The organism is Virgibacillus sediminis, from assembly GCF_042643265.1.
Lineage (GTDB): Bacteria > Bacillota > Bacilli > Bacillales > Amphibacillaceae > Virgibacillus_O > Virgibacillus_O sediminis.
The window spans coordinates 173015-230685 of record NZ_JBHRRZ010000017.1 but is presented as its reverse complement, the minus strand read 5'-3'; the positions used below and the strand labels follow the sequence as shown (position 1 = coordinate 230685).

The following is a 57671-nucleotide window of genomic DNA, read 5'->3' as shown; positions in this document are numbered from 1 at the left end:
GAGGCGGCATCCCCAACGGCATGGATATTGCCATGGCTATGCTCACTGTCGTCCTTGTACTGGAGGCGGCACGCCGTGTGACCGGAATCATTCTGCCAATCCTTGCCTTGATTTTTCTTGCTTATCCATTCATCAGCCACAATATCTGGCTGCCGGATATGCTGATGACCAGACTCTTTGATCTAGGGGATATTTTCGGACAGTTGTACTTAAAGACGGAGGGGCTGTTTTCTACAGCAATCGGAGCTTCTGTGCAATTCATCTTTCTATTCATCCTCTTCGGAGCCTTCCTGGCAAAGTCCGGCATGGGACAGCTATTCAATGATCTCGCGATGGCACTAGCCGGCAGACAGAAGGGCGGTCCTGCAAAAGTGGCCGTCATTTCCAGTGGGTTCATGGGGAGCATCAATGGTGCAGCCGTAGCAAACGTAGTCGGTACAGGTTCATTCACTATACCGCTAATGAAAAAAATCGGTTATCATAAAAACTTTGCAGGGGCCGTGGAAGCAAGCGCCTCTGTTGGCGGGCAGATTCTGCCTCCGATTATGGGGGCGAGTGCTTTCATTATGGCGGAAACCACCGGGATTGCGTACGGCACTATAGCCTTGGCTGCCCTGCTCCCAGCAGTATTATATTTCCTGGCTGTTATCATGCAAGTTCATTTCCGTGCTGGAAAGCGTGGACTCAAAGGCATTCCAAAGGCAGATCTGCCACAAGTGAAGGAAGTGCTGAAAGAAAGAGGCCATCTTTTGCTGCCGATTGTCGGCTTGATCATCATGCTGTATATGAATGTGCCGATCGGCTATGCAGCATTCAATACCATTCTGCTCACAATCGCGGTCGCTACTTTGCGCAAGTCAACGAGGATGTCGATCACTGATGTACTGCAGGCGATGGAAAACGGGGCAAGGCAGTCCTTGTCTGTAATGATTGCTTGTGCTGTAGTGGGGATTATCATCGGAGTGGTCAGCTTGACCAGTTTCGGTACTGTTATGACGTCAGCCATTACAAGCATTGGCGCAGGATCCTTGTTCCTGACCCTGTTCTTTACGATGATTGCCTCGATCATTCTCGGAATGGGCCTACCGTCTATTCCAGCTTATATCATTACGGCAACCATGACGGCGCCGGCCCTGGCCGAATTCGGCATCCCGGTGCTAGTCGCACATTTATTTGTGTTCTACTTTGGAATTTTTGCCAATATCACACCGCCTGTTGCTCTTGCAGCATTTGCGGGGGCCGGTGTCTCTGGAGGCGATCCGATGCGGACAGGATTCCAGGCATTGAAGCTTTCATTGGCCGGTTTTATAATTCCATATATATTTGTCTATGATTCTTCCATGCTGATGATTGATACGACAGGGGTTGCAGTTAATGCTACAGAGTTCGCCCTGCCGCCGGTGATGTCGATTATAACCATCGTCGTCACATCCTTGATCGGTATTATTGCACTGAGCGGAGCCTTGGAAGGATATTTAAAGACGGAGATGAATATCATCTACCGTTTGTTCCTGGGTGCAGGTGCATTGCTTACTATCATGCCGGAGACGATGAGTGATATCATTGGTTTGGTTGTTATTGGAGTAATCACGGCTATTAACTTTATACAAAATCGAAAAGATTTTTCTGCTGCCGCCTAGGCAGTTATTAAAAAGCCGGACAGCGGTTATGCTGTCCGGCTTTGTTTAAAATTGATTTTTTCCTCCACGTGTAATCAAAAATAGCTGCGCCCAGCGGCCAGCAAGGCTTCCTTTACCTCCGCACATCACGGAACAGGCATCTCCCGCCCTCGTTCTTTTCCTCGGACTCTCTCTTTTTTTGCTATACTAGACTCTATGAAAAGTCATTGGAGTGAGTTTCCATGCAAATGGTAGTAAAAATTGCGATACATATCGGTGTCTTATTCGGGATGTATTGGATAGGCATGCAGATTCAGCAAGCCCTGAACCTGTTTATACCTGGGAGTGTCATCGGTTTGGTATTGCTGTTCTCCCTGTTAATGAGCGGGATTGTAAAACCCCAGTGGGTGGATGAGGGAGCACAATTTGTGGTCAAACATCTAGCATTATTCTTCATCCCTGCCACCGTCGGAATCATCAATTATTTTGATCTGTTTGCCGGAGCTGGCTTTCTGCTGGTCATTATCGGCTTGGGCAGTACCTTGATCGTCATGGTAGTTTCCGGACATGTAAGCCAGTGGCTGGCCCGAAGGAAGAACAGGGACATGGATGAAATGGAATATAGGAAGGAGGAAGGCAGTCATGGGTAATTTATTGATAGGTTCTACAGCTTTTATAGCGACAATCGCCGTCTATTATCTCTCCTTAAGAATTTACTGGAGATGGGGCTATACTTTTCTGGCGCCAGTTATCCCTTCTACTGCTATTATCGTCGCCTTCCTGTTGTTTTTTAATATCCCTTATGAAACATACATGGTAGGCGGGAGCTGGATAAACTGGCTGCTCGGACCTGCAGTAGTGGCCCTTGCCTATCCCCTTTATGAACAGCGTGAGACCCTTAAGAGGCTTACTGTACCGATTTTGACCGGAACGATAACCGGTGCAGTGGTTGGGGTCGCCAGCGGAATTCTGCTGGCAAAATGGGCCGGAGTAGAAGAAACCATTATATATTCCCTAATTCCTAAAAACTCCACCACCCCTGTGGCGATAGAAGTGGCTGCTTCTACGGGAGGAATCAAGTCGCTGGCAGCGGTGTTTGTCATGATTGCGGGAATAGGCGGTGCCATGCTTCATCGTCTAGTCTTGAAGTATACCGGAATCACAGAGGAAGCAGGAAAAGGTGTGGGAGTAGGGAGTGCCAGTCATGCTATTGGTACGGCGATCGTCATGGAACGAAGCAAAATGGAAGGATCAGTCAGTACGATTGCAATGGTGGTCAGCGCTGTTACTGTATCGGTCATCGCCCCGTGGTTCATTATGTGGCTGATGTAATGGGGGCGCCCTTTATACCAAGGCGCGGCCACCAGCAGTACACAAATAAAAGGCTGACAGAGCTTGCTGCCAGCCTGAACTTTTTCCTAACCATCACTAATTGATGGTGATAAAGGCATCCCTGATTCCCATATTCCTGGTTCTTTCTAGATATGCCTCGGCAGTTTTCCTGTCCGGAAAAATTGGCGTCTGGACCCGGTACCAGGTCTTTCCCTGAATAGTCACTTTCTGTTCAGACATGTTCAACCCGGCTTTTTGGAAGGTGCCAGCCAGCACCCGTGCATATTCCTGATTATGGAATGATCCAGCAATAACTCGGATCCCTCTCTTTATCGATTTCTTGCTTGCCTGCTGGTTGAAGGCTTTCACCACTCCTTCTACATGGCCTCGGGCAATTCTTTCAATCCAGGCCGGGTTGCGCATACAAGCTGCGTCCGAGGGATGGTCGATAAAACCGTTTTCTGTCAAAAGCGCAGGCATGTCTGTTTCCCTCAACACATGAAAATTCGCTCTTTTACTTCCCCGGTCCCTTAATCCAGCTGCTTTTGATATCTCCTGATGCATTATCTTTTGGATTTTTGCAGTTGTTGACCGTGGAGGCAGGCGGTGGTAAATAAAATCTTCATAGCCGTCCGCCATATCGCTTGAAGCATTGCAATGTATGGAGAGGAAAAGTCTGCTCCCCATCTATTGGCTTCCATCGTGCGGGTGAAAAGGCTTTTGCCTTCGCTTTTCGTGCGGCTCATTATTACTTCTACCCCTTGATAATCATCTCTTATCTGCTGCTGTATCACTTTCGCTATCTGCCAAACTACTTCTTTTTCCATTAACCTACCACTTACTGCTCCCGGGTCTTTTCCACCATGCCCGGGGTCCAAGTAAAGTTTCATCTCAGAATCCCTCCCTTTTTATCTATAATCGAAAAAGGGAGCAGGAAAGGGGCATGCTCTGGTAAAATAGCTTCTATCACAGCAGGCTGTGGAAAAATTGGAGGGATCAATCCTATTGGCTAGCTCAGGTAGGGTATTAGCAGGAGCGCAGATTTATCGATAACTGAGACGGGATATCAGCAATTGCCGCCGCCTATCCGCCGTTCGTGGGGATATCAGCAGCAGCCCGTCTTTATCGCTAGTTCAGGCAGGGTATCAGCAGGAGCAGAGATTTATCGGCAGCAGATGGAGAATATCGCTTGGAGAATGAGTTTATCACTCGGAGGCAGGGGATATCGGCAGCAGCCCGCCTTTATCGCTAGCTCAGGTGGGATATCGGCAGTTGCCTCCGCAGAGCACTCCATGAGCGGTTGACAGCTTTCATCCATGCATAAAGGGAAAGCCTCATCGGCTTTCCCTTTTATCGGTTATACTGGGCAAGTCTTTTCAGCAGGTGAAAATCATCAATCCCTGTTATTTTCTATTTTTTCCTTCTGATAGGGTTCTTTTTTTTCTGTTTGTTCTGGTTTTGCCCGCTTTGGCTTTTTCTTTTTCTTCTTAGGTTTATCCAGGTCGCCGAGCAAGACTCTTTTGGCAAGCGGCCTATTCTCCTTATCACTTAATACATAAAGAGTGTCACCATGGTCAATGACTGTGTTGCCGGTAGGTGTAAGCAGCTTTTTTCCTCGGGTGATCCCAATGACAAGCGTATCATCCGGCAAGTCTAAATTGGTCAGCGATTTGCCGACAGCGGGGGTTTCTCTGGTCACTGTCAATTTCATAATTTCCGAATCGGTGGTTCCCAGGTTGATCAATTCAATGCTTGCACTTGCTTGGTTATCACTGATGGTCAGCCCCAGCTTGGTTGCCAGCCAGGAGAGAGTGCTTCCTTGAACAAGTGCAGAGAATAGGACAACGAAGAAGACGGCGTTGAAGATGAGATCGCTGTTCTCCACCCCTGCCAAGACGGGATAGGTGGCAAGAACAATCGGTACCGCGCCCTTCAATCCTGCCCAGGAAACAAAGGTTTTCTCCTTTACATTGTATTTCATAAAGGCCATTGTTACAAAGGTGGCAACAGGTCTAGCAATTACCATGAGCACTAGTGCCAGCAGTATGCCTTCCCAGAATACTTCCATCAATTGAGTCGGGAACACGAGCATGCCCATGAGGATGAACATGACGATCTGCATCATCCATGCGAATCCTTCATTGAAACGAAGGATGGTGAAACGGTGGGTCAAATCGTTGTTTCCGATAAAGACAGCCATTACATAAACTGCAAGCAACCCGCTTCCATTCAGGTAGTCGGTAACAGCATAAGTGAAGATGGCAGATCCCATCGCCAGTACAGGATATAGACTGGAAGTGTCCAGCTTGATATGATTGATGATAAACACGGTGATCTTCCCGAATAATAGACCAAGCAGGAGGCCCAGTCCCATTTGGACAAAGAAGCTGCCGATGGCCATCCAGATGGATGCATCAGGAAACTGTATCAGCTCAATTAAGGCAACGGTGAGGAATACGGCCATTGGGTCATTGGAACCTGATTCTGCTTCCAGTGTAGCTGTCAGGCGCTTATCAAAGTTTTTACTGCCCAGTACGGCGAAAACGGCAGCAGCATCGGTGGATCCGACGATTGCTCCAAGGAGCATGCCCTCCAGCAGGGAAAAGTCGAATACATACATGGCTGCAAATCCAGTGATCACTGAAGTCAGCAGTACACCGACAGTAGCGAGGCTTCCGGCGGCCCCGAGCACTGGCCGTATATTGGACCATTTGGTCTGCGTGCCCCCATCAAACAGGATAATAATCAATGCCATGATTCCTATCAACTGGGTAAGTTTGACATCTTCAAAGGATAGGTAGGTATTGACCAGCATCCCGGCAAGGAGGAAAAGTACCAGGGAAGGCAGGCCTAAACGAGAAGAGAATTTAGTGGTGAAAACGCCGACAATCAGCATGAGTGCAAATAATAATATAATCGCACCGATAGACATATCCAAAGGCAACAATCCTTTCATTAAAGAAACAAATATAAAAAGTTCATGATATAATTATAAATTTTATGCTGGAAAAAAACAAAGAATCCATCTGTGGAAACCCTTACATTACCATGCCTGTGGAGCGTTATAGTATAATGTGGAGAGGATTTTCACAATGGAGGATGAAACATGGAGAATTTGACGCTAGGTTCATTGCTTGATGTCATCGGCGAGCTTTTTTCCGATGAAATTTCCATCGCAGTATCCAATTTGGATAATTATGTGTACTACCGGCCCAGCAAACGGGTCGATCTGAAAATAAGGCCCGGCGATCCCATTAAAGAAGGCACATTGGCACATAAAGCACTTACATCCCAACTGAAAGTTTCAGAATTTATAGACCGTAGTGTTTACGGTGTGCCCTACCACGGCATGGCTGTACCTTTCCATGATGGGGAAAAGCTGGAAGGTTGTGTGCTGGCCATATACCCGGCATTCACGGAGGGGAAATCCGTCCTGACTGTGAAGACCAGCGACGGCTGGCGGCCGATTCCCTTTGATGAGGTGAAATATTTGGAAGTCCGGGAGCGGAAGACTCATGTGGTGTCCAAAGATGTTTCCGGCACCCATAAAAATGCGCTTCAGGAGTTTGAATATATATTGCCACGCGATTTCTTCATCCGGTGTCACCGTTCATTTATTGTTAATGTTCATCATATCAAGGATATCTATCCGGATACCCATTCGACATTCGTTCTGGAGATGGATGATGGAGCCCAAGTGCCGGTCAGCCAGACATATGCCAGCTACTTCAGGAAATTGTTGGATTTTTGACAAATTCTTTCTGTCTGGGGCTGCTTATTTCTTCGCTCATTCGGTAATTTTGTGACTTCTGCAAAAATCTCCTATAAAGAAAGCGTTTACGGTAACATAGGTATCAAACACTATGGAAGAGGGATGAGACATGGAGAATACCTATGATCGAATAAGAGACCCTCGCCTGCGCGACCGGGTGGTGCCGGCGGAAGAAGCAGCATCCTGGATTCAAGATGGGATGACGCTTGGCTTGAGCGGCTTTACCCGGGCAGGGGATGTGAAAGCTGTGCCTACAGCAATTGTGAAACGTGCAGAGACTGGAGAGGAATTCAAGGTAAATGTATTCACTGGTGCATCACTTGGTTCTGATGTTGATAAACTCTTTGCAGAAGCAGGCATTGTCAACAAACGCCTGCCATTCCAGGCGGACCCGTCAATGAGAAAGGAAATCAATTCGGGCGGGCATCTGTTTGTCGACCATCATTTGTCACATACGGCGGAGCTCCTGCACGGACTGGTTCTTCCATCTGTTGATTACGCAATAGTGGAAGCGATATCAATAAGGGAAGATGGTATAATCATACCTTCGACTTCCATTGGAAATTCCCTGTCCTTTGTGGAAAATGCCACGTCCATCATTATCGAAATCAATACCGCTCAACCAGAGCAGCTCGAAGGAATTCATGACCTTTACAGCCCTGGCAAACAAGGTGAACGAGATCCTATTCCTCTCGTTAATGCTGACGATCGTATTGGTATGGAGGGGATTCCGGTAGATCATGACAAGGTGAAGGGCATTGTGTTCACTCATCAGGATGATTCCCCTTCCACCATTGTCCAGCCTGATGAGGAAACAAAAATCATGGCTGATCACCTTCTCGACTTCCTCCGGGGGGAAATCGATCAGGGCAGACTGACAAAACAGCTGGCACCTCTGCAGTCGGGAATTGGCTCCGTAGCCAACGCTGTCTTGCATGGAATGGTGGATTCAGAGTTTAAACATCTTCAGGTCTATTCAGAAGTGTTGCAGGATGCTGTCTTCGATCTGATGGACGCTGGGAAGGTGGACTTTGCCTCCTGCTGTTCCATTACTCTGTCAGAGGAAAAGATGAAACAGGTATTCAGCAACTTTGAAAAGTATCGGGACAAACTGATCATGCGGCCGCAGGAAATTTCCAATCATCCGGAGATCATTCGCAGGCTTGGTCTGATTTCCATCAACACGGCATTAGAATTTGATATTTATGGAAATATTAACTCCACCCATGTCAGTGGTACCAAGATGATGAACGGTATCGGTGGGTCTGGGGATTTTGCACGCAATGCACGGCTCGCCATCTTTGTCACCAAGTCCATCGCTAAAAATGGAGACATTTCCAGCATCGTTCCGTTTGTATCTCATGTAGATCATACGGAACATGATGTGGATGTAGTGGTCACTGAACAGGGGTTTGCTGACCTCCGAGGCCTGGCACCAAGGGAGAGGGTGCCGATGATCATTGAGAACTGCGCCCATCCGTCCTACCGGAAGCAGTTATGGGATTATTACCAGGAGGCACTGGCAAGAGGCGGGCAGACACCGCACGTGCTGGAAAAAGCATTCTCCTGGCATGCCAACTTTGCAGAGCACGGAACAATGAGGCAGCAATTGGTTGGGCAGAACTAGTTGTTGGCGAAAAAAATGATAGACAATAGGGGTTAGATGATATACAGCCGGGTTTCCTTGGGAGGGAAGCCCGGCATTTTCATTTTGGCTAGCTATATACTGTTCTGACAGTTCTTACTGGTCAGTTTCCGTTGTAGGATGTATAATAGCCTTTCGAATCAATGAAGACAAGGGAGCTTTTCAATGGCAAAACAAGGTTCACTTCCATTTACTGTAGGAAAAACGGATAATTTCTTTGATCGTCTCGGAGACTATATTGGTGATGTTTTTTATGACATTCTGCCTGAGCAGGGATATGAACTTCGGGATGAACAGATATATATGGCTTTTCAGCTGGAACAGGCCTTTAAAAATAAGCGGACGATATTCGCAGAAGCGGGTGTGGGGACGGGCAAAACGTTTGTTTACCTGCTTTATGCGATTTGCTATGCACGCTATAAAGGGGTTCCGGCCATCATTTCCTGTGCTGACGAAACACTGATTGAGCAGCTGGTGAAAAAGGATGGAGACATCGAGAAGCTAGAGAAGGCGCTCGGTTTGTCTGTGGATGTCCGCCTGGCCAAAGCCCGGGAAAATTATGTATGTATGAAAAAACTGGATCCATTGGCACAGCAGACTGAAGATGAAGATATTCTCCGGGTATACGATGAGATTCCCGATTTTGTCTTTGACCAGGGCATTTCCATGCAGAAGTTTGAGCGTTATGGGGACCGGAAGGAATATCCATGGGTTCCGGACGAAAAGTGGGAGGCCATTGCCTGGGATCCTTTGCAGCAGTGTTCTACCTGCGAATGGCGCCACCGCAGCGGCCAGACGTTGAACCGTGAATACTACCGCCATGCACAGGATCTTATTATCTGCAGCCATGACTTTTATATGGAGCATATTTGGACGAAGGAGTCCCGCAAGCGTGAAGGGCAAATGCCCCTGCTGCCGGAAGCAAGCTGTGTTGTATTTGATGAAGGGCATCTTCTTGAATTTGCAGCTCAGAAAGGGTTGACCTACCGTTTTAATTTCCATGCCCTGCATAATGTACTGACAGGCTATATGGGGCAGGATGTACGGGAAAAGTCTCTGATGCTGGTAGAGGACATCCTGGAGCTGCATGAAAAATGGTTCAACCGGCTGGCAGAGCAGGCTGTCCGAGTGAAAGGCTCGAACCGTATGGATGTTAGCATGTCCCCGGATATCCTGGAGATGGCCCGTACACTCCATCGCAATGTGGATCAGCTTCTCGAACAACTGGTTTTTGATGCAGAACTGTTTACGATGGATGATTACCATATCAAAATCATTGAAGAGTATCTGGAGTTCTTCTCCTATGGGTTATCTGTCCTGCTGAAGGATGATGAAGGCATCTACTGGCTGGAGGAGAACGAAACGGAAAGCAGCCTGGTCATTATGCCAAGGCTCGTGGAAGAAGTATTACGAAAAGAAGTGTTTTCCAAGAATATCCCGTTTGTCTTCTCCTCGGCTACCCTGTCACAGGATGGTGATTTTACCTATCTGGCCGACAGCCTGGGCATTAAACAGCCTGAGGCCTTTTCGGTGGAATCGCCATTTGATTATGAGAGCAATATGCAGGTGAATGGCCATACAGAAACGAACCAGACGGATAAATGGAAGAAAATCGGTGAGCAAATGAAAACGAATGACGGCGGATCACTCGTCTTGTTTGCTTCTGAGGAAGAAATGAGTGCCTTCAGGGAATGGGCTGAAGAAAAAGAATGGCCATTCCAAGTGCTTTATGAGGGCGATGAAGAAATCAGTACCATGGTAAGGAAGTTTCAATATGATCGGTCAGCTGTCCTCTGCGCCTTTCATATGTGGGAAGGCTTGGATGTGCCGGGGGCATCGTTGAACCAGGTCATCATCTCCTCCCTTCCATTTCCGCCAAAAGACCCCGTCTTCCAAGCTAAACGGAAGCATGCATTTGATCCTGACAGACAAGTGGACCTGCCATATATGCTGCTTCGCTTGCGTCAGGGAATCGGGCGTCTCATCCGTACAAGTGAAGACAGAGGGACGATACAATTATGGATGAAAGAGGAAGAAAAACAAATACACCGCGAAGCCGTTGAACGGGTCTTGCCGGTCGCTATGGATTGGAAAGACTGAGGCCGCGTCTAACAGAGGCAAGCACAGGGTAAAGTATCATGCCCATGTGCTTGTTTTTTGTATAGATATTAGAATGAATCTTTCGGTCATTATCTATAACAATGCAGCCATATCCAGCTCAGATGCCTCTCAGAGGTTTCGCCTCCGTACGTTACTGTACTGTATCCTTTGTTCCCAAATCAGATAATATGACATTTGTCATGTTGAGGTCCTGACAGTTATGCCTTCATAAGAAAGGTGTTCAAGGGTATGCTTAAAATAGAGAAATTTTGATTGATACGATCGGAGGCTATTATGAGTAAACAAAAACAAGCACAGTTGAGGAAAAGTGTTGCTGCATTTGCGAAGTCTGATACCAAAACAGGGGTTATTCAGCTTATCAACACAATCCTGCCATTTTTATTCCTCTGGTTTCTTGCATATAAGAGCCTATCCATTTCCGTATGGCTTGGTGTGGCGCTGGCGGTAGTGGCTGCAGGGTTCGTCATCCGTATTTTCATTATCTTCCATGACTGCACACATGGATCCTTTTTTAAGAGTGGCAAGGCGAACCGGGTAGTTGGAACGATTACCGGAATCATCACCCATTTTGCTTTTGAAAAATGGAAAAGGGAGCATGCTATCCACCATGCAACCAGTGGAAACCTTGATAAGCGGGGGACAGGTGATGTCTGGGTGATGACGGTGGAAGAATATATTAATGCCTCCCTATGGGGCAGGCTGGCCTACCGTCTTTATCGCAATCCATTCGTTATGTTCGGCCTGGGCCCACTGTATCTCTTCTTGATATCCAACCGCTTTAATCGAAAAAACCCGAAGTCGAAAGAAAAATGGAATACCTATTTGATCAACTTTTCCATTGCTGCCATTTACGCCCTGTTGATCTGGACAATCGGCTGGCAGGCATTTCTCTTGATACAGATGCCTATCATGTTCGTAGCAGGGGCTGCAGGTATTTGGCTGTTCTATGTACAGCATCAATTTGAGGATTCCTATTTTGAGAACGAGGATGAATGGGATTTCGTCAAGGCTGCAGTAGATGGAAGCTCCTACTATAAGCTTCCTAAAGTGGTGCAATGGATTACTGGAAGTATTGGATTCCATCATGTCCATCACCTCAGTCCAAAGGTGCCGAATTATCATCTGGAAGAAGCGCATGATTCTACGCCGCCGCTTGAAAAGGCGACAACCATCACCTTTGCTTCCAGTTTGAAGTCCATTCGTTTCCGGCTGTATGATGAAGATAATAAGACGTTTGTCAGCTTTCGGGAGATTAAGGACCGTTTGAAAAAGAGAAAAATAAGCCTGCAGGTTAGCAGTCAGATTACAACACTGCAGGAAAAGTAACCATACATGGATGTCTTTTCCCATTGGGAAAGGGCATTTTTTTGATATACTTTTAACAAATAGGAGGAGAGGCGATCATGCAGAGCTGGTACCATATTATACCGAAAAATACAGGCCTTAGCGCTTTTGCGTGGATTATCTTTTGCTTGTTGCCATTTTATTTTGTATTCCGTTCATCATCCACCCTTGAAATCGTACTTGGGATTTTTATGATTCTCCTTTTTTTCGGTACATACCGGGTTTCTTTTCTTTCACGAGAACGGACGTGGACTGTTTATTTATCTGTCAGTATCAATATTCTTATCAGCACGGTGATGACTGTCATTTGGGGTTATGTGTATTTCGCCCTGTTTTTGGCCTTTTATATTGGAAATATCCAACATAAAGGGGGATTTACTGCCCTTTATGTCGTTTATCTGGTGTTCACCATCGTTGCAGTAGGTGTGAGTGTGTTTACCCAAAGTGAGATTTTCACTTCCCAGCTTCCATTCATTACGATTGCTGTCATCGGTGTTATCCTGCTTCCCCCTGTCCTTTACCATCGGAATAGGCGGGAAAGGCTGGAAGAAGAGCTGGAAGCTGCCAATGAGAAGATCTCCCGGCTGGTTGTGGTGGAAGAAAGGGAGCGGATTGCCCGTGATCTGCATGATACGCTGGGCCAGAAGCTCTCCCTGATCGGACTCAAAAGTGATTTGGCGGCAAAGCTGATCACTGCCAAACCAGAGGCTGCGAAAGCGGAGATAGGAGATATCCATCAAACTGCAAGAACCGCTTTAAAAGAAGTGCGTGAAATGGTCTCCAATATGAAAGGGGCTCGGCTGGATGAGGAGATCCTTCGGGTGAAGGAACTGCTGGCGGCTGCTGGAATTGACTTCCACCTGCATGGGGAGACGGAATTGCACCACTCCTCCCTCCTTATAGAAAATGTGCTCAGCATGTGCCTTAGGGAGGCTATTAATAATGTAGCCAAGCACAGCCAAGCTTCGGTATGCCATGTCTGGGTGAAAGAGTCCCCTGCAGAAGTCACCCTCCGTGTAAAGGATGATGGAATCGGCATATCCGAAACTCCATTGGTCGAGAAAAATGGTATTAGGGGCATGAAGGAAAGGCTGGAATTTGTGAATGGGAAACTGGAACTTATTGGGTCAGAAGGAACATTGCTGGATATACATGTTCCGATTTCCACAAGCAAAGAGTAAAGGAGGTATGGAGCAATGATTCGGATTGTGATTGCGGAGGACCAAGGAATGCTGCTCGGTGCTTTGGGAGCTCTTCTTGACCTTGAAGAGGATATTCAAGTAGTAGGCAAAGCAGGGAATGGTGAGGAAGCACTGTCACTGGTAAAGGAATGCAACCCGGATATATGCCTGCTGGACATCGAAATGCCGGTAAAAAGCGGATTGGAGGCGGCAGAGGAGCTGAAGGACGATCCTTGCAAGGTCATTGTCCTGACCACCTTTGCCCGCAAAGGGTATTTTGAACGTGCAAGAAAAGCTGGTGTCAGTGGATATCTTTTGAAAGACAGTCCAAGCGAGGAATTGGCCGGTGCTATCCGTACAATCATGTCTGGGAGAAGAGTGTATGCTCCAGAGCTGGTCGATCTTGTTTATCAGGAGGAAAACCCTTTGACCGAGCGTGAAGAACAGGTGATCAGGCTCATTGCGGAAGGGAAAACCACGAAAGAAATTGCGGGGGAGCTGTATTTGACAAACGGTACGGTTCGTAATTATGTGTCCGTCATTCTGGATAAACTGGGAGCGGGCAACCGGATAGAAGCAATTTCCATTTTTAAGGAAAAGGGCTGGCTTAAGTAAGCGGATTCACTAGTTCATGCCATCGATATACATAAATTCATCCAAATCACAAAAGCTAACCGTGTGCGTACAAAGGTGATTGGGCACAAAATATGAATTTGCAAGGAGGATGGCAATGGGCGTTATGAGTGGAAACCCTCAGGATGAACCAATGCATTATGGTGAAGTGTATGGCATATGGGCATCTGTACTGGCTACCCACCAAATGATTGCAGGGTACCAGACAATGGTTAACCATGCTGGTGATGAGGACCTCGTTCAATTGATAAAAGAAGCAATTCAAATGGGACAGCAAGAGGTAAAGCAGCAGGAAACCTTTTTGAAGGAAAATGGAGTAGGCCTTCCGCCGGCACCTCCAGAGAGGCCACAGGCCAGTCTGGATGAAATCCCAGCAGGGGCACGCTTCCAAGATCCGGAAATTGCTGCAGCTCTCTCAGCTAACACGGCTGCCAGCTTGGTCTCAGCCAGTAAAATGATGGGGCAGAGTATCCGTGAAGATATTATCGCGATGTACGGTCAATTCCATACACAAACTGCTGCTTTTGGAGGGAAGGTTCTCCGTCTGAACAAGGACAAAGGATGGCTGATCCCTCCTCCGCTTCATCAACATGGAACAGAATAAGTTTTTCATTAGGTGGGCGGTGTGAAAACACCCCCGCCTTTTTCCTGATCCTGGAATGCTGTCGCTTACCTGCGTTAGAATGGATAAAAAGCCGTAGGAGAGTACTTGAATGAAACCATTTACCAGACGCGTGATACATATTATCAAGCAGGTGCCGCCGGGCAAGGTGATGAGCTATGGCGGGGTTGCCAGGGCAGCGGGAAGCCCGCGAGCGGCAAGACAGGTAGTCAGGATCCTGCATTCCATGAGCAGGAAATACAATCTTCCTTGGCATCGGATTATCAATGCCAAGGGGGAAATTGCCATCCGCCGGGAAAGCGGGTTCGAGCAGCAGAAGTTCCTACTGGAGGAAGAAGGAGTAGACGTAAGTACCGGTGGCAGAGTGGATTTGGGCCGATATGAGCATCATATGCCCCCAATGCTGGAGGAAGAAGAGGGCTAGGCTGTCCGCCGAGACAGGCGGTTCAGTTTGCGGTTTCAGCGCTGTGGAATAGTGAACGAGAACATAATTGCCGAAAAATTGCAAAGTTTGTAACAGCCTATTCCATTTCGATTCCAGTTGACAGCTTAGCGGATATCTGTAATAATTACTGTAATTTAATACTGGTACCTTTAAATCAGTCCAGAGAGGCTGGCAAGGACAGCGGTTAATAGGGATACAGGTGACGTTTATAGTCTGCCTGTATCTTTAGAAGGGGCTTCCTGCCAGATGGCGGGGAGCCTCTTTTGATTATCTGCCGAACGTCTTCCTCGGTACCAGTAAAAACGAGGAGGAATTAGGATGATTAAACAGGATAAGGATTTTGCATTACAGCCTGTTCCGCAGGCAAGTCGTCGTGGTTTTTGGAAAATGCTCGCCGTCATGATGGGGTTGACGTTTTTCTCAGCTAGCATGCTTTCAGGTGGAGAATTGGGGATGGGCCTGACATTCCGTCAATTTATATTGATTGTCCTCATAGGGAATCTGGTATTGGGCGCCTATACGGGGGCACTTGCCTATATTGCAGCCAAAACTGGCTTATCTACTCATCTGCTTGCACGTTATGCTTTCGGTAAGAAGGGTTCGTACATCTCCTCCCTTCTGTTGGGGGCCACACAGGTTGGATGGTTCGGAGTCGGGGTAGCCATGTTTGCCGTCCCCGTGGCTCAAGCAACTGGAATCCAAGTGTATGTGCTGATCGCTGTGATTGGCCTGGTAATGACTGTGACTGCTTTCTTCGGTATGAAAGCATTGACGGTGCTCAGTATCATTGCAGTGCCTGCAATTGCCACCCTTGGAAGCTTTTCTGCAGTAAAGGCAACTGAAACAGCCGGAGGAATCCAGGCATTGATGGATTACCAGCCGGCAGAGGCGATAGGGCTGGCTGCGGCATTGACTATCTGTATTGGATCATTTGTCAGCGCCGGTACGTTGACACCTGACTTTGCCCGTTTTTCAAAGACAAGAAAGACTGCCGTAAGTACAACAATTATTGCCTTCTTTATTGGAAATTCATTGATGTTCCTGTTCGGTGCGATTGGCAGCTTTGCCTTCGGTTTAGCGGATATTTCTGAGGTTATGTTTGTCCAGGGGCTGATCATCCCGGCCATTTTGGTCCTCGGTTTGAACATTTGGACGACCAATGATAATGCACTGTATGCTTCTGGGTTAGGTTTTTCAAATATTACTAAAATCTCCAAAGGGAAACTGGTTCTTCTCAATGGGGTCATTGGAACACTATTGGCTATGTGGCTTTATACGAATTTTATGGGATTCCTGACCGTTCTCGGCTCTGCCCTTCCGCCAATCGGAGCGATTATCCTTGCTGATTACTTCCTGGTGCGCAGAGGCAAGTACCAGGCATACCAGACGATGACATTCAAGAATGTCAACTGGGTGGCCATGGCGGCCTGGGCTGGAGGCGTGGCATCAGCAGGATTTGTGCCTGGAATTCCACCAATTAACGGTCTTCTGGCATCCGCCTTGATCTATGTCGCAGGAATGGCGGCTGCATCCCGATTTACAGAAAAAGCAGAGGAAACTCTATCTGGAGAAAGGAAGTTGATCAATGATCATTAAAAATGCCAAACTCAGGAACCAGGAAGGCCTATGGGATCTAGAAATAAAGGATGGCAATTTTGGAGAGATCCGTCCAGCCGGGCATTGGGAGGATAGAGAAAAGATGCTGGATGCAGGAGGATCCCTCCTTCTTCCGCCATTTGTCGAGCCCCATATTCATCTGGACACGACCCTCACCGCAGGAGAGCCGGAATGGAACCAAAGCGGAACATTATTTGAAGGAATCCAGCGGTGGTCGGAGCGAAAGAAATCCCTAACGGGCGAGGATGTGAAAAGAAGGGCAAAAACTGCATTGAAATGGCAGATTGCCCAGGGCATCCAATATGTCCGTACCCATGTGGATGTGACGGACCCGGAGTTAACAGCGATGAAAGCGATGTTGGAAGTGAAGCAAGAGATGGCTGATTATGTAGACCTGCAGTTGGTTGCTTTTCCTCAGGAAGGAATACCCTCTTTCCCGAAAGGAAAGGAACTGCTTGAAGAAGCTCTCAAAATGGGAGCTGACGTCGTAGGTGGCATTCCCCATTTTGAATTTACAAGGGAGTACGGAGTGGAATCCCTGAAGACCGCCTTTTATTTTGCCGAGAAATATGACCGTCTGGTCGATATCCACTGTGATGAGATAGATGACGAGCAGTCCCGGTTTGTCGAGGTAGTTGCCAAGGAGGCTTATGAACGGGGGCTTGGTTCAAAAGTGACCGCAAGCCATACAACAGCAATGGGTTCTTATAATGATGCCTATACCTCAAAATTGTTCCGTCTGCTGAAGATGTCGGAGATAAATTTCGTTTCCAACCCGCTTGTTAATATCCATTTGCAGGGGAGATTTGATACCTATCCGAAAAGAAGGGGCCTTACCCGTGTGAAGGAATTACATGGGGCAGGTATGAATGTCAGCTTTGGGCATGATGATATTTTTGATCCATGGTATCCACTGGGGACAGGAAACATGCTTCAAGTGCTCCAGATGGGCATCCATGCAGCCCAATTGATGGGATATGATGAAATCGTCAGCTCAGTGGATTTCATTACCAAGAACAGTGCGAAAACTCTCCATATCGAGGACAGCTATGGAATAGAAACCGGTAAGCCGGCCAACTTTATCATCTTGGATGCGGAGAACGAATATGAGGCAGTACGCAGGCAAGCCAAGGTGCTGTATTCCTATCGCCGGGGAGAAAAGATTGCGGAAACCGATCCGGGCAGGACCTCTATTCTGCTGGGAGAATCGCCTGAGAATATAGACTTTAATAGGAACTAATTGAAAGCAAAGCGGTATTTGTTTAGGAAGGAGAGTATCAGGGAATACCTCACAATAACATGGAGTCCCTGATGCGTCCTATCACTGCCGGAACAGCACCTCCATTTCCTGTAGATGCCCCGCCAGCATGTAAATGCTCTTGGGTTCCAGGCGACAGGACCTGATAGGGATCTCCATTATCATCTTGGACTTTTAGGAGACAAGGAGTGGAGTGATGAAGGTACTGGATAGAGTGTCTTTAACCATCCTCATCCTCGGTGGCCTGAACTGGATGCTTATTGGATTGTTTGAATGGGACTTGGTTGGAGGCTTGCTTGGCGGAATGGATAGCCCATTCGCTAAAGTTATATATGTCATTGTCGGTATTGCTGCCATTTACTCATTAAAAATGTTAGGCAGCTTAAATGATCAAGTAAGATAAAATGACACGGACCTGTTGGTTCGTGTCATTTTATTGTTAATTTTCCGATATTATGTTGACTTTATATCCAGTGTGTATTAAGGTAGCTTATAAATTTATAAAAAATTTCAGATATTTGTGCTTTTATCTCCTTCAAAAAGGAAATGATTGCGACCAAATATCGGAAATTTCACACACTGGAGGGAAATCATGAAGGAAAAGAAGGAACCGATCAGGTATTGGAAAATCTGGGTAGTATTATTTAGTTTATTCATTCTTAGTGTGCCATGGTATTTGCCGGCCGGTACATATGAACCTTTGATATTCGGAATACCCTATTGGGCTTATATTATCATGGGAGTCTCATTGCTGATATCCATTACATTGACTTATGTACTGAATCATTTTTGGGAAATGACGGAGGAAGAAGAGGAGGAGGAAAAATGGAAGATCTAGCTTTTTCCGGCACTTCGGGCATTATGATCATGCTGGTCTATGGCGCCCTGATGCTGGCCATCGGAATTTTTACATATCTGCGCAATAAAGGGCTGCATCAATCACACAAGGAGTTTTACCTCGGCGGGGGAAGTATTGGTATGTTTGTGCTGTTCTTTACGTTCTTTGCGACGCAATACAGCGGGAATACTATTGTTGGTTATGCACCCACCGCTTACCGCATGGGATTCATGTGGCTGCAGTCCATCACATTTTTCATCTTGATCGTCATTGGCTATATGCTGTTTGCACCAAGGCTGTATGTACTTAGCAAAAAGTATAACTTCATTACCCCTACCGACTTCATTGAAAGGCGGTTCCAATCCAAGGGGATCAGTATCCTTGCAGCAATTCTCATGCTGTACGGCCTGTGTAATTTCCTTCTTGAACAGATAGTGGCCATTGGGCATGGGGTAAGCGGCCTGACAGGTGGAACGGTGCCTTATCAAGCGGCGGTCATCTTCTTCGTGACAATCATGATCATTTATGGGTGGCTCGGTGGCATGCGGTCTGTTGCCTATACAGATACGATGCAGGGGATTGCCCTCCTTGTCGGCGTAGCCATCCTGTTGGTGGGGGCGGTCATTTATTTCGGCGGGGTGCCGTCTGCAACCGATTATGCTGTCACAGTAAGTCCGGAAAAGCTTGGTGTGCCACAGGGGGATGGCATCGTAAGCTGGTTCAGCATGCTGGTATTAGTCATGATAGGTGCTGCCATCTATCCGCATGCCATCCAGCGGATTTATGCGGCTAAAAGTGAGAAGGCATTGAAAAATTCCTTGAAATGGATGGCTTGGATGCCATTCGTGACTTCCGGACTGGTTTTCCTGATTGGGATTATCGGTATCCAGGCATTTCCAGGATTAAGCGAAGGAGAATCTGAACAACTGGTAGGAATGATGGCTAATCATATAGCCAGTCAGAATACCTTTTTCTATTGGGCGATGGTGATTCTCTTTGGAGGAATCGTTGCGGCCATCGTATCTACCGCAGATTCGGTGCTGCTGACCCTGTCTTCCATTATTTCCAAGGACATTTACGGCAAGTATATCAATCCACAGGCTGATGACAAGAAACAGATACTTGTTGGAAAGTTGACCGGTGTAGTGCTTGTGGCCGGTCTGCTGATCATAGCCTGGTACCCACCGGCGACATTATATCGGATTTTTATTTTGAAGTTTGAACTGCTTATCCAGATAGCACCTGCATTCATTCTGGGAATGTACTGGAAGAGGATGCATAAACACGCGGTAATGACCGGAATGGTAATCGGAACTGTGATTGCTGCTTACATGGCCTTTACCGGCTTGAAGCCCCTTGGAATTGCAAGCGGGCTATGGGGGTTGCTGGCGAATCTTGTTTTCAGTGTGGGGCTCAGCTTCCTGCTGAAGTCTTCGGAAGCAGATAAAGGAATCGCAGAAAAGGCAATATCCTAAGGCTTATAAAGAACGGCCCGCATCTTGTGAGATGCGGGCCGTTCTTTTGCTCTATTGTCAATGGTTTAGCCAAATCTACCGGAGATATAATCTTCTGTCCGGCTGTCATCAGGGTTGCTGAAGACATGATTGGTCCGGTTGCATTCCACGACTTCTCCATTGAGGAAGAAGGCGGTTTGGTCGGAGATTCTCGCTGCCTGCTGCATATTATGAGTAACCATAATGATGGAGTATTCCTTTTTCAGCTCCTGTGCCAGCTCTTCAATCCGTAAAGTGGATTTTGGGTCAAGTGCCGATGTCGGCTCATCCATCAGAATCACTTCCGGCTCGATCGCCAGGCAGCGGGCAATACAGAGACGCTGTTGCTGGCCGCCTGATAGTCCATATGCATTTTCTTTCAGGCGATCTTTCACTTCATCCCAGATATAAGCACGGCGGAGGCTCTGTTCCACAATCTCATCAAGGATCTTCTTGTTACGGATGCCATGTATTTTGGGGCCGTAAGCAACGTTCTCATAAATAGATTTAGGAAAAGGGTTTGGCTTCTGAAAAACCATTCCTACCTTCGTACGCAGTTCTTCCGCTTTAAAGGATTTGTCTAGAATGTTCTTTCCCTGATAGGAAATCACACCGGAAGTCCGGACACTTGGCGTGAGTTCTACCATCCTGTTCAGTGATTTGATATACGTAGATTTTCCGCAGCCGGATGGACCGATAATGGCCGTTACTTCTTTTTCATGGATGGACAGGTTGATATTCTGCAGGGCGTGGGTTTCCCCATACCACAGGTTGAAATCCTTTGTATCATAGACAACTGCTTTCTTTTCCGGTTGTTTGCGTGCAGCCAAATCAATCGTCTTTGACTTCTCAACAGTTTCTTGGGGGGTTGCAGCTGGAATCATCATTTCACTCTCCTCAATTAATAGTTTCCTAGTGTACGCTCATATATTTTTTCAAAAGGGGGGGGTATAGACGTCAGTAACGGTGCTGGAAGCGATGCCGGATGTATACGGCTATCGAGTTCAGCAGGAATAACAAGCCTAGCAGGACGATAATAGTAGCCGATGCCAGATATGCATATTCCTCTACAAGCGTGGAATCTAATGTCCAATAATAGATTTGCATTGGCAGTGCAGTAAATGAATCGAACATGCCTCCCGGAAGCGGAATCAGCAGGGCTGGGATTCCAAGAGCGGTCAATGGGGCTGTCTCCCCGATGGCTCGCGAAAGTGCCAGGATGGAGCCTGTCAGAATTCCCGGGAGTGCTGCGGGCAGAATCACTTTTTTGACCGTCTGCCATTTTGTTGCTCCCATACCATAGGAGGCTTCACTGAGATGAGCCGGCACTGAACGGAGAGCTTCCTGTGCAGACACGATCACAATCGGCAACACCAAAAGGGATAATGTCAGCCCGCCTGCCAGTATGACATTTCCGAAATCCATGGCACGGACAAAGACAGTAAGACCAAGCAGCCCATAAACAATAGATGGGACTCCTGCAAGGTTGGAAATATTGGTCGCTATGAATGACTGAATCTTTCCTTCCTTGGCATACAGTTCCAAGTAGATGGCGGTGCCGATACCAAGAAAGGTTGTTACAGGGATGACAATCAGCATGAGCCAGGCGGTTCCCAGGATGGCACCTAAGATACCGGCACGGTCGGCATTTGTTGAAAGCTTTCCTGTAAGGAAGTCCATATTGATCCAAGAGAGGCCTTCGGTAAGCACACGGATAATCAAAACAGCAAGTACGAACAGGCCGAATAATGTAGCGACGAGAAATGTCCCCTGCAGGGCTTTATTGGTTCTCAGGCGGGAAGTCATCCGCTGTTTCGTTTTGGCTGGATCTATATATCTCATTTTAGTATTCCTCCCTCCATTTGCGGGATATATATCTTGCTAACAGATTCATGATCAGTGTAAAGGCAAATAAGGTCAATGCGACTGCATAAAGGCTGTAATAGACAGTGGAACCGGCCGGTGCATCTCCACCGGCTACTTCTACGATGTAAGCGGTCATTGTCTGTATGGACTGTGTGACATCAAACGTGAAATTCTTTGAGCTTCCGCTGGCTATCGTAACAATCATCGTTTCGCCAATTGCCCGGGAAATTCCGAGTACGAAAGAGGCGATGATGCCTGACAAGGATGCCGGAATTACAACTTTCCATGCGACTTCCCATTTGGTTGATCCAAGTGCAAGGGCGCCCTGCCGCATAGAATTTGGCACAGATCCCATGGCATCCTCCGAAAGCGATGCAATCATCGGGATGATCATTACACCCATAACAAGGCCGGGGCTCAATATATTGGTTGCCTCCACTGCCGGGAAAATCGACCGGATGATGGGAGTGACAAAAGTAAAGGCAAAAAAGCCATATACAATGGTTGGTATACCGGCAAGAATCTCCAGCATCGGTTTTAAAAAGCTTCTCGCTTTATCTGAGGCATACTCGCTCAGATATATGGCTGTCATGATGCCTATCGGCCCTGCAACAAGCATGGCGATGACCGAAGAGACGAGGGTTCCGGCAAGCAGCGGCAGCAGGCCGAATTCAGGCTGCTGACTGAGCGGTCGGAGCACTGTGCCGGTGAAGAAATCGGCCATTGGTACTATTTTAAAGAATTCAATTGCCTCTGACAGCAGGGTATAAATGATACCCAATGTAGTCAGGATGGACACGGATGCAACCAGGAATAGGGCTGTGGGGACCAACTTTTCTGTAATGGTGCTAAGGTTGTTGCCTTGTTTCTTTTTTGCAATCATATCCCTGACCTGGCCGGGACTGGATAAATGGCCGGATTGCTGTGAGGTTTCCATCTTCAAGCTCCTTTATATGGTGATTTCATGACAGAAGATGAGAACTGTCAGTTCTCATCTTCTTGTTTTTTAATTTAATGCTTCAATCTCTTCCAACTGTGCTTGGATTTCCTCTTCCGGAAGTGGCGCGAAGCCTGTTTCTCCGGCGAAATCATTTACACTCTCCATAACATATAGAGCGTAGTCATGTACTTGTGCTTTTTCTTTCGCCATATCCGGGTTCAGGTAAGTGAAGACCGGACGAGTGAAGTTGGCATATGGGCCGTCTTCAGCAATAGTGTCAAGGGATGGCTCTACTGGACCGTCTCCGAAATCGATACTGACTGCTTTCACAGAATCCTTGTTGCTGTCATAGTAGCCATAGCCGAAGAATCCAATGGCATTCTTATCTTCTGCTACAAGGTTGACAAGGGTTGAGTATTCCTGCTGCAGGTTGGCGTTAGGATCCAAGTCCTGCTCCTCCAGGATATTTTCATAGAAGAATTCATAGGTTCCATGATTTTCATTTGGACCGACTTTTTCGATCTCCTTATCCGGCCAGTCCGGGTTGATATCGGACCATGTGGTTACCCCGCCGTCTGCAGTGAAGATATCTTTTACTTGCTGTTCCGTAAGCTCTGTTGCCCAGTCATTCTCAGGGTTGATGACGATGGTCAGGCCATCCAGTGCCAATTTCATTTCCATCGGTTCGAACCCAAGCTCTTCCGCTTTTGCCAGTTCTTCATCTTTAATAGGGCGGGAGGCGTTATTGAAATCCGTACCGTCCTCTTGCAAGAACCTTTCAAATCCTGCGCTTGTCCCTGCACGGCTAACTTCTACAGAAACCTGTGGCTGTTCATTGATCATATATTCTTCGGCAAGTCTAGCCATTAATGGATAGACCGTACCGGAACCATCAATAACTACACTTCCTTCGAGATCTGCTTCTGCTTCTGTTTCACTTGTTTCTTCTCCATTTGCTCCTGCTGCGGATTCCCCTGCTGATGCGTCTTCTGTGCTATCTCCGCTTCCACCACAAGCTGCCAGTACGATTGCCATTACGGCTGCTGCTACCAGCAGTAAATACTTCTTCAGCTTCATGTGTTGTCCTCCCCTTTTCTACTTCTGAAATTTTCTGGGCCTTTTGCCCTCAATTGCTAGTATAGTAGTTGATTGTTAAGGAGATATAAGCGTAATGTAAAGTCTATGTAAATTTTAACTAGGATTATTGTCACAAAAATGTTCAGGGATCAGGAGCCCTCTGGGTAGTATAATAGAAATGAGAAAGAGGGATGCATTATGGTAAAGATTTTATATTTTGTTATTATCGTTTCATTTTTGGATACATTCATTCAGCTGCCGATCATTACACCTTATGCCATGGAGCTGGGGGCAACTCACTTTATGGCTGGTGCGATTGTGGCTGTCTATTCGTTTACCAATTTGATCGCAAACATTTTCGGAGGCCATTGGATTGATTTATTTGGCCGGAAAAAAGTTCTGTTTATCGGGATGCTGTCCGGGGCGGTTATCCTTTTCTTTTATCCCTTCGCCGATACACCGGAACAGCTGTTCTTTATCCGATTTATACACGGGATTGCAGGAGGAGTGCTGATTCCGGCCGCTTTTGCCTATATTGGGGATCAGACAAGACAGGAATCCCGCGGGAGAACGATGGCATGGACGGGGGCATGCATCGGGATTGCTGCTATTGCCGGGCCTGCAGTAGGAGGAATCATGGCAGCAAGAGCACAGGTTGATTATGTTTTCTGGATGGTTGCCATACTATTTTTGCTTTCTGCTGCATTGATCTCCTTCTTTATAGAAGAGTCCTTTAAAGCGGGGGACCGGAATAAAGTTTCCTTTTCCCACTTTGTTTCATTATTAAAGCAGCCACTTTTGGTTCAGGCCTCGTTGGCTGCATTCGCCCTTATGGTGAGCAACGGCACCTTGGCATTTGCCCTTCCTGTCAAGGTTGGCCAACTGGGTCTGGATTCGAGTACGACAGGTATATTGCTAAGTACCTTTGGCATTGTGGCAATCATCATTTTTGTCACGCCGGCAAATCTTATTTTTGAAAGGGTGCGGCCAATTCGTTTGGTTATAGGAGGACTGGTGATTATCGGCGTGGTCCATTTGCTGCTGCACCATACGGCTGCCCTGTGGTTCGGCTTCCTGCTGATGGCGGTATATGGTATCGGCTTTGCCATGGTCTTTCCCTCGATGAACCAGATCGTGTCAGAGGTATCATCCAAAGTGGACCGGGGGAAGGCATACGGGATCTTTTATGCTTTCTTCTCTCTGGGTTCTGTCGCAGGATCGATGTTCTCGGGGGCCTCATCCCAGCTGTTCGGCCTGCCATTTGCCTCAAGCAGTGCTACATTATTGGGAATAGTTCTGTTGCTCATTGGTCTGGGCAGAAAATACGGAGACACCGTCTGAATAAACTTCCTCCCTTTCAGCAAAGCTAAGAAAAAAAGGAAAGGGGCATGGTGGACATGGCAGAAGAGAAAAAGGGGCCGAACAGGCAGTTCAAGGAAAATGAGAATCATGGAGAACATCGGAACGGACGGAAAAGCCCATACAAGAACAGCAGTACACATGGTGATGAAGAAATCGATCAATACATTAGCAAAAAAGATCAATAGGGATTAGAAATGCAACCGGCAGTGTTCTACATGGAATGCTGCCGGTTTTTTTGAAAACGACTGGAAAAAGACATTAATCTGAAGAGGGAGTTGGTTGGGAGCCGGTTGTTTAGCAGAAAATAATTTTTAAAAAATTCCTATTTAGGGTTGAATTATTATACAATGTAATGCATAATAATTCATATCGATAGAAAACGTGAGAGGAGCTTTTCAAATGAGTAAAGATAAAATCGTTTTAGCATATTCCGGAGGACTTGATACCTCTGTAGCAATTAAATGGCTTCAAGATAAATATAATTATGATGTAATCGCGGTGGCTCTAGATGTTGGGGAAGGAAAGGACTTGGAGTTTGTAAAGAATAAAGCCATTGATGTAGGGGCCGTTAAATCTTACGTAGTAGATGCGAAATCCATGTATGCAGAAGACTATGTACTTCCTGCATTGCAGGCTAATCTATTGTATGAACAGAAATACCCGTTGATTTCTGCTCTGTCCCGTCCATTGATCGCTAAAATTCTGACTGCCATTGCCGAGAAAGAAGGAGCCGTTGCGGTGGCTCACGGATGTACCGGCAAAGGAAATGACCAGGTAAGATTCGACGTGGCCTTCACGGCGTTGAACCCAGAACTGGAGATTGTTGCTCCTGTACGTGAATGGGCAATGTCCAGGGAAGAAGAAATCGATTATGCGAAAGAGCACGGTATTCCTATTCCAATCGATCTTGATAATCCATTCAGCATCGACCAGAACCTCTGGGGACGGAGCAACGAATGCGGCGTATTGGAGGATCCTTGGCAGGAAGCGCCTAAGGAAGCCTATGAGCTTACAACAGATCCAGTCGAAGCACCAGACGAACCACAGACAATACAAATCACCTTCGAACAGGGTAAACCTGTTTCCCTTGACGGGGAGGCACTTCCTATGGAAGACCTGATTCTGAAACTGAATGAAATTGCCGGTAAACATGGGGTGGGACGGATTGACCATGTGGAAAACCGTCTTGTCGGCATCAAATCCCGGGAGATTTATGAAGCACCGGCTGCACTTACCTTGATCGCTGCCCATCAGGAACTTGAAGCACTGACACTGCCGAGGGAAGTAGCCCAGTTCAAGCCGACAGTAGAACAGAAGCTAGCTCAGACTGTCTATGACGGACTGTGGTATTCCCCGCTGACAGAAGCTCTTAAATCCTTCATCAAGGAAACACAGAAGCATGTATCCGGAACAGTAAAAGTGAAGCTGTACAAAGGCCATGCACAAGTAGTCGGCCGTGAGTCTTCCAGTTCCCTTTATGATCTTGATCTGGCTACCTATGCAAAAGAGGATGCCTTTGATCATAAAGCAGCACTAGGATTCATCAAGCTTTGGGGACTGCCTACCCAGGTACACTCCTCTGTAAACAAGGATAATGAGGATAAAGCCGATACCTTTGAAAAGGTGAAATTTGATACGAAAGACGCTGTGAACCAATGAAACTCTGGGGCGGACGCTTTACAAAACCAACAAACCAGCTAGTTGATGAATTCAATGCTTCTATCCATTTCGATAAAAAACTTGCTAAGCATGATATCAACGGAAGCCTCGCCCATGTCGCCATGCTGAAGAAATGTGAAATTATTTCGGCGGAAGATGCCGATACTATTGCGGAAGGCCTGAAGAAGGTTGCCGAAAAGATCGAGAAGGGTGAGGCGGAGCTTTCTGAGGAGCATGAGGATATTCACATGAATGTCGAAAAGCTTCTGACGGAGGAAGTCGGTCCTGTAGGGGGGCGGCTTCATACCGGCCGGAGCCGGAATGATCAGGTCGCTCTTGACATGCGGCTGTATCTCCGGCAGGCATTGGTGGAAATCAATGGACTGCTGCTGGATGTCCAGAGATCCCTGACAAATCAGGCGAAGGCCAATATGGATACCGTCCTCCCGGGGTACACCCATTTGCAGAGGGCCCAGCCTGTTCTGTTCGCCCATCATATGATGGCCTATGTGTTCATGTTCCAACGGGATGTAGAGCGGCTTCAGGATAGCTGGAAACGGGTGAACAAATCCCCGCTTGGTGCAGGAGCCTTGGCGGGGACTACTTTCCCGATCGACCGTGGATATGTGGCAGAGCAGCTTGGCTTTGACGGTATTACGGAAAACAGCCTGGACTCGGTGAGTGATCGTGATTTCGTGGTGGAATTCCTAGCCAATGCTTCGATGGTTTCCATGCATTTGTCCAGACTTTGTGAAGAGTTGATCCAGTGGTCCAGTGCAGAATTCAATTTTATTGAACTGGATGATGCCTTCTCTACCGGGAGCAGCATGATGCCGCAGAAGAAGAACCCGGATATCGCAGAGCTTGTACGCGGAAAAACAGGCCGTGTATACGGCCATCTGACAGGGATACTGACTACGTTGAAGGGATTGCCGTTAGCCTATAATAAAGACATGCAGGAAGATAAAGAAGGCATGTTCGATACAGTGGAAACACTGAAGGGGGCGCTTGGATTATTTGCCCCTATGCTTGAAACCATGAAGGTGAAACAACAGGAGATGTATCAGGCAGTGCGCAGTGATTTCTCCAATGCCACCGATTTGGCGGATTATCTGGTCGGCAAAGGAATGCCTTTCAGGGAATCTCATGCAGTGGTGGGGCAGGCGGTCCTGCATTGTATTAATCAGGATAAGTACCTGCTGGATATGAGTATCGAAGAATTCCAGGAATTCTCCGAGTTGATAGAAGAAGATATTTTTGATGTGTTGAAGCCGGAAACAGTGGTAAATGCCCGAGATGTGGCAGGAGGAACTGCCAAGAACCGTGTGGAGGAACAATTGACAAAAGCCTCCCAGCTGTTCGGCCAGACAGACCAATGGATTCAAGAACATGAAAAAATAACCGGTCAGACAGCATTATAAGCTGAGGAGGGAGTACAAATGGGGACGCTGGAGAAAGAGCAGAGCATTGAACAAAGACTGCAAGGACGTGATTTTCTCACACTTGCCGATTATAAAAAAGAAGAACTGGAATACATCCTGGATCTCGCCCGACAGCTGAAAGAGAAGCATCATCAGGGGCAGAAGGTGCAAACACTGGACGGAAAGACCCTGGGGATGATCTTTGAGAAATCTTCGACACGAACAAGGGTCTCTTTTGAAGCCGGGGTCTATCAGCTGGGCGGTATGGGGCTTTTCCTCAATTCTAATGATCTGCAGATCGGCAGGGGCGAGTCTATTCCCGATACAGCAAAAGTGCTCTCCGGTTATCTCGATGGAATCATGATCAGAACCTTCTCCCACGAGTTGGTAGAGGAGCTTGCCGAACATGCAAGCATTCCAGTGATCAACGGTTTAACGGATGCCTACCATCCATGCCAGGTGATGGCTGATTTGCAAACCATCCAGGAAGTGAAGGGTGGATTGGAAGGCAAAAAGCTGGCTTATATCGGCGATGGTAATAATATGGCCCATTCCCTGATGCTAGGCGCCGCCATTATGGGGATGGATATTAGTATAGGGGCACCGGAGGGCTATCAGCCAGAGCCGCAAGTTACCGATAAGGCAAAACAGCTGGCTGCAGCGGCTGGAGGCAGTGTAGAAGTAACCGTGGATCCCCGCGAAGCTGTTGGCCAGGCAGATGCCATCTACACGGATGTGTGGGCTAGCATGGGCCAGGAAGATGAGCAGAAGATCCGGGAACAGGCATTCCAAGGTTTCCAAGTGAACAGCAGTTTATGTGCCGCAGCCAAGAGTGATGCAGTCATCATGCATTGCCTTCCAGCACATCGAGGTGAAGAGATAACTGCCGAAGTGATCGATGGCAAGCAGTCGGTGATTTTCCAACAGGCAGAAAACAGGCTGCATGCCCAGAAAGCAATCATGTCAGCACTTATGGGATAATAGGAAGAATGAGTTTATAGATTGAGTAAGCCTTGGGATACAATCGCATGTCGATTCGTATCCCTTTTCCTGTTCTTTGCTAAGGCTGTCTAGAGGGTATCGATGGACAAAAAAAGAAGGCTGCAGAGAGTTCCACAGTCCTTCCCAAGAGGGCAAATTGAAACCATTCGAGACACTAAGAAACAAGAAAAGCTTATATGGTATATAAAAGGACAGCAATAAGACAGACACTTACTTTAGCAAGAAATCTCATTGTGCACCCCCCACGCCATATGCCTTTCTAATTACAATCCTACAAGAAAACCTTTAAGTGAAGATGAATCTCCCATGAAGATTATGTTAAGGTTGCGCAATCAAAAACCGCACTTTCTCGAAAAAAAGTGCGGTTTACTTATTGAGTAAAATAAATGTTAATGTCGTTTATTCAACCAGAGTACACCGGATTTCGCCAGGCGAGGCAGCAATCCTGTTACAGGCTTGTGCATCATATCACCAAAGCCGTCTGACTTCCCGAGAGATCCGAGCGTACCTTTGAGCTTAATTGGTTTTGGTTTTTTCGGCTGTTTTCCTTTAAGGACAGCAGATAGGACATCAGCGATCTGTTCACCCTGTTGTCCGGCAAGCTGGCCGCTAGGTGAGAATTCTGAAGAGGCACAGTCACCTACGACATAAACATTCAGCTGTTCCGGAACTTGGAAAAATTCATTGAGGACAACCTTCTGCTGATTGTCTTTTTCAAATGGCAGCTCCCTCACCAAGTAATTCGGCTGTACGCCAGCCGTCCAGATCGTCACATCATTAATGTAACAGACACCGTTATTGCAGACGCCATCTTCCTCAACATATTCCACATCGGCGTGATGTAGCACGTCAACATCATGCCGCTTGAACCAGTCTGCAACGTGATCCTGAATTTTTTGGTCAAATGCCTTCAGGACGGATCCCCCGCGGTCCAGCAGCCGGATATTGAGGTCCTTGCGGCTTTCGCGGATCTCCGAGGCCACTTCAATGCCGCTCAACCCGGCTCCGACGATGGTAACTTTGCCATAGGCTTTGCAATTACCGACAGCTGCACCGGCAAGACGAGCCTGTTGGAATGTCTGGACACTCTCGGTGAATTCCTCTGCACCGGGTATACCATGATAGTTATCTTCGCATCCCAGGCCGATAACCAGGTAATCATACGGCACTGGGTCTGTTTTATCTTCAATCAGGATTTGCTCATTTTCGGTGTCAATTTTGCTTATTTCCCCGTAGATATAACGCACCCGTTTATCATCCGGGAAATTCTGCCGCACATCCTTGTCCGCGGAAGTCCCTGCAGCTATTGTGTAAAATTCTGTTTTGACGGAAAAATACGGATTCCTGTCGACCAATGTAATATCTACGTCTTCAGGAAGCTGCTGTTCGAGTAGACTATAGATGATTTTCAGGCCGCCATAGCCACCGCCTAAAACAACCAACCTTTTCATGAAATTACCCCCAACATGGTTATCAATTACTTATGAAGCGTTTAATCCCCCTATTAGATTAACAAAAATCGATTCTATTAACCACTCAAAATGCAAGAATTGTCGGCAGTGAAATGAGGCGGTTCATTCTGGGATGAAAAATACGGAATGACACTAATTATGAGGAATAAATTTCTGATATGAAGGGAAACTGATAAATATGGAATAAATACCAAGCAAAGGAGAAATGGAAATGGCAGAAGTGAAATTAGCGATTATTTATTATAGTTCCACAGGTACAAACTACCAGCTGGCTAAATGGGCAGAAGAGGCAGGCAAGGAGGCAGGAGCGGAAGTAAGAGTAGCAAAGGCACCTGAACTGGCGCCGCCGGAAGCAATCGATTCCAACCCGGCATGGCGGGAGCATGTAGATGCTACAAAGGATGTTCCGGAAGCTACCTCCGATGATATAGAATGGGCAGATGCCATTATTTTTAGCTCCCCAACTAGATTCGGGAACGTCGCTGCACAAATGAAGCAATTCTTAGACATGCAGGGCGGCCTATGGGGATCCGGAAAAACTATTAATAAAGTGGTAAGCGGTATGTCCTCTGCCTCCAACCCACATGGCGGACAGGAAGCTACTGTTCTATCCCTATACACCAGTATGATGCACTGGGGAGCAATCATTGTCCCTCCAGGCTATACGAACCAAGCACTGTTCGGCGCTGGCGGCAACCCATATGGAACCAGTGTGACTCAGGGAGAAGATGGAAAAATGGTAGAAGACGTGGAAGCCGCAGTAAAACATCAGGCACAACGCACCATTGAAGTGGCAGCAAGTGTAAAAGCAGGAAAATAAGTCGTGAGAAAACTGCCTCCCCCGTGGAGGCAGTTTTCTTATGGGCGAGAATGCTTGATAATAAGCAGGCGCCGGGTGCGCAGAATCAGCAGATATCGTTAGGGGAGAAGGGATATCGGCGGTAGAGCGAGGTTATCGGCTGAAGGAAGAGAATATCGCCAGGAGAGCAGGGATATCAGCGGTAGGGCCGGGATATCCCTGAAGTCTTCTATTCGCCTCAGATCAAGGCTGGCCCATTATATGGACCAGCCTTGATCTGGGTTGGACGATAGCTGTTAAATGATCCCTTCTGTTTTCAGCACAGATTGGAGTCCTTGTCTTGCTTCCTTTAGCACTGATTCGCGCCATTCCTGTTCTTGAGGGTAAAACATGGCTTTCATTTCATCGAGGATATACTCTCGGTCTTCCTCTCTTTCTGCTCCTTCCCAGTAGAGCTGGTTTTCAAATACAATGGTCATCAGTTCCCGAAGTTCGGCTTTCTTTCCTTCCCCAAAGGTGCCGAATTCGAATAGGGCGGAGAACAGGTAGGTGTTCGGGTAATCTTCCTGTACCATATAGAAGTGGTGGTGGGAATCTCCTTTTATATTTTCACCAGAGGATCTAACCACATTTTTCATTCCATACGTCTCTTTAATATAGTCTGTTGTCCGTTCATCTTTTTCAGGCAGGACCATGGTCAATTCGTTTGTCGGTCCCAGTGCCGTATGCCAGTCCATATGGATGATCCGTTGGAACTTGCCGAGGAGGTCCTGCTGGATCTGCTTCATGAAGATAGCGTTCTCTTCGGCTGCATTGCCGCCGTAATATACACCTTTTTTGAACTCGTACTGCCCCATTTTTTTGGCTTCTTTCAACCCGCCATACCCTTCTTGGAAAATACCTTTCGTCAGTTGTTTATAAAGCTCTTTCTTTTCTTTATCTAGATCTTTAATTCGGCCGGAAGGATTGAATAGTTCCTCTGCTTTTTCATAATGTTTGTTAATATCCTTTGGAAGGGCGGATCGATTATAGATGTAATTTCTGTTTAAATCAATATTGTTTTCCGTTACCCTGCGGAAGTGACGCATTCCCCATGGGTTGATGGCATGGATGAGGCAGATGCCGGTGTCATCCGGGTTCACATCCTCCATCAATTCTTCGACAAACAGGTGGATGGAGGCGGCGCCTGCATATCCCTCAATTCCATGTTCCCCGCAGGATAGAAAAACGACTTTCTTATTTTCCACATTTGCTTCAGAGAATATCATATCGATTGTGTTGTCCGTCTCTTTGCCGATTATCTTGGATGTCATTCTGGCTTGGGGCCATTTCGCCCTCACTTTTCCTAAAAAGTCACGGAAAACTGCCCGCGACTCCTCATAGTTATCAGGGAAATATTGGTTATTCATTAAGATCATTTCCTTTCTCGCCTTGTTTCTCTTAACGTTCCACCTTCTTCGCAAAATAAAACAATTGCAGAGGATAATCTGACAGTTTGAAGGGAAACGAGAGATGACAAACGAGTGGATACCCAGTAAAATATAGGAAAATGGAGGAGGATGTCTTGATTAATGGGTAGTTTAAGAGTGAATGCCGGAAAACTAGCGGCACATCCGTATTTTTTAAACACGATTTTTGTCCTTATTTTAATAAATGGAGTATTGGTAGGGTTGGAAACATACCCGTATATTGCTGAAAATTATGGGTCATGGATTTACATAGTAGATCAGATTCTCTTATGGATATTTACGATTGAAATACTTATCAGGCTGATCGGCAGCAGGACGATCGGTTCCTTTTTCCGAGACCCTTGGAATGTTTTTGACTTTGTCATCGTTGCGAGCGGCCATCTCTTTGTTGGCGGCCATTATGTTACAGTTCTAAGGGTGCTCCGTGTGCTCCGCGTACTTCGCGCTGTATCGATTATCCCGTCACTGCGCCGTATGGTGAACGCACTGTTGCTGACCATTCCGTCCATGGGGACCATCATGCTGCTTCTGGGAATCTTTTTCTATATTTACGCGGTGATCGGGACGATGCTGTTCCAATCGGTTGCACCGGAGTATTTTGGCACATTGCATGATTCCTTCCTTACGCTGTTCCAGGTTATCACATTGGAATCATGGGCAAGTGGTGTCATGAGGCCAATATTGGCAGAAGTTCCGTCCTCTTGGTGGTATTTTGTAACCTTTATCATTATCGGTGCCTTTGTCATCATTAACTTGTTTGTCGGTGTTGTTGTCAACAGTGTGGAGGAAGCGGCACGGGACGAGCACCCCAACCCGACGGATGTCAAGCTGGAAGAAGTGCATGAAGAATTAAAGGAATTGAAAGAGATGATAGAGAGAGAAAAAGGAAAGAGATAAAAAAGCGCCGCATTTCAAGTTGCGGCGCTTTTTTTACTATTCCATCAGTTCCCCGATGATCTCGTAGGAACGCAGACGGGCTTTCATGTCATAAATTTGCGAAGTGATGATCATTTCGTCAGCCTCTGTTTCCTTTTGGAAATTGAGCAGGCCTTCTCGTACTGTCTCCTTGGTGCCGATAATGGTGGTTCGAGGGTCGAGGGATTCTTGGACGGCTGCTTTCTCCATTGGTGACCATACATCGTCCATATTTTCAACAGGCGGCTGCAGCTTGGTATTTTTCCCTTTCCTTATGTTCAGGAAGCTCATCTGCAGGGAGGAGGCATGATATCTTGCTTCTTCTTCGGTATCCGCTGCTATAACGTTTACTCCTACCATGGCATGGGGCTTCTTAAGCGTATCGGACGGCTGGAAATGCTTTCTGTACAGCTGGAGTGCAGGGATGGTGTATTGCGGTGCAAAGTGGCTGGCAAATGAGAAATACAGCCCTTTTTGTGCTGCAAGCCTTGCACTGAAATCACTGGAACCCAGCAGCCAGATAGGAATGTCGAGCCCTTGTCCGGGAACTGCCTTCACTCTTGATACAGGTTCATCAGCAAAATAATCCTGCAATTCGTTAACCTGCATCGGGAAATCTTCCGGTCCGGTGTTCAGTGTACGGCGGAGGGCATAGGCTGTTGCCTGGTCACTGCCCGGGGCGCGGCCGAGCCCTAGGTCGATACGGCCTGGAAAGAGGGATTCAAGTGTGCCGAATTGCTCTGCAATAACCAGTGTTGCATGGTTCGGCAGCATGATTCCTCCAGAGCCAATCCGCATACGCTCCGTATTCTCGGCAATGTGGCCGATCAATACAGATGTAGCGGAACTGGCAATCCCCGGCATATTATGATGCTCCGCGAGCCAGTAGCGGTTAAAGCCAAGCTTTTCCACATGCTGTGCAAGAGCCACACTTTCTTTGAAGGATTCCCCCGGATTGCTTCCCTCTTTTATTGGCGCCAAATCGAGTACGGAGAGGGGAATTTGGTTAAACTTTCTTATATGTTCAGAAGTCACTGCTTCTCACTCCTTTAAAGGTATCTTAATGGAAATGATACGATGTCTGCAGATAAACGTCCATTTTTCAGCTTGTAGTTACGTCTATGCTTCCCACCTCAAGACCAACCATTCTTATAAAAGGGGGGGAGGGAATATTGAGCTGCTGCCGATTCTATTGGGGGTTCCTTTAAAAACCATTTGCCACAAAGCTTGACATCAAGTAATATGTAAGATAGCAATAAGCATTGAAAGAAGGTATATGATGAATAAAACATCCATTTACGGACTGACATATGATCAGCTCACGGATTGGCTGGTGGAAAACGGCCAAAAGAAATTCCGTGCTGACCAGGTCTGGAATTGGCTTTATAAAAAAAGGGTCGCAGAGTTTTCGGAAATGAAGAACGTAAATAAGGAAACAATCACCCTGCTGGAGGAGAACTTTGTCCTGCATACATTGGGCGAGGAAATCAAGCAGGAGTCAAAGGATGGAACCATTAAATTCCTATTCCGCCTGGCAGACGGAAATTTGATTGAAACAGTGCTCATGCGGTTCAATTATGGACTAAGTGTCTGTGTGACTACACAGGTCGGCTGTAATATCGGCTGTTCCTTCTGTGCAAGCGGGCTGCTGACGAAGAGCCGTGACCTGTCCAGCGGAGAAATCGTGGAGCAGATCATGAATGTACAGAAGCACCTGGATGCCAAAGGAGAAGAGGAGCGAGTCAGCCATATCGTTGTGATGGGAATTGGTGAACCATTTGACAATTATAATAATCTGATGGACTTCATTTATGTTGTCAATGATGATAGAGGGCTGAACATTGGTGCCCGTCATATCACGGTTTCTACCAGCGGGCTTGCCCATAAGATCCGTGACTTCGCAGATGAGGGGACACAGGTCAACCTGGCTATTTCCATCCATGCACCGAACAATGAATTGCGTTCGCAAATCATGAAAATCAACAAGGCCTTCCCAATCGAAAAGCTGATGGATTCCATTGAGTACTATTTGGAGAAGACAAACAGGCGGATCACCTATGAATACATCATGCTAAGGGATGTAAACGACCATGAACAGGAAGCCAGAGAGCTTGCCAAACTGCTGGAGAACCATAAGCATTTGGCCTATGTCAATTTGATTCCGTACAATTCGGTCGATGAGCATAATCAGTACCAGCGCAGCCAGTCGGAGACTATCCAGGCATTTTTTGAAACACTCAAGAGCTATGGGATCCATTGTGGTGTCCGCTGGGAGAATGGTGCAGATATTGATGCAGCTTGTGGCCAGCTTCGCAGTAAACAGATCAAGAAACAAAAGAAGCCGGCTAGATCTAAAGTGGTATAGTAGATAAAAAAAGCATCTATATATGGATTTCCGTCCTGTGGTAAGCGATTTGCAGGCCGTAATAGTTTATACAAAAAGCAAAGGACAGTGCCAATGGCACTGTCCTTTGCTGTCTTTCAGCTTAGGCTATTTCATCCTGTATCTCAGTCTCATGCTTCCGAGCTCATTCAACACAATCGCTCCGAGAATCAGGAGAATGCCTCCCCATTGCAGCACGGTGACTTCTTCGGAAAGAATCAGGCTGGCCGAGATGATTGCCACAGGAAGCTCCACTGAGCTCAGTATATTGGCGAGACCGTCTGGGACTTGGTGTGCTCCCAATGCAAAGAACAAAGGTGGCAGTACAGCACCGAACAGGCCTACACCGCAGGCCAGCAGCCATAAACCGGCTCCTCCAGAAGGTACGGAAGCCAGGTCGCCATGGAAAAGAACTAGAACTAATACAAGCGAACCTGTCACCATAATGGCACTTCTGATCCATGGATCGACTGTTGTAGCAGCCTTGCCGCTAAAGAAGATGAAGCCGGCATAGGAGAATGCTGAAAGGAGTCCCAATACCACACCGATAATAGGGACATCTTGAATGGTGCCTCCGATGACATCGGAAGCGAGGAACACCCCGGTAAGAATCAGAGAAATAGCGCCCAATGTCAGGATGGTCGGCCTTATTTTAGAGAAGACCCACTCGAAGATGATCCCGATCCAGACAAACTGGAACAGCAGGATAATTGCCAAAGATGCGGGGAGATATTGAATGGACCCGTAATAAAAGACACTGGTTAAACCGACAAATGCACCGGTTATCAGCAGTCTAATGGTATTCGTTCTACTGAGTCCCTTGAAACTGGATCGACGGGCGACAGCAATGATCCATAAAAAGGAAAAGGCAACAGCCATCTGGGCGATATTAAGCTGACCCAGTGAATAGCCGCTGGCAAATGCGGTTTTTACAAATATCGGAGTAAAACCGAAACTTGCCGCACCAATTAACACGAAAAGAATTCCTTTGTTTTTATGCATGCGAATCGCCTCCTTTAATGCAAGGCTATCTTAACATATTTCACGACGAATTTGGCAGGTTTTCGGGTAAAATTTCGTCTGCCCGTTTAATCCCCGACGTGGCCAGTGAAGCCGTGGAGTCTTCAGCACTCAGCCGGTTTTTTCCGATACTTTTGGAATGCAGCAACAGATCGTCTGCCCGGATATAGGCATTCTTCATGTCAGTGCCACAGTTCGTTTCGAAGAAGAACATGCCGAAAGAACAGGTTAGGTAGATGGAGAGATCCTCGGAATGATAATCGGCTTTAGCGGGTGTTTGTCCAATGGAAAGCTGTATTTCTTTCATCAGAGACATGCATTCCTGATAACTTTTCCCTCGCAGAAAAAGGGTGAATTCTTCCCCGCCGCTGCGGAAGAGGTAATCTCCGGGATGCAGAAAGGCTGTAAACGTATCGGCGACATGGCGGATGACCTGGTCGCCAACATGGTGGTTGAACGTGTCATTGATTCGTTTGAAGTCATCAATATCGGCGACTACCACGGCGACGTGTTCCCGAACAGTTCTCAACTCGTCTGCCACCTTGCTCATATATGCCCGGTTATAGGTCTTCGTGAGGTAGTCGGTATAAGCCATCTCTTCGAATTTATCCCGCTCGATTTTATGCTGGACCGTCTGCGATTTGAGGATGAGGGAGCGGGTAACCATATAGTTAAGCAGAAACAGGGCGATTACCATATCAAAATCCCCGCCGATCAGAAAGATTGCAAGAAGTCCATTGGAAAAGAGAGTTTTCCCCATATCCAAAAGGCTTCGGCTCTTATAGAAGTCGGCTATCTCCTCTTTTGAGTTAATTTCTCCGGATATGTAAAGGACAGCAGCAAGAGAGGTATCGGAGAGGATGGATTGGAATATCACTAGAGTGGCGAGCAGCAGCCAAAAACCGAATGGTAGCCCTTCCACTATAGGATACAGCATGTAAAAAAAGAAATATCCAGCCGAATGGAATAAACTGAATGCCCCTATGTTATAAAAGGTATGCAATAATTCGTCCTTGTCCCCAGTTTTCTTCATAGATCGGTACGAAAATTGGAGGAAACGGTAGACCGTTTCAAAGAGGAATGCACCAGCGGGGCCTGCAAACAGGACAAAAGCCAAACCATAAGCTAATCCGTAGTCGATCGTGACTTTCCCCTTCTTATCCTGCAGGTTCGTGTGAGAGTACAAGAATGAAAAGAACAGGAAAATGAAAAAGGCAGGAAGGAATATGGACATCTCTACATTGATTTGGCCATAGCCCCCCGCAATGACAGCGGACACACAAAACAGGGAAAAAATATAGACCTTCAGTTTCAGCACCTTCAGCCATCTCCTCGCATCGTACATAAATGGGTATATTTTACTATTTTATTCTAGAATTTAGAACTATCATACCACAAAGTGGAGAGTAAAAAAGCTTATTTCTTTTTTTTTCAAAACTGTTCATATTTCCCCGGAAATATAGGCCGATATGTGAAACATGCAGTCATGGATTACATAGAGAACCAGCTATCGCAGAGACCTTATCACAAATGTTATGAAAGGAGTACATATTTATGCAGGAAAAAGAAAAAGTGGCGGAGAAAAGCAAGCAGGACCAATCATCCGAAACCGGCTGAAGTAGCTAAAGGAGGGTTACGCCCTTTATACATAAAGTCGGAGGGTTGTAAAAAGAGTTGGACATAAAACAGATCGTGCCAGTATATGCAATTTATTGGGGGAATTCTGATTAGCAAGTTTAAAGAATGGCTGTCTTCCGTGTTTAGAGGATATTTATTGGTGGAATAGACTACTTGGGGATATTTACCAATAACTCTCTAGGAGGGACAGTATTTATGAAGGATAAGCGAAAAGTCGACGGCAACAGTAAGGATGAACAGCTGGAGCAGTTCCGGACAGAAGATCAAGGTAAAGAGCTTACAACCAATCAGGGGGTAAAGGTCTCAGAAGATGAATTTTCGCTGAAAGCTGGAGAAAGAGGTCCCACGTTAATGGAGGACTTCCATTTTCGGGAGAAGATGACCCACTTTGACCATGAACGGATTCCTGAGCGGGTTGTCCATGCCAGGGGATTTGCAGCCCATGGGGAATTTGAATTATATGAATCTATGAAAGATTATACGGCTGCCAAGTTTCTGCAGAAGCCTGGTACAAAAACACCTGTCTTCGTGCGTTTCTCCACTGTTGCAGGCTCCAAGGGCTCTGGAGAACTGGCAAGGGATGTGCGAGGATTCGCCACCAAATTTTACACAGAGGAAGGGAACTTCGACCTGGTCGGGAACAATATTCCGGTGTTCTTTATCCAGGATGCGATCAAATTTCCCGATTTGATTCATGCAGTCAAGCCGGAGCCGCATAATGAGATACCACAAGCTGCTTCCGCCCATGATACATTCTGGGATTTTGTAGCCAATAACCAGGAAACGGCACATATGATCATGTGGCATATGTCAGACCGGGCAATTCCTCGCAGCTTCAGAATGATGGAAGGTTTTGGTGTACATACCTTCCGCTTCGTAAACGAGAAAGGAAAAGGGCATTTCGTGAAATTCCACTGGAAGCCAAAGCTTGGTGTACATTCTGTTGTCTGGGATGAAGCACAGAAAATCAATGGGAAGGATCCGGATTTCCATCGCGGAGATCTTTATGAATCCATAGAAAAAGGAAATTACCCGGAATGGGAATTTGGTGTACAAATTATCGATGAAGAAGACGAGCACAAATTTGATTTCGATATTCTCGATGCTACGAAGATCTGGCCGGAGGAAGATGTTCCGGTTAGAATTATCGGCAAGATGACGCTTAACCGGAATGTTGACAATGTGTTTGCTGAGACAGAGCAGGCAGCCTTCCACCCGGGGCATGTAGTACCCGGCATAGACTTTACCAATGATCCATTACTTCAGGGAAGGCTCTTCTCTTATACGGATACCCAACTGCTTCGTCTCGGCGGGCCAAATTTCCATGAGATTCCGATCAACCGGCCTGTTTGTCCGTTCCATAATAATCAGCGGGACGGGTTTATGAGGCAGACCATCAACAAGGGGCAGGTAAGTTATCATAAGAACTCGCTTTGGAACAATACCCCATCGACGGTCGGTCCGAAAGACGGCGGCTATCAGCACTATCAGGAAAAAGTAGACGGAAGAAAAGTGCAGGCCCGGAGTGAAAGCTTCCAAGATCATTTTTCCCAGGCAGCCATGTTCTATAATAGTATGAGTGCGCCTGAGAAGAAACATATCAAAGAGGCAATGAGCTTTGAGCTTGGAAAATGTAAAAGTAAGGACATCCGCCAACAGGTAGTGGATATGTTCTCCCATGTGAATCTGGAGATGGCCCAGGAAGTGGCGGAGAATATTGGGGTTACACCACCAAAAAGCGGCGGATCCGAGATTAGCAAAGCCTCTCCAGCACTCAGTCAGGAGAACACGACTAAAGTACCTGATACACGCACGACAGCGGTGCTGCTGGGCGAAGGGTTCAACGGTTCTGAGGTAAAAAAAATTGTTGAAGGACTGGAAGATAAGGGCATCGAGCCTGTGATCATCAGCGACAAACAGGGGAAGGTAAAAGCTGCTAAAGGCAAAGATATGGAAGCGGAAGAAAGGTTCGATACGGCCGATCCTGTGCTGTTTGATTCTGTTTATGTTGTGGCCGGTGTCCAGGTCGATAAAAAGTTCCGCCAGAATGCTTCCTATTACTTGCAGGAGATGTATCAGCACTTCAAACCGATAGGTGCCACACATGAAGGGGAGCAGCTGATTAAAGAGAATGAGATGGCCGACCAGGAAGGAGTCATCACGGAAAAAGATCCTGACAGCTTTGTAACACGCTTCGTTGATGCTGTGGCTGCCCATAGATACTGGGGAAGAAAAGTAGATTAATAAACACAAAGAAAGGTGCTGGGCAGTTGTTCCAGCACCTTTTCCATTATATCTTGAGTCTCCCCTAGCGGCCGGGGAAGCTTCCCTCATCCATATGATCGGTCCCTGATGCTATAAGTGAGGATTGTACATCACTTAACTTTTAATTCAGATGATGAACAGTCAACTAATTTAGCGAAGCATATTTCCGAAGCGGCAGCCTCCACTAAACAAGATTTATCTATTATAGAATAACGTTACTTTGGGATCTCCGCCATTTCCTCTATAAATGCGATGCATATAGTCATCGTTGATGCTCTTCACCTCCTTACTGAGGAAAATCATCGGTATGACGTTGCAGATGACCACAAGCGCAAGCATAACGTCTACCAATTGCCAAATAAACTGCAAGCCTCCTATCGCCCCAATATAGATGGAAACCAAGTAGACAATCCGCATAGCCTTTGCTGCTTTCAGGCTATAGAGATATTCAGCTTGTTTTTCCCCATAGAATATGAGAATGCCGATGGTAGTGATGACGAAGAACAATAGGAAAATGGCAATGAATGCACCCCCGAACGTTTCACCAAAGACACTGCCATATGCCACACTAATCATAATGGAAGCCTGCTCAGGCCCCACTTCCTGCCATGCCCCCGTTACAAGAACTACAAGGCCTGATACTGTACAAATCACAATAGTATCGACAAATACACTGAAAACTCCCCAAAAAGCCTGTTTAGAAGGATGATCTGTCTGGGCGGCCGCATGTGCAATCGGAGCCGTACCGACACCCGCTTCATTGGAATACAGACCCCTTGCCATTCCCCAACGCAGAGCCTGGGCAATTCCTGCACCTGCGAAGCCCCCTGCAGCGGATATTGGGGTGAATGCATGCGTGAATATTAGCCCAATGGCATCTGGGAGTTCATCGATATGTATCCCTATTATTATTAATCCGAATAAAAGATAGGTAACTACCATGAAGGGAACCATCTTATCTGTAACCTTTGATATTCGCTTGATCCCCCCGAAAACGATAATACCGATTAGCATAGCAACAATGATGCCTGTGATACCTGGAGAAAATCCAAAAGTACCCTCTAATTGTGTCGATATTGAATTGGACTGGACCATGGTACTGGGAATCAACTCAAGCATCAGTAAGAATGCAAATAATGTCGCAACTTTATCCCAACCCAGTGCTTTTCGGATGTAATACTGTGGCCCGCCTACCCATATTCCTTTGTCATTCTTTTCTCTGTACTTCATCCCAAGCAGAATTTCGCCATATTTTGTCGCCATTCCAATTAAAGCTACAAGCCACATCCAGAATAGTGCGCCGGGACCGCCCAACGCTATAGCTATAGGAACACCGACAATATTTGTCGCACCCGCAGTGGATGCCAATGCCGAGGTGAATGCCTGAAAAGGCGTGATGGTGCCCATATGTCGATTCTTCTTGAATACTTGGCCGATTGTATTCTTCAAAATATGCGGAAAAATACGCAGCTGGAAGAAGTTCAATCGATATGAGTAAAGCACTCCTGTGACTAATAACAAAATAGACAGCACATATGTCCATAGAAAATCGGACACAGATGCCACTACAGCTTCAAAAATCTCCATTTTTATCATCCCCAAACTATATTTTTAATCTATTAATGCATACCCTTTTTTGAAATTTTTATTCTTTGCGAGTTAGATGAGGGCGTTGAAAAAAGAAAAATTCGGCTGGATTTTCGGTGTTTACATTTTTAGTACACTTGTAAACAAAAAGTAAACATTTGCGTACAATTATGTTTACATGTGTACAAAGTCGTATGCATGTTTTTTTATCAACGGGTACAAAAATGTTTTCTTGTACACATAATAAGTGTACATGTACACTGGTTCGTACACAAAAAAGTTGTGATTGCTAATTTTACCCATAGCTAGTATTCTATTAATTAACCACCTATTTAAATTGGAAGGGGAACTTGTTTAATGAATAATTCGAGAATAGCTGCAGTTGATGTAGGAAATGATGCCTTAAAAGCAAACTTTGGAAAAATGGAGAAAGAATTATACATACCCAATGTCATCGCTCCAGACTTTGAGGATCGTCCCGTCATCGGGATAGAGGAACTGGATGATAAAGATGTAATGGATAATATCCATATACGGATACACTCCCCTGCGTTGGAGGACAACAATGCAGTTTATAGAGTAGGAAACCTGGCTACAAAAAGTACGAACTCCCAGGAGCTGGATCCAGGGAGCAGCAAGTCTGAAGAGGATCAGACACTTGTAATGCTTTTCACGGCCATTGCATTGGATGCAGTTACAAATGGATCGGCACAGCCTGGGAAAGGGAATGTCATCGATGCAAATTATTCCCTCGGGACAGGTTTGCCTCTTAGAGAAGTAAAAGAAGGGAAAGACGTGGGTTACCGTTCCCAACTGCTCGGTTCTGTCCATCAGGTAGAGTTTCTTGTTACACCAAAGCATCAAGGCAAAAAAGTGAATATAAAATTTGATGAAGTGAAGGTCTATCCGGAAGGGTTCGCCGCATATGTCAACTTGATCATGGACAATGATCTGAAAGTGATCAACAAAGATTTGATTGACAAGCAGATTCTTATTCAGGATATTGGCGGGCTGTCGACGGATATTGCTGTCATCCGCAATCGTAATGTGGATGATGATAAGGCCCAAGGATTCAACCTGGGTGTATCTGAATCCCTCGAACAGATCCGTGAAGAGATCCGTTCCAAGCATGGCGTTGAGTTGGACAGCCGCCGGGATGTGGTAGATATTATCACCAGAAAAAATGACCGTCATCATATCATGGTGAAAGGGAGCAGAACGAATGTCCATGATATCACCGACCATATTCTTCTAGAGCTGGCGAAGAAAGAGTATCGCTTCCTCCGCAATGTATGGCAGAAGAATTCCCAGTCGGAGATCTGTTACTTTGTCGGCGGTGGTTCGGCAGTATTGAAAGACTATATAAAAGCTTTGAATAATAAAATGGATGGCTTCAATATTGAATTCTTTGAAGATGAGCAGGAAAGCATTTGGATGATGGCCAACGCCTATTACAAACTGATTATGGACCATGTGCAGAAAAAGGCGAAATCCGAGCATAAAAATGAGAACAAAGGTGCAGAAAAAGCCGCAGAAAAATCAGCTAAGTAGGGTGAGATGATGGCAAAGAAGAGTATAGAGCGGGGACAGACCATCACATTTCGTGTCCCCTCTGACACACCTGATTACCTCTTGAAGCAACTGCAGAAATTGAAAGATACCGAACGGAGAAACTTTTCCAGTCAGATTGCCCAATTTGTCCTAAAGGGTGTGAATGAGACCTATTCGAGAGAGAAAGAGACCATTACGATCCCTTTGCCAAAACAGCTGACGAAAGAGCAGAAAAGCTGGCTGAAGCATGAACATTCAGAAGCATTGATCGGTACCATCCTATATCAGCTGTTAAGTGATCCCATGCGTGCGACGACACTGCTTGCTTCACTTAACAGCAACACTACGGATATTGATCAGGCGCTTTATCTGCAGGAACAAGAACCGGAAGGGAATGATGAAGGGGCACAGCCAGAAACCTCTGAGGATCATGAGATGGAGGAAGCTGCTACCGCCGAACCAGGCTTAGATGACATCGGGATGGATATTCTGGATGATATTCATGAGGGAACCGGTGAGCCGGAAGAGGGAGCCGAGGAAGATGATCCATTGGCCGATTTCTTCTCCAGTATGAATAAGTAAGTTCCGAGGCTTCGATACAAGTGTGAGGATGAATAAATGTTAAATTGCCCCCACTCTCTTAAAGGGTGGGGGCAATTGGAGTGTTGGCATTCTATTAGCTTGATATGCTATAATTTTAGTTTAGTAAAGAATGTATCAGGAAGAGATGTAAATGCAAGTAGCCTTCAGGTTACATAAAAAAGCTGGGAGCCAGGCTGCTGTTTATGATAGCGGCTGGAATAGGAGGTAGAAAAATGAACTTGCAGGATTTATTTAAATCCATTGATTTATTGGACAATCCCACTATATATGATATTGACGTGACAGGGGTATCCTATCACTCGCAGAAAGTTTCCAAAGGGAATCTTTTTGTCTGTGTAAAAGGGTATAGCACGGATGGGCATCAGTTTCTTGCCGATGCGGTGGCAAATGGTGCAGAAGTGGCGGTAGTGGAAGAGATACAAGACCATATAGATATCCCGCAGTTCCGTGTGGGAAATTCCCGAAAAGCACTTGCCCAGCTGGGAGCTGAGTTTTACGGCCATCCTTCCAGAAAAATGCAAATGATCGGTATTACGGCAACCAATGGCAAGACAACCACTTCCTATATGGCAAACGCCATCCTGGAACAGGAAGGGTTAAAAACCGGATTGATAGGTACAGTCAATATCAAGAATGGAGAAAAGTCCATTCCATCAGAGTTGACAACCCCTGAGTCATTGGATCTGCAATATCACCTACAGCAGATGGTGGAAAATGATGTCTCCCATGTCACGATGGAAGCTTCATCCGCTGCATTGGAGATGTACCGGGTGGAATCGGTGGACTATGATATTGTGACACTGAATAATATCAGTGAAGAGCACATAGATACCCATGGGTCGTTCGAGAAGTATTTTGCGGCTAAATCCAGCCTGATAACGAGTGCCTCGAAAGACAGCTATGCTGTGCTCAATTTGGATGATGAATATTCAGCATCACTCATCGACCAGACCCAAGCCACGGTAATCAGCTTTGGAGTCAACAATAAAGAAGGCCATACGTACTGCAAAGATCTTGATTTGAGTACAGGAAGAGCTCGCTTTACTTTTGTCATCCAAAAAGGCTTCCAGGCTAATGGCAAGGTATATCAGCCGGAGGAATTTGATATCGAGCTTTCCGTCCCGGGCCTTCATTCGGTTTATAATTCTATGGTGGCCATCGTTATCGGGTTGTTAAGCGGGGTTTCCATTCCGAACATCCAACGGGCAATGAAGGAATTTAAAGGGGTTCCGAGAAGGTTCGAGTTCATCTATGAGGACCGGTTTAAAATCGTCGATGATCATTTTGCCAACCCTGGAAATATTCAAGTAACCCTGGAAACTTTAACGGAAATGCAGTTCTCTAATCTCCACCTGGTATATGCTATCCGGGGTCAAAGAGGTCCGGAGATCAACAGGGATAATGCGGAGATTATTGCTGAATGGGCAGCCAAGCTAAATCTGAAAGAAATTATAGCCACGAAAAGCGTGTCTAACACGACTTCAAAGGATAAAGTTACGGAAGAGGAGCTTGATGCATTCCTACAGGTAATGGACAAGGCGGGAATCAACGTAAAGCTGTATGATGAATTGCCTGATTCCATTGATGAATCCATTGGAAGAGCCCGAAAGGATGATGTTATTCTCTTGGCTGGATGCCAAGGCATGGATGATGCATCGGGAATTGTCCAAGAAAAGCTTGGATCCCAGTAATCAATAGAAAATGCTTTTAAACAGCCTGCTCTGATAATTCATCGGAGCAGACTTTTTTATTGGAAGGCTCTTGTCCGGCAGAAATGAGTTGTTTGGATCTATTTCCCGGGGAATAAGACAGCTGATTATTGGAAGAATAAGCAGGAGACTATCTTACAATAAGGGTTGAGGCTAATGGAATGGGATTTAGTTTGGAAAGCTGTAGTTATTATCCTGGGTGGGACATTCCTCCTGCGATTTGCGGGAAGAAAATCCATTTCCCAGATGACACTGGCACAGACGGTAATCATGATCGGTATAGGTTCATTGCTAATCCAGCCTGTTGCCGGCCAGAATGTCTGGGTAACTCTGGGGGTCGGTGCGGTGTTGGTACTGAGTCTGATCGTCTTGGAGTTTGTCCAGATAAAGGGAGACTTTTTTGAAAGCCTGATAACCGGGAAATCGAAAGTATTAATAGAAAATGGGCAGATTCAGCAGGGAAACCTTCGGAAGGTTCGGCTTACGGTGGATCAATTGGAGATGAACCTCCGAGAGAAAAATGTAACCAGGATCAGTGATGTACAATGGGCGACACTGGAGCCGAACGGGCAGGTCGGATTTGTGCTGAAGGAAGAGGCACAGCCTGTTACCAAGAAGGAATTGCAGCAGCTTAATCAGCGGATTGACCTTCTACTCGAGCAGAGCAGTGTCCCTCCACAGCCGCTGCCGCCGGATGAACAGGAGAACCTGTTTGCAGAGGTGAAAAGGAAAAGCCATAAAAATACTCCGCCAAACCACTTGCAGTGATGGCGGAGTATTTTATATGGCTTGGAAGTAAGCAGGTAGTGTTTGAACCATCGGAATTACGGAAAAAGAATAGTAAAAAGAACATGGAGGGATAATATTGGCAAATAATCCTTATGGTGACAGGGTAATGCCTCTCACATCAACAGAGAGCGGAAAAACACACTTGGTCGGAGAAGATGTATACTGCTATACCAATCAAATTGTAAATCTGTTTTTTGTCGGAAATCGAGATCAAAAAAATGGTTGGGTTTTAGTGGATGCAGGAATGCCAAGGTCTGCAGATAAAATCATTGAACAAGCAGAAGAGCTGTATGGAGAGGGAGCTGTACCCAGCGCAATTATCCTGACCCATGGGCACTTTGATCATGTCGGTGCATTGCCGGATTTGGCGGAAAAGTGGAAAGTCAGTGTCTATGCACATCCATTAGAGATTCCTTATCTTACCGGCGAGACTTCCTATGATAAGCCCGACCCTACAGTGGACGGAGGGACAGTAGCTAAGTTATCAAAGATGTTTCCGAATGAACCGGTGGATTTGGGCGGTTATGTGAAGGAACTTCCCCAAGAAGGTAGTATTCCGGAAATGCCAGGTTGGAAATGGTATCATACACCGGGCCATACGCCAGGACATGTTTCCCTCTTCCGCGAGTCGGATAGAACATTAATCGCTGGAGATGCCTTTACAACGGTTAAACAGGACGAAATGTTCGAGGTGGTCAAACAGGAAAAAGAGATAAATGGACCTCCTGTATACTACACCCCTAACTGGGAGGATGCTGAGGAATCAGTGAAGAAGCTGGCAGAGCTCAAGCCGCTTCATGCAGCTACAGGCCATGGGAAGCCGATGACTGGTGAAGAATTGGAGAAGGGACTGGCTGAACTGGCCAGGACGTTCAAGGAAAAAGCTGTCCCTGATCATGGAAAATATGTGGATGGCGATAAATAAAAAAGGATGTACGGATAACTCCGTACATCCTTTTCCTATGGATTATTTTCTTTCCCTTTTTCGTTCTACAATGTCCCGCGGTTCCAGATAGATGGTCGGCGGCTGATAATTCCTATGAGCTCGGATATCCTCATTGGATGCCTTGATGAAGGACCAGGCAAGGAGCAGCATGATGAACATGACAGGGAAACCGGCGACAATACTTGCCGTTTGCAATGTCTCCAGCCCACCGATGAACATCAGTGCCAGTGGAAGGATGGTTAGGGTAAAAGCCCAGAACATCCGATGCCACCTCAGCGGCTCTCCGCCTTTGACAGTTCTTTGTGCCACTGCGGCCAGTATATAGGAGGCCGAATCAAAGGTGGTTGCCAGGAACAAGATGGCCAGTACGACGAAAATAGGGACGATCAGCACAGACAGCGGAAGTTCATGGAGAATGGCAATTATTGCCGCTGGAGCGCCGTTTTCATTCATGAAAGAAATTACATCAAAAGTTCCGGTCAGCTGCAGGTAAAGCCCAAAGTTTCCCATGATGCCGAAAAACAAAATGCATCCGAGCGTACCATAAATCATGGTGCCGAGGATCATTTCCTTAATAGTCCTCCCGCGTGAAATCCGGGCTACGAACAAGCCGACAAATGGAGCATATACGACCCACCAAGCCCAGTAGAAAACAGTCCAGGCTTCAGGGAATCCAGTTTCTTCATAGCCGGGTATATGTGCCATTGGTTCAAGCCAGGTGGACATAGAGAAGAAATTATCGGCAATTACCCCAAAGCTTGAAAAAGTAGTTTCACTGATGAATACCGTCGGCCCAAAGATGAAGATGAACAGTAGAATAAAGATGGCTAGCACCAGATTGATATCACTTAATACACGAATACCCCGGCGGAGCCCTGAGTAGGCACTGAAAGCAAATATAAGGGTACATAACAGCATGATGGCTGCCTGTAGTCCCAAGTTGACAGGAATGCCTGTCATATCGTTCACACCTTCTGCTATCATCGGGGTACCTAGTGCCAATGTCGTTCCTGCCCCTCCGAGCAGACCAAAAATGAACAGAATGTCCACAATGACACCAACCGGTCCGTCGACATATTTTCCCAGTACTGGACGGACAGCTTCACTGATCTTCAGCACCGGTTTTTTCCGTACGTAATAAAAGTAGGCGATTGGCAGTGCCGGCAATGTGTAAATTGCCCAAGCCAAGGGTCCCCAGTGGAAGATCCCATAAGAGGATGCCCATTCAATGGCCTGCTGGGTTTCCGGCGTGTCACCAAATGGAGGACCTTGATAATAGTAGGCCCATTCAATCATTGCCCAGTATAGGATACTGGAGCCAATTCCTGCAGAGAACAGCATGGCCGCCCAGGAAAAGGTGCCGAACTCCCTCTTCACCTCTCTGTTCCCCAGTTTTATTTGGCCGTTTTTGCTGAAAGCTACATATATGAGGAAAATCAAGGCCCCCATCCCCAGCATGAGATACAGCACCCCAAAATTTCCAGTCATAAAGTTGTTTGCAGTGTCGATGACTTCCGCTCCGGCTTCGGGAAAAAAGATTAACGGAAGCACAACACTGAATAGAACGATTAACGCCCCGATAAACGTGGGCCAATCAATCAGTTTAGAATTCATATATTACCCATTCCTTTCCTGTTCTCATGTTGATAAATTGGTTAAAACATGTCGAAAATCCCCTAGTTTGCGGGTTTTCATAAGCCTGACTTATGGTAACAAATGGAATGGCCAGGTACAACCCCGTAAACTTTATAAACTTTTTTGTTTATAAAGTTTATGGAGTTCTCTCTTCGATTTCCTTTAGTATGCTCAAAAATCCTAGGTTAAATGGTATTTTTAAATTTTTTTGAAGCATGATAGAGTTTGCTAAGACAGAAAAGGGTGAGTGGTATGTCTAGTGAAAAAGCGGAACAGCTGAAAAAACAGTTTATCGAAAAAATTACTGATAATATGCAGTCTTTCGGTGTGTCTGCCACCGTGGGGCGTGTCCTCGGGATCATCTATATGGAAAGAAGGCCGATGACACTAGATGAGCTCTCTGCGGAAACTGGTATGAGCAAAACAAGAATGAGCCAGGTTGTCCGGGAGATGATCGACTTGAATATAGCGGAACGGGCTTTCCGCAAAGGTGTGCGCAAAGATCTGTATGAAGTGGAGCAGGACTATTATCAGACCTTTGTTTCCTTGTTTACATCCACATGGAATAAGGCCATAAATAAAAATGCCCACTTTGAACAACGGTTAAGAAGTAAGATAGACGACATAGAGAGCAAGGGCGACCTCACTGATGAAGATGAACAGCTGGTAAATGAAATTCTGCGCGAAATGCATGAATGGATGTCCTATTATGACTGGATCAAGCGTCTGGTTGCCTTCTTTGAAAGCGGAGAAATATTTGATCATGTACCAAAACACATAAATTCGGATGAAAATGGAGGAAAACAACGATGAATAAAAATGTAATCCTATCCTGTGCGGTAACTGGTGCAGGGGAAACAACGGAAAAGAGTCCACATGTTCCGGTAACACCTAAGGAGATTGCAGATTCAGCAATAAAAGCGGCCAAGGCCGGAGCTACTATCGCCCATGTACATGCAAGAGATCCAAAAACAGGTAAGCTGAGCCATGACGTAAAGCTTTTTGAAGAAATCGTGGAAAGAATCCGTGAAGCGGATCAAGATGTGATCATCAATATAACAGCTGGTGGCGGCGGTGACTGGGTGCCAGGCTCGGACGATCCTGCACGAGGCGGAGAGGGAACAGATATGCAGACACCGGAAGAGCGTCATGAGCCGGTAGGTCTTTTGCTTCCGGAGATTTGTACATTGGACTGTGGAAGTGTCAACTTTGGGGACCAAGTGTACATCAGCCCGACTGATTGGTTGAGGAAACAGGCCCAGCTTATCAAAGATAGCGGTGTAAAGCCTGAGTTGGAGTGCTTCGATACAGGACATATCCGCTTTGCCAATCAATTGGTTCAAGAAGGATTGGTGGAAGGCAGCCCGATGTATCAATTCTGCCTGGGGATACCATGGGGAGCAGATGCCGATGCAGAGACCATCTCCTATATGAAGAGCAGACTGCCGGAAAATGCTTCCTGGGCTGCTTTTGGAATCGGACGTATGCAAATGCCGATCGTAGCCGAGTCCGTGCTTCAGGGAGGTAATGCCCGGGTTGGCCTGGAGGACAATCTGTATTTGAAAAAAGGCCAGCTGGCAACGAACGAACAATTAGTGGATAAGGCGGTAGGCATTATTCAAAGTCTTGGTTCCGATGTGATGTCTCCGGCCGAAGCCCGTGAAAAGATGAACCTCAGAAAACCTAATGGAAAGAAGGATTAATATGACAGCAGAAGAACAGACATCCATAAAAAATATAACGGTAGTAGGAACTGGGGTCATCGGCAATGGCTGGATCACCCGCTTTCTTGCCAACGGCTATCACGTGACAGCAAGTGATCCTGACCCTGCCGCAGAAGAACGTACAGTGGCAGCGGTGAAGCAGGCTTGGCCATCCATGGAGAAGGTGGGATTAGCTGAAGGTGCTTCCATCAATAATCTGTCTTTCGAACCGGATCTGGCCCAAGCAGTCAAGGACGCTGATTTTATCCAGGAAAATGTACCCGAACGTGAAAATCTGAAGCGCCAGGTCATTGCCCAGATCGACAGCCATGCGCCAAAGGGAGCAATCATAGCATCCAGCACCTCCGGGATTCTGCCAAGCACCTTGCAGGCAGACTGTGAGATCCAGCCGGCGAGAGTAATGGTTGCCCACCCATTTAATCCAGTTTACTTAATGCCATTGGTGGAGCTTGTCGGCGGGAAGCAGACTGAGCGTAATTTCGTTGAAAAGGCAGAGTCCTTTTATAACAGCCTTCATATGAAACCTCTTATTATTGAACACGAGATTGAAGGACATGTAGCGGACAGGTTGATGGAGGCAATATGGCGGGAAGCCCTTCATATTGTTAATGATGGGGTGGCTACCACAGAAGAAGTGGATGCATCCATTGTCTACGGACCTGGGCTGCGCTGGGCTTTGATGGGTCCTTTCCTCACTCTTCATATGGGTGGGGGCAAGCAAGGCATGCGCCATCTCCTCGAACAGTTCGGCCCGGCACTAAAGCTGCCTTGGACTAAATTGGAAGCTCCCGAATTGACAGATGAACTCGCGGAAAAAGTGATCACAGGTACGGAGAAACAGACAGAAAATGTCAGCATGGAAGAACTGGAAGAGCGCAGAGACCAATTCCTGATCGAACTTCAGGAACTGCTGGAGAAATACTGGCCTGCTGCCACAGTCAAAGGATCCAGATAAAAAGGGGGAATCCCATGTCAGATGCTAAAGTGATTCTTGAGGAAAAAGTACGCCCCGAATGGGTGGATTACAATGGACATATGAATGATGCGGAGTATGTACGTGTGTTCAGCTGGGGAGTCGACCGGTTCATGAAAATGATTGGCATTACCGATGATTTCCGGGAAGAAAACCGTTATACCATTTATACAATGGAAACGCATGTTTGCTATTTGAATGAATTGAAGTTGGATGAACCGCTAGAGGTTCAGTTGCAAATGCTGGATTATGATGCGAAAAGGGCACATGTATTTTTTGAATTATATGGGCCCGATGGCAGACGTGCAGCCACTAGTGAACAAATGCTGATGGGAATAGACCAGACAACAGGCCGGCCAAGCCCATTTCCGGACGAGATTTTCACTCAGGTGGAGGATCTTGCCAAAGCCTGTATGCCCGATGAAAAACCTGCAGAAGCAGGCCGAGTTATCGGTATCAGAAGAAAAAAATAATGCAGAAGCACTGTCCTCCGGGGCAGTGCTTTGTTACATCTATGTCCACTTATTTTTTGCTTTAACACTTTAAAGCGTGTATGTAATAAATCATAAAAGTTTTTTCGGAATATTATCGATAATAGTTAAAAAGTATGATATAATCACGGTTAAATATTCAGGCACCATATTTAATAGGGGGGAAGAAGATGAGAAAGTTTTTAAGTGTTATAGCAGTTATATCTATGTTTATATTATCAGCATGCGGCTCGGAAGAAGAGTCTGCAAATGGAACGTCCGGCGAATCGGACGGGGGAGAGAATACCTATAGGGTTGGTGCCACTCAGATTGTGGAGCATCCGTCTTTGGATGAGGCTTACCGTGGTTTCCAGGATGCGCTGGCAGATGCCGGGCTTGAGGTGGAATATGATTTCCAAAGTGCCCAAAATGACCAGAATAATGTCAAACCGATCTCAGACGGCTTCGTCGCTGATAATGTCGATTTGATTTTTGCCAACTCGACACCAAGTGCACTTGGCGCTCTGCAGGCAACCAGGGAAATTCCGATTCTCTTTACATCGGTCACAGATGCGGTGGATGCCGGCCTGGTGCCATCGATGGATGAAGCCGGGGACAATATTACGGGTGTAGTGGATCTCCATCCGGAACAAATAGACGCTACTGTGGAATTTATTGAAAGCAACTTCCCAGATGCTACTGTGGGAATGATCTACAATGCCGGAGAGCAGAACTCCGTGAATCAAGTGGAAAGTGTCAAGGCTGCCGCAGAAGGTACTGGATTATCCATTGAAGAACGGACAGTAGCCAATTCCGCGGAAGTGCAACAGGCAGCTACCACACTTGTTGAGGATGCAGATGTCTTCTATATCATAACAGATAATACGGTCGTTTCCGCTCTGGACAGTGTAGTCGGGGTTGCCAATGACCAGGACATCCCGCTTATTGTGGGCGAACCTGATTCCCTTGCCAAAGGTGGATTTGCAACCTTTGGGATCGACTACCATACAATTGGCTATCGGACAGGGGAAATGGCTGCTGAAATATTGACGGGGAAGAAGGATCCAAGCGAGATTCCTCCCGAGTATCCTCCGGAAATCCAGTTGTTTATCAATAAAGAAGGTGCCGAGGAGCAGGGTGTGGAATGGAAGGACGAGTGGGAGGAATCCGCTGATTTGGTGGAAACGGAATAATTTTAACAGTTGGAGTCAGGTACAGCCTGGCTCCCATCTTTTTACTTCATGATTAGCTTGGGAGGGAGAATATGTTTATATCGTTATTTGGTGCAATGGAATCAGGTGTTATCTATGCCTTGATGGCCTTGGGGGTGTATCTGACCTTCCGGGTGCTCGATTTTCCTGACCTTACAGTAGATGGAAGCTTTGTTACCGGTGCTGCGGTTGCCGGTATTTCAATTATAAATGGGGTCCCTCCCATCTTGGCAACAATGCTGGCTGCAGTTGCCGGATTTATGGCCGGTTGTGTAACAGGAGTGCTGCATACCAAGGGGAAGATCAACGCCTTACTGTCCGGGATATTGATGATGACCGCTTTATATTCCATCAATCTAAGGATTCTAGGGCAGCCGACATTATCCATGCTTGGTGAGACTACGTTGTTCACCCAATTGGAATCTGTATGGCAAATGACTGGTCTGGATTCCGTACTGAATGGAATGCTCTCCATCACAGGACTTGAACGTCTTCCGTCTACCTGGGCGATTTTCCTTGTAATGACGGTGGTTACGCTGCTGATTAAATTTCTAACGGACTACTACTTGAAAACAGAAGTCGGCCTTGCATTGAGGGCAATTGGCGACAATAAACGCATGATCCGCAGCCTGTCTGCCAATACTGATACACTTACCATTATGGGAGTAGGGCTGTCGAATGGACTTGTTGCCCTGTCCGGCGGCTTGATCGCCCAGCATGGCGGTTTCGCTGATGTCAATATGGGAATCGGGATGATTGTGATTGGTTTGGCCTCTGTAATTATCGGGGAGGCATTATTTGGCACCAAGACAATAGCCAGGGCAACTCTGGCAGTTATTCTCGGGGCGGTCATCTACCGGATGATCGTTACCTTGGCACTGCGTGTCGATTTCCTGGAAACCGGGGATATGAAATTGATTACGGCGGTCATTGTCATTGGTGCATTGGTGGCACCTAAGCTGATACAGGTGAGAAAAGAGAAAAAGCGGCGCCTGGCCAAGCGGAATCAGCTTACACGCCAGGTGAAGGAGGTTTCGTAATGCTTGAGCTTAGCAACATATCAATTACTTTCAATGAAAATACACCGGATGAGAAAAAAGCATTAAGGAATATTGACCTGACCTTGGAAACCGGTGACTTTGTGACAGTTATAGGCAGTAATGGGGCCGGTAAATCCACACTGATGAACATAATATCAGGGGCCTTGATACCGGATGTAGGGGATGTATTAATTGGCGGAAAACAGGTGGTCCATCTGCCGGAATATAAGCGTTCTTCTTTAATCGGCCGTGTATTTCAGGATCCTATGGCCGGGACCGCCCCTTCCATGACCATAGAGGAGAATTTGGCCATGGCCTACTCACGGAATAAGAAGCGGGGGCTGCGGCTTGGGGTGAATAAAAAACGGAAGAAGTTGTTCCGTGAACATCTCTCTACCCTTAATATTGGATTGGAGAACCGGCTCACTGCCAAGGTCGGCCTCTTGTCCGGTGGGGAAAGGCAGGCCCTTTCCCTGCTGATGACTACCTTTACCAAGCCTGACATCCTCTTGCTGGATGAACATACTGCGGCATTGGACCCTTCCCGTGCCGAGCTGATTACGAATCTGACAGGAGAGGTCGTCCAGGAAGCAGGATTAACTACCTTGATGGTGACTCATAATATGCAGCAGGCTCTGGACCTTGGCAATCGCTTGATTATGATGGATAAGGGTGAGATCATCTTTGAGGCTAGTGGAGAGAGAAAGCAGAAGCTTACGGTAGAGGATCTCCTTTACGAGTTTAAACGCATAAAAGGTTCCCAGATGGAGAGTGACAGAGCAGTCCTTGGATGAATTAAAAAACAAAAACGAGAGCTTACATGTAAGCTCTCGTTTTTGTGAGTGGCAAAAAGTATGAAATTCGATCTTAAATCTATTCAGGGGCATGAGTAAAACCCGTTCGCCGCAAAGAGGAAATCCTTCCTGAGCTATGTTTGATTAAACTCCCTGTGCAACCATGGCGTTAGCCACTTTTTTGAAACCGGCAATATTGGAGCCGATTTCGAGATTGCCTGGGGCACCGAATTCTTCAGCAGCTTCCGCACAGTTTTTGTAGATGTCTTTCATGATTTTTTGCAGTTTTTCATCTACTTCTTGGAAGCTCCAATTGAGCCTCATGCTGTTTTGTGCCATTTCCAGAGCAGAGACAGCAACTCCGCCTGCATTAGCAGCTTTCGCAGGTGCGAATAATACATTATTCTCGATGAAGGCATCAATTGCCTCAGACGTACATGGCATATTTGCTCCTTCTGCAACTGCCTTTACACCATTTTTAATTAGCAGATGTGCTGCTTGTTCGTCCAGCTCATTCTGAGTCGCGCAAGGAAGAGCAGCATCGCAAGGCACTGACCATATTCCCTCACAGCCTTCATAGAAGGATGCATGTGGATGTGTTTCAATGTAATCGCTGATTCTCCCTCTGTTCACTTCTTTAATTTCTTTGATAGTATCGAGGTCGATTCCATTTTCATCAACGATATAACCGCTGGAATCACTGCAGGCAACCACTCTTGCGCCGAGTTCCTTTGCTTTTTCCATGGCATAGATGGAGACGTTGCCGGATCCGGAAATGACCAAAGTGCTGCCATATAGTGCTAAGCCGCGATCTTTAAGGGCTTCTTTCATGAAGTAGATGACTCCATAACCGGTAGCTTCTTTTCGGGCAAGGCTTCCACCGTACTCCAGTCCTTTTCCGGTCAAAACACCTGCTTCGTATTCGCTGCGCATTTTCTTGTACTGGCCAAACAAGTAGCCGATTTCCCGGGCTCCTACACCAATATCGCCAGCTGGAATGTCGGTGTTTGGCCCAATATGCTTGGAAAGCTCTGTCATGAAGCTTTGGCAGAATCTCATAATTTCATTGTCTGATTTCCCTTTGGGATCAAAGTCTGCGCCGCCCTTACCGCCGCCGATTGGCTGTCCTGTCAGAGAATTTTTGATAATTTGTTCCAGGCCGAGGAATTTTATGATACTTTGGTTTACAGAAGGGTGGAACCGTAATCCACCTTTATATGGCCCGATCGCACTATTGAACTGGACGCGGAATCCACGATTTACTCTCACTTTCCCCTGGTCATCCACCCAAGGGACACGGAAGGTGATCATTCTTTCCGGTTCTGAAAGCTGTTCGAGTATACCTTTCTCCATATAAACAGGATGCTTCTCCAAAAGAGGGGTGAGGGATTTGAAGATTAGAGATGCGGCCTGGTGAAATTCAGGTTCGTT

52 protein-coding genes and 1 pseudogene (2 of these 53 running past the window's edge) are annotated in these 57671 nt (G+C 46.6%); 38 read left to right on the top strand and 15 right to left on the bottom strand.

Annotated elements, in window-relative coordinates; genetic code table 11:
- The 3 genes from ACFODW_RS12085 to ACFODW_RS12075 all read left to right on the top strand — a co-directional run.
- Positions 1-1640, top strand: the 3' portion of a protein-coding gene (locus ACFODW_RS12085) for a TRAP transporter permease (RefSeq protein ID WP_390306773.1). It extends 382 nt beyond the left edge of the window; only the last 1640 of its 2022 coding nucleotides appear in the window; its start codon lies beyond the left edge, outside the window; the stop codon is at positions 1638-1640.
- 221 nt (positions 1641-1861) lie between these two features.
- Positions 1862-2269, top strand: a complete 408-nt coding sequence (locus tag ACFODW_RS12080) for a CidA/LrgA family protein (protein ID WP_390306771.1) — start codon at positions 1862-1864, stop codon at positions 2267-2269.
- A complete protein-coding gene (locus ACFODW_RS12075) occupies positions 2262-2951 on the top strand; it encodes an LrgB family protein (protein WP_390306769.1) in 690 nt (229 codons plus the stop codon). The genes ACFODW_RS12080 and ACFODW_RS12075 overlap by 8 nt, the downstream gene beginning before the upstream one ends.
- A gap of 96 nt (positions 2952-3047) precedes the next feature.
- On the opposite strand, the gene ACFODW_RS12070 is transcribed toward ACFODW_RS12075, so the two are convergent.
- Both ACFODW_RS12070 and ACFODW_RS12065 read right to left on the bottom strand, forming a co-directional pair.
- Complete coding sequence (locus ACFODW_RS12070) at positions 3048-3374, bottom strand: SPOR domain-containing protein (protein ID WP_390306868.1); 327 nt, start codon at positions 3372-3374, stop codon at positions 3048-3050.
- Between the two features lie 6 nt (positions 3375-3380).
- Positions 3381-3778: pseudogene (locus tag ACFODW_RS12065) on the bottom strand (N-acetylmuramoyl-L-alanine amidase family protein); the annotation flags it as partial.
- Positions 3779-4024: 246 nt separating this feature from the next.
- On the opposite strand from ACFODW_RS12065, the gene ACFODW_RS12060 reads away from it, so the two are divergent.
- Positions 4025-4255 carry a hypothetical protein gene (locus tag ACFODW_RS12060; RefSeq protein WP_390306767.1) on the top strand — a complete coding sequence of 77 codons (231 nt, stop codon included), beginning with the start codon at positions 4025-4027 and terminating at the stop codon, positions 4253-4255.
- Positions 4256-4344: 89 nt separating this feature from the next.
- Here the strand turns inward: ACFODW_RS12060 and ACFODW_RS12055 are convergent, their stop codons facing one another.
- Positions 4345-5883, bottom strand: coding sequence for a potassium/proton antiporter (locus tag ACFODW_RS12055; RefSeq protein WP_390306866.1), 1539 nt, complete (start codon positions 5881-5883; stop codon positions 4345-4347).
- A 174-nt stretch (positions 5884-6057) separates the two neighbouring features.
- On the opposite strand from ACFODW_RS12055, the gene ACFODW_RS12050 reads away from it, so the two are divergent.
- From ACFODW_RS12050 to ACFODW_RS11990, 13 genes are all read left to right on the top strand, one after another.
- Complete coding sequence (locus ACFODW_RS12050; protein ID WP_390306765.1) at positions 6058-6702, top strand: LytTR family DNA-binding domain-containing protein; 645 nt, start codon at positions 6058-6060, stop codon at positions 6700-6702.
- Positions 6703-6832: 130 nt separating this feature from the next.
- Positions 6833-8350 carry an acetyl-CoA hydrolase/transferase family protein gene (locus tag ACFODW_RS12045; protein WP_390306763.1) on the top strand — a complete coding sequence of 506 codons (1518 nt, stop codon included), beginning with the start codon at positions 6833-6835 and terminating at the stop codon, positions 8348-8350.
- 183 nt (positions 8351-8533) lie between these two features.
- Complete coding sequence (locus tag ACFODW_RS12040) at positions 8534-10468, top strand: ATP-dependent DNA helicase (RefSeq protein ID WP_390306761.1); 1935 nt, start codon at positions 8534-8536, stop codon at positions 10466-10468.
- Between the two features lie 294 nt (positions 10469-10762).
- The gene (locus ACFODW_RS12035) at positions 10763-11815 is read left to right on the top strand and encodes a fatty acid desaturase (protein ID WP_390306759.1); all 1053 of its coding nucleotides are present in this window, start codon (positions 10763-10765) and stop codon (positions 11813-11815) included.
- Between the two features lie 77 nt (positions 11816-11892).
- Positions 11893-13014, top strand: coding sequence for a sensor histidine kinase (locus ACFODW_RS12030; RefSeq protein ID WP_390306757.1), 1122 nt, complete (start codon positions 11893-11895; stop codon positions 13012-13014).
- A 15-nt stretch (positions 13015-13029) separates the two neighbouring features.
- On the top strand, positions 13030-13629 hold the full coding sequence (locus ACFODW_RS12025) for a response regulator (RefSeq protein WP_390306755.1): 600 nt from the start codon (positions 13030-13032) through the stop codon (positions 13627-13629).
- Positions 13630-13744: 115 nt separating this feature from the next.
- A complete protein-coding gene (locus tag ACFODW_RS12020; protein WP_390306753.1) occupies positions 13745-14251 on the top strand; it encodes a DUF3231 family protein in 507 nt (168 codons plus the stop codon).
- A 109-nt stretch (positions 14252-14360) separates the two neighbouring features.
- Positions 14361-14693, top strand: a complete 333-nt coding sequence (locus ACFODW_RS12015; protein WP_390306751.1) for an MGMT family protein — start codon at positions 14361-14363, stop codon at positions 14691-14693.
- Between the two features lie 339 nt (positions 14694-15032).
- Entirely contained in the window at positions 15033-16310 is a 1278-nt protein-coding gene (gene codB / locus ACFODW_RS12010) for a cytosine permease (protein ID WP_390306749.1), read from the top strand.
- Positions 16300-17571, top strand: coding sequence for a cytosine deaminase (gene codA, locus ACFODW_RS12005; protein ID WP_390306746.1), 1272 nt, complete (start codon positions 16300-16302; stop codon positions 17569-17571). Before codB ends, codA begins: the two co-directional genes overlap by 11 nt.
- Before the next feature lie 214 nt (positions 17572-17785).
- Positions 17786-17992, top strand: coding sequence for a DUF378 domain-containing protein (locus ACFODW_RS12000; RefSeq protein ID WP_390306744.1), 207 nt, complete (start codon positions 17786-17788; stop codon positions 17990-17992).
- 189 nt (positions 17993-18181) lie between these two features.
- Positions 18182-18427 (top strand): hypothetical protein, encoded by a 246-nt coding sequence (locus tag ACFODW_RS11995; protein ID WP_390306742.1) that lies wholly within the window; start codon positions 18182-18184, stop codon positions 18425-18427.
- Complete coding sequence (locus ACFODW_RS11990; protein ID WP_390306740.1) at positions 18415-19902, top strand: sodium:solute symporter family protein; 1488 nt, start codon at positions 18415-18417, stop codon at positions 19900-19902. The genes ACFODW_RS11995 and ACFODW_RS11990 overlap by 13 nt, the downstream gene beginning before the upstream one ends.
- Before the next feature lie 65 nt (positions 19903-19967).
- Here the strand turns inward: ACFODW_RS11990 and pstB are convergent, their stop codons facing one another.
- From pstB to ACFODW_RS11970, 4 genes are all read right to left on the bottom strand, one after another.
- Complete coding sequence (pstB, locus tag ACFODW_RS11985) at positions 19968-20804, bottom strand: phosphate ABC transporter ATP-binding protein PstB (RefSeq protein ID WP_390306737.1); 837 nt, start codon at positions 20802-20804, stop codon at positions 19968-19970.
- Positions 20805-20877: 73 nt separating this feature from the next.
- Positions 20878-21762, bottom strand: a complete 885-nt coding sequence (pstA, locus tag ACFODW_RS11980) for a phosphate ABC transporter permease PstA (RefSeq protein WP_390306735.1) — start codon at positions 21760-21762, stop codon at positions 20878-20880.
- Position 21763: 1 nt separating this feature from the next.
- Positions 21764-22723: a phosphate ABC transporter permease subunit PstC gene (pstC, locus tag ACFODW_RS11975; protein WP_390306733.1), complete on the bottom strand. Its 960-nt coding sequence runs from the start codon at positions 22721-22723 to the stop codon at positions 21764-21766.
- 69 nt (positions 22724-22792) lie between these two features.
- Positions 22793-23803 carry a phosphate ABC transporter substrate-binding protein PstS family protein gene (locus ACFODW_RS11970; protein WP_390306731.1) on the bottom strand — a complete coding sequence of 337 codons (1011 nt, stop codon included), beginning with the start codon at positions 23801-23803 and terminating at the stop codon, positions 22793-22795.
- A gap of 198 nt (positions 23804-24001) precedes the next feature.
- Here ACFODW_RS11970 and ACFODW_RS11965 point away from each other — a divergent pair, with 198 nt between their 5' ends.
- From ACFODW_RS11965 to argF, 5 genes are all read left to right on the top strand, one after another.
- Positions 24002-25144, top strand: a complete 1143-nt coding sequence (locus ACFODW_RS11965) for an MFS transporter (RefSeq protein WP_390306729.1) — start codon at positions 24002-24004, stop codon at positions 25142-25144.
- A 56-nt stretch (positions 25145-25200) separates the two neighbouring features.
- Entirely contained in the window at positions 25201-25350 is a 150-nt protein-coding gene (locus ACFODW_RS11960; RefSeq protein WP_390306727.1) for a hypothetical protein, read from the top strand.
- Positions 25351-25564: 214 nt separating this feature from the next.
- Entirely contained in the window at positions 25565-26824 is a 1260-nt protein-coding gene (locus ACFODW_RS11955; protein WP_390306725.1) for an argininosuccinate synthase, read from the top strand.
- Positions 26821-28245: an argininosuccinate lyase gene (gene argH, locus ACFODW_RS11950; protein WP_390306722.1), complete on the top strand. Its 1425-nt coding sequence runs from the start codon at positions 26821-26823 to the stop codon at positions 28243-28245. Before ACFODW_RS11955 ends, argH begins: the two co-directional genes overlap by 4 nt.
- Before the next feature lie 18 nt (positions 28246-28263).
- Positions 28264-29226 (top strand): ornithine carbamoyltransferase, encoded by a 963-nt coding sequence (gene argF, locus ACFODW_RS11945; protein ID WP_390306720.1) that lies wholly within the window; start codon positions 28264-28266, stop codon positions 29224-29226.
- A 410-nt stretch (positions 29227-29636) separates the two neighbouring features.
- On the opposite strand, the gene ACFODW_RS11940 is transcribed toward argF, so the two are convergent.
- Positions 29637-30698, bottom strand: coding sequence for an NAD(P)/FAD-dependent oxidoreductase (locus ACFODW_RS11940; RefSeq protein WP_390306718.1), 1062 nt, complete (start codon positions 30696-30698; stop codon positions 29637-29639).
- Between the two features lie 232 nt (positions 30699-30930).
- Here ACFODW_RS11940 and wrbA point away from each other — a divergent pair, with 232 nt between their 5' ends.
- A complete protein-coding gene (gene wrbA, locus ACFODW_RS11935; protein ID WP_390306716.1) occupies positions 30931-31539 on the top strand; it encodes an NAD(P)H:quinone oxidoreductase type IV in 609 nt (202 codons plus the stop codon).
- 275 nt (positions 31540-31814) lie between these two features.
- On the opposite strand, the gene ACFODW_RS11930 is transcribed toward wrbA, so the two are convergent.
- On the bottom strand, positions 31815-32927 hold the full coding sequence (locus ACFODW_RS11930) for a M14 family metallopeptidase (protein ID WP_390306713.1): 1113 nt from the start codon (positions 32925-32927) through the stop codon (positions 31815-31817).
- Positions 32928-33089: 162 nt separating this feature from the next.
- Between ACFODW_RS11930 and ACFODW_RS11925 the strand changes: the two genes are divergently transcribed.
- Positions 33090-33884, top strand: coding sequence for an ion transporter (locus ACFODW_RS11925; RefSeq protein WP_390306711.1), 795 nt, complete (start codon positions 33090-33092; stop codon positions 33882-33884).
- 36 nt (positions 33885-33920) lie between these two features.
- Here the strand turns inward: ACFODW_RS11925 and ACFODW_RS11920 are convergent, their stop codons facing one another.
- Positions 33921-34937 carry an LLM class flavin-dependent oxidoreductase gene (locus tag ACFODW_RS11920; RefSeq protein WP_390306709.1) on the bottom strand — a complete coding sequence of 339 codons (1017 nt, stop codon included), beginning with the start codon at positions 34935-34937 and terminating at the stop codon, positions 33921-33923.
- A gap of 244 nt (positions 34938-35181) precedes the next feature.
- On the opposite strand from ACFODW_RS11920, the gene rlmN reads away from it, so the two are divergent.
- Positions 35182-36267, top strand: coding sequence for a 23S rRNA (adenine(2503)-C(2))-methyltransferase RlmN (gene rlmN / locus ACFODW_RS11915; RefSeq protein ID WP_390306706.1), 1086 nt, complete (start codon positions 35182-35184; stop codon positions 36265-36267).
- A 126-nt stretch (positions 36268-36393) separates the two neighbouring features.
- On the opposite strand, the gene ACFODW_RS11910 is transcribed toward rlmN, so the two are convergent.
- A complete protein-coding gene (locus ACFODW_RS11910; RefSeq protein ID WP_390306704.1) occupies positions 36394-37287 on the bottom strand; it encodes an EamA family transporter in 894 nt (297 codons plus the stop codon).
- A 40-nt stretch (positions 37288-37327) separates the two neighbouring features.
- Positions 37328-38623, bottom strand: coding sequence for a GGDEF domain-containing protein (locus tag ACFODW_RS11905; protein WP_390306702.1), 1296 nt, complete (start codon positions 38621-38623; stop codon positions 37328-37330).
- A 515-nt stretch (positions 38624-39138) separates the two neighbouring features.
- Between ACFODW_RS11905 and ACFODW_RS11900 the strand changes: the two genes are divergently transcribed.
- Entirely contained in the window at positions 39139-41187 is a 2049-nt protein-coding gene (locus ACFODW_RS11900) for a catalase (RefSeq protein WP_390306700.1), read from the top strand.
- 216 nt (positions 41188-41403) lie between these two features.
- Here ACFODW_RS11900 and ACFODW_RS11895 read toward each other — a convergent pair whose 3' ends face one another.
- Positions 41404-42795, bottom strand: coding sequence for an alanine/glycine:cation symporter family protein (locus ACFODW_RS11895; RefSeq protein WP_390306698.1), 1392 nt, complete (start codon positions 42793-42795; stop codon positions 41404-41406).
- A 357-nt stretch (positions 42796-43152) separates the two neighbouring features.
- On the opposite strand from ACFODW_RS11895, the gene ACFODW_RS11890 reads away from it, so the two are divergent.
- The 5 genes from ACFODW_RS11890 (at position 43153) to ACFODW_RS11870 (ending at position 48372) form a co-directional block, all read left to right on the top strand.
- A complete protein-coding gene (locus tag ACFODW_RS11890; RefSeq protein ID WP_390306696.1) occupies positions 43153-44346 on the top strand; it encodes an Alp7A family actin-like protein in 1194 nt (397 codons plus the stop codon).
- Positions 44347-44355: 9 nt separating this feature from the next.
- On the top strand, positions 44356-44928 hold the full coding sequence (locus ACFODW_RS11885) for a hypothetical protein (protein WP_390306694.1): 573 nt from the start codon (positions 44356-44358) through the stop codon (positions 44926-44928).
- A 233-nt stretch (positions 44929-45161) separates the two neighbouring features.
- A complete protein-coding gene (locus ACFODW_RS11880) occupies positions 45162-46640 on the top strand; it encodes a Mur ligase family protein (RefSeq protein WP_390306692.1) in 1479 nt (492 codons plus the stop codon).
- A 174-nt stretch (positions 46641-46814) separates the two neighbouring features.
- Entirely contained in the window at positions 46815-47426 is a 612-nt protein-coding gene (locus tag ACFODW_RS11875) for a DUF421 domain-containing protein (RefSeq protein WP_390306690.1), read from the top strand.
- Positions 47427-47553: 127 nt separating this feature from the next.
- Positions 47554-48372, top strand: coding sequence for an MBL fold metallo-hydrolase (locus tag ACFODW_RS11870; protein WP_390306864.1), 819 nt, complete (start codon positions 47554-47556; stop codon positions 48370-48372).
- A 42-nt stretch (positions 48373-48414) separates the two neighbouring features.
- Here the strand turns inward: ACFODW_RS11870 and ACFODW_RS11865 are convergent, their stop codons facing one another.
- Complete coding sequence (locus ACFODW_RS11865; RefSeq protein WP_390306688.1) at positions 48415-50007, bottom strand: BCCT family transporter; 1593 nt, start codon at positions 50005-50007, stop codon at positions 48415-48417.
- A 273-nt stretch (positions 50008-50280) separates the two neighbouring features.
- Between ACFODW_RS11865 and ACFODW_RS11860 the strand changes: the two genes are divergently transcribed.
- From ACFODW_RS11860 to ACFODW_RS11830, 7 genes are all read left to right on the top strand, one after another.
- Complete coding sequence (locus ACFODW_RS11860) at positions 50281-50841, top strand: GbsR/MarR family transcriptional regulator (RefSeq protein ID WP_390306686.1); 561 nt, start codon at positions 50281-50283, stop codon at positions 50839-50841.
- A complete protein-coding gene (locus tag ACFODW_RS11855) occupies positions 50838-51731 on the top strand; it encodes a BKACE family enzyme (protein ID WP_390306684.1) in 894 nt (297 codons plus the stop codon). The genes ACFODW_RS11860 and ACFODW_RS11855 overlap by 4 nt, the downstream gene beginning before the upstream one ends.
- A 1-nt stretch (position 51732) precedes the next feature.
- Positions 51733-52707 (top strand): 3-hydroxyacyl-CoA dehydrogenase NAD-binding domain-containing protein, encoded by a 975-nt coding sequence (locus ACFODW_RS11850; RefSeq protein WP_390306682.1) that lies wholly within the window; start codon positions 51733-51735, stop codon positions 52705-52707.
- Between the two features lie 14 nt (positions 52708-52721).
- Complete coding sequence (locus ACFODW_RS11845) at positions 52722-53198, top strand: thioesterase family protein (RefSeq protein WP_390306680.1); 477 nt, start codon at positions 52722-52724, stop codon at positions 53196-53198.
- 188 nt (positions 53199-53386) lie between these two features.
- Positions 53387-54388 carry an ABC transporter substrate-binding protein gene (locus ACFODW_RS11840; RefSeq protein ID WP_390306678.1) on the top strand — a complete coding sequence of 334 codons (1002 nt, stop codon included), beginning with the start codon at positions 53387-53389 and terminating at the stop codon, positions 54386-54388.
- 71 nt (positions 54389-54459) lie between these two features.
- Positions 54460-55446: an ABC transporter permease gene (locus ACFODW_RS11835; protein WP_390306676.1), complete on the top strand. Its 987-nt coding sequence runs from the start codon at positions 54460-54462 to the stop codon at positions 55444-55446.
- Positions 55446-56240: an ABC transporter ATP-binding protein gene (locus ACFODW_RS11830; protein ID WP_390306674.1), complete on the top strand. Its 795-nt coding sequence runs from the start codon at positions 55446-55448 to the stop codon at positions 56238-56240. Before ACFODW_RS11835 ends, ACFODW_RS11830 begins: the two co-directional genes overlap by 1 nt.
- Before the next feature lie 144 nt (positions 56241-56384).
- On the opposite strand, the gene gdhA is transcribed toward ACFODW_RS11830, so the two are convergent.
- On the bottom strand, positions 56385-57671 hold the 3' portion of the coding sequence (gene gdhA, locus ACFODW_RS11825) for an NADP-specific glutamate dehydrogenase (RefSeq protein WP_390306672.1). The gene runs 93 nt beyond the window's last position; 1287 of the gene's 1380 nt are visible here — the last part of the coding sequence; its start codon lies off the right edge, out of view; its stop codon occupies positions 56385-56387.

Coding starts and splice junctions, on each gene's coding strand:
- ACFODW_RS11830 (WP_390306674.1), top strand. CDS start 55,446: ATGCTTGAGCTTAGCAACATATCAATTACTTTCAATGAAAATACACCG.
- ACFODW_RS12015 (WP_390306751.1), top strand. CDS start 14,361: ATGAAACCATTTACCAGACGCGTGATACATATTATCAAGCAGGTGCCG.
- ACFODW_RS12075 (WP_390306769.1), top strand. CDS start 2,262: ATGGGTAATTTATTGATAGGTTCTACAGCTTTTATAGCGACAATCGCC.
- ACFODW_RS12055 (WP_390306866.1), bottom strand. CDS start 5,883: ATGTCTATCGGTGCGATTATATTATTATTTGCACTCATGCTGATTGTC.
- ACFODW_RS11885 (WP_390306694.1), top strand. CDS start 44,356: ATGGCAAAGAAGAGTATAGAGCGGGGACAGACCATCACATTTCGTGTC.
- ACFODW_RS12040 (WP_390306761.1), top strand. CDS start 8,534: ATGGCAAAACAAGGTTCACTTCCATTTACTGTAGGAAAAACGGATAAT.
- ACFODW_RS11910 (WP_390306704.1), bottom strand. CDS start 37,287: ATGCATAAAAACAAAGGAATTCTTTTCGTGTTAATTGGTGCGGCAAGT.
- ACFODW_RS11995 (WP_390306742.1), top strand. CDS start 18,182: ATGAAGGAAAAGAAGGAACCGATCAGGTATTGGAAAATCTGGGTAGTA.
- wrbA (WP_390306716.1), top strand. CDS start 30,931: ATGGCAGAAGTGAAATTAGCGATTATTTATTATAGTTCCACAGGTACA.
- ACFODW_RS12020 (WP_390306753.1), top strand. CDS start 13,745: ATGGGCGTTATGAGTGGAAACCCTCAGGATGAACCAATGCATTATGGT.
- argH (WP_390306722.1), top strand. CDS start 26,821: ATGAAACTCTGGGGCGGACGCTTTACAAAACCAACAAACCAGCTAGTT.
- ACFODW_RS11875 (WP_390306690.1), top strand. CDS start 46,815: ATGGAATGGGATTTAGTTTGGAAAGCTGTAGTTATTATCCTGGGTGGG.
- ACFODW_RS11970 (WP_390306731.1), bottom strand. CDS start 23,803: ATGAAGCTGAAGAAGTATTTACTGCTGGTAGCAGCAGCCGTAATGGCA.
- ACFODW_RS11840 (WP_390306678.1), top strand. CDS start 53,387: ATGAGAAAGTTTTTAAGTGTTATAGCAGTTATATCTATGTTTATATTA.
- ACFODW_RS11835 (WP_390306676.1), top strand. CDS start 54,460: ATGTTTATATCGTTATTTGGTGCAATGGAATCAGGTGTTATCTATGCC.
- pstA (WP_390306735.1), bottom strand. CDS start 21,762: ATGAGATATATAGATCCAGCCAAAACGAAACAGCGGATGACTTCCCGC.
- ACFODW_RS12045 (WP_390306763.1), top strand. CDS start 6,833: ATGGAGAATACCTATGATCGAATAAGAGACCCTCGCCTGCGCGACCGG.
- ACFODW_RS11900 (WP_390306700.1), top strand. CDS start 39,139: ATGAAGGATAAGCGAAAAGTCGACGGCAACAGTAAGGATGAACAGCTG.
- ACFODW_RS11960 (WP_390306727.1), top strand. CDS start 25,201: ATGGCAGAAGAGAAAAAGGGGCCGAACAGGCAGTTCAAGGAAAATGAG.
- ACFODW_RS11930 (WP_390306713.1), bottom strand. CDS start 32,927: ATGAATAACCAATATTTCCCTGATAACTATGAGGAGTCGCGGGCAGTT.
- ACFODW_RS12035 (WP_390306759.1), top strand. CDS start 10,763: ATGAGTAAACAAAAACAAGCACAGTTGAGGAAAAGTGTTGCTGCATTT.
- ACFODW_RS11890 (WP_390306696.1), top strand. CDS start 43,153: ATGAATAATTCGAGAATAGCTGCAGTTGATGTAGGAAATGATGCCTTA.
- ACFODW_RS11845 (WP_390306680.1), top strand. CDS start 52,722: ATGTCAGATGCTAAAGTGATTCTTGAGGAAAAAGTACGCCCCGAATGG.
- ACFODW_RS11865 (WP_390306688.1), bottom strand. CDS start 50,007: ATGAATTCTAAACTGATTGATTGGCCCACGTTTATCGGGGCGTTAATC.
- ACFODW_RS11940 (WP_390306718.1), bottom strand. CDS start 30,698: ATGAAAAGGTTGGTTGTTTTAGGCGGTGGCTATGGCGGCCTGAAAATC.
- ACFODW_RS12080 (WP_390306771.1), top strand. CDS start 1,862: ATGCAAATGGTAGTAAAAATTGCGATACATATCGGTGTCTTATTCGGG.
- ACFODW_RS11925 (WP_390306711.1), top strand. CDS start 33,090: ATGGGTAGTTTAAGAGTGAATGCCGGAAAACTAGCGGCACATCCGTAT.
- ACFODW_RS11965 (WP_390306729.1), top strand. CDS start 24,002: ATGGTAAAGATTTTATATTTTGTTATTATCGTTTCATTTTTGGATACA.
- ACFODW_RS12070 (WP_390306868.1), bottom strand. CDS start 3,374: ATGCGCAACCCGGCCTGGATTGAAAGAATTGCCCGAGGCCATGTAGAA.
- pstB (WP_390306737.1), bottom strand. CDS start 20,804: ATGATTCCAGCTGCAACCCCCCAAGAAACTGTTGAGAAGTCAAAGACG.
- ACFODW_RS12000 (WP_390306744.1), top strand. CDS start 17,786: ATGAAGGTACTGGATAGAGTGTCTTTAACCATCCTCATCCTCGGTGGC.
- ACFODW_RS12030 (WP_390306757.1), top strand. CDS start 11,893: ATGCAGAGCTGGTACCATATTATACCGAAAAATACAGGCCTTAGCGCT.
- codB (WP_390306749.1), top strand. CDS start 15,033: ATGATTAAACAGGATAAGGATTTTGCATTACAGCCTGTTCCGCAGGCA.
- ACFODW_RS12050 (WP_390306765.1), top strand. CDS start 6,058: ATGGAGAATTTGACGCTAGGTTCATTGCTTGATGTCATCGGCGAGCTT.
- ACFODW_RS11860 (WP_390306686.1), top strand. CDS start 50,281: ATGTCTAGTGAAAAAGCGGAACAGCTGAAAAAACAGTTTATCGAAAAA.
- codA (WP_390306746.1), top strand. CDS start 16,300: ATGATCATTAAAAATGCCAAACTCAGGAACCAGGAAGGCCTATGGGAT.
- argF (WP_390306720.1), top strand. CDS start 28,264: ATGGGGACGCTGGAGAAAGAGCAGAGCATTGAACAAAGACTGCAAGGA.
- ACFODW_RS12025 (WP_390306755.1), top strand. CDS start 13,030: ATGATTCGGATTGTGATTGCGGAGGACCAAGGAATGCTGCTCGGTGCT.
- ACFODW_RS11850 (WP_390306682.1), top strand. CDS start 51,733: ATGACAGCAGAAGAACAGACATCCATAAAAAATATAACGGTAGTAGGA.
- pstC (WP_390306733.1), bottom strand. CDS start 22,723: ATGGAAACCTCACAGCAATCCGGCCATTTATCCAGTCCCGGCCAGGTC.
- ACFODW_RS11870 (WP_390306864.1), top strand. CDS start 47,554: ATGCCTCTCACATCAACAGAGAGCGGAAAAACACACTTGGTCGGAGAA.
- ACFODW_RS11895 (WP_390306698.1), bottom strand. CDS start 42,795: ATGGAGATTTTTGAAGCTGTAGTGGCATCTGTGTCCGATTTTCTATGG.
- ACFODW_RS11990 (WP_390306740.1), top strand. CDS start 18,415: ATGGAAGATCTAGCTTTTTCCGGCACTTCGGGCATTATGATCATGCTG.
- ACFODW_RS11955 (WP_390306725.1), top strand. CDS start 25,565: ATGAGTAAAGATAAAATCGTTTTAGCATATTCCGGAGGACTTGATACC.
- ACFODW_RS11855 (WP_390306684.1), top strand. CDS start 50,838: ATGAATAAAAATGTAATCCTATCCTGTGCGGTAACTGGTGCAGGGGAA.
- rlmN (WP_390306706.1), top strand. CDS start 35,182: ATGAATAAAACATCCATTTACGGACTGACATATGATCAGCTCACGGAT.
- ACFODW_RS11880 (WP_390306692.1), top strand. CDS start 45,162: ATGAACTTGCAGGATTTATTTAAATCCATTGATTTATTGGACAATCCC.